Annotated in this window: 47 protein-coding genes and 1 pseudogene (1 of these 48 running past the window's edge); 32 read left to right on the forward strand and 16 right to left on the reverse strand. The window is 69.2% G+C overall.

The genetic code is table 11. The annotated features are described in order from the left end of the window. Together C475_RS04510 and C475_RS04515 are read right to left on the reverse strand one after the other, a co-directional pair. A protein-coding gene (locus tag C475_RS04510; RefSeq protein ID WP_006882590.1) for a TrmB family transcriptional regulator crosses the window boundary here: on the reverse strand, positions 1 to 397 show its 5' portion. 407 nt of this gene lie to the left of the window's left edge; 397 of the gene's 804 nt are visible here — the first part of the coding sequence; the start codon lies at positions 395 to 397; its stop codon lies beyond the left edge, outside the window. Positions 398 to 528: 131 nt separating this feature from the next. Beyond that, a complete protein-coding gene (locus tag C475_RS04515) occupies positions 529 to 2,157 on the reverse strand; it encodes a DUF255 domain-containing protein (protein ID WP_006882591.1) in 1,629 nt (542 codons plus the stop codon). A gap of 165 nt (positions 2,158 to 2,322) precedes the next feature. Between C475_RS04515 and C475_RS04520 the strand changes: the two genes are divergently transcribed. After that, positions 2,323 to 2,766, forward strand: coding sequence for a hypothetical protein (locus C475_RS04520; protein WP_006882592.1), 444 nt, complete (start codon positions 2,323 to 2,325; stop codon positions 2,764 to 2,766). 19 nt (positions 2,767 to 2,785) lie between these two features. On the opposite strand, the gene C475_RS04525 is transcribed toward C475_RS04520, so the two are convergent. The 3 genes from C475_RS04525 to C475_RS24840 all read right to left on the reverse strand — a co-directional run bounded on the left by C475_RS04525 (position 2,786) and on the right by C475_RS24840 (position 6,012). After that, complete coding sequence (locus C475_RS04525) at positions 2,786 to 3,739, reverse strand: electron transfer flavoprotein subunit alpha/FixB family protein (protein WP_006882593.1); 954 nt, start codon at positions 3,737 to 3,739, stop codon at positions 2,786 to 2,788. Continuing rightward, positions 3,736 to 4,527 carry an electron transfer flavoprotein subunit beta/FixA family protein gene (locus C475_RS04530; protein ID WP_006882594.1) on the reverse strand — a complete coding sequence of 264 codons (792 nt, stop codon included), beginning with the start codon at positions 4,525 to 4,527 and terminating at the stop codon, positions 3,736 to 3,738. The genes C475_RS04525 and C475_RS04530 overlap by 4 nt, the downstream gene beginning before the upstream one ends. A gap of 102 nt (positions 4,528 to 4,629) precedes the next feature. Then, a complete protein-coding gene (locus C475_RS24840; RefSeq protein ID WP_006882595.1) occupies positions 4,630 to 6,012 on the reverse strand; it encodes a helix-turn-helix transcriptional regulator in 1,383 nt (460 codons plus the stop codon). Positions 6,013 to 6,156: 144 nt separating this feature from the next. On the opposite strand from C475_RS24840, the gene C475_RS04540 reads away from it, so the two are divergent. Beyond that, on the forward strand, positions 6,157 to 7,452 hold the full coding sequence (locus tag C475_RS04540; RefSeq protein ID WP_006882596.1) for a DUF7096 domain-containing protein: 1,296 nt from the start codon (positions 6,157 to 6,159) through the stop codon (positions 7,450 to 7,452). Positions 7,453 to 7,722: 270 nt separating this feature from the next. On the opposite strand, the gene C475_RS04545 is transcribed toward C475_RS04540, so the two are convergent. After that, positions 7,723 to 8,340 carry a methyltransferase domain-containing protein gene (locus tag C475_RS04545; protein ID WP_006882597.1) on the reverse strand — a complete coding sequence of 206 codons (618 nt, stop codon included), beginning with the start codon at positions 8,338 to 8,340 and terminating at the stop codon, positions 7,723 to 7,725. Positions 8,341 to 8,539: 199 nt separating this feature from the next. On the opposite strand from C475_RS04545, the gene ahaH reads away from it, so the two are divergent. The 14 genes from ahaH (at position 8,540) to C475_RS04615 (ending at position 23,226) form a co-directional block, all read left to right on the forward strand. Continuing rightward, positions 8,540 to 8,872, forward strand: coding sequence for an ATP synthase archaeal subunit H (gene ahaH / locus C475_RS04550; protein ID WP_006882598.1), 333 nt, complete (start codon positions 8,540 to 8,542; stop codon positions 8,870 to 8,872). Then, positions 8,859 to 11,090 carry a V-type ATP synthase subunit I gene (locus tag C475_RS04555; RefSeq protein ID WP_049930065.1) on the forward strand — a complete coding sequence of 744 codons (2,232 nt, stop codon included), beginning with the start codon at positions 8,859 to 8,861 and terminating at the stop codon, positions 11,088 to 11,090. Before ahaH ends, C475_RS04555 begins: the two co-directional genes overlap by 14 nt. 194 nt (positions 11,091 to 11,284) lie before the next feature. Further along, complete coding sequence (locus C475_RS04560; RefSeq protein WP_049930067.1) at positions 11,285 to 11,542, forward strand: ATP synthase subunit K; 258 nt, start codon at positions 11,285 to 11,287, stop codon at positions 11,540 to 11,542. A gap of 26 nt (positions 11,543 to 11,568) precedes the next feature. Further along, complete coding sequence (locus tag C475_RS04565; protein WP_006882601.1) at positions 11,569 to 12,147, forward strand: V-type ATP synthase subunit E; 579 nt, start codon at positions 11,569 to 11,571, stop codon at positions 12,145 to 12,147. Beyond that, positions 12,144 to 13,202, forward strand: a complete 1,059-nt coding sequence (locus C475_RS04570; protein ID WP_006882602.1) for a V-type ATP synthase subunit C — start codon at positions 12,144 to 12,146, stop codon at positions 13,200 to 13,202. The genes C475_RS04565 and C475_RS04570 overlap by 4 nt, the downstream gene beginning before the upstream one ends. Beyond that, a complete protein-coding gene (locus C475_RS04575) occupies positions 13,199 to 13,522 on the forward strand; it encodes a V-type ATP synthase subunit F (protein WP_006882603.1) in 324 nt (107 codons plus the stop codon). Before C475_RS04570 ends, C475_RS04575 begins: the two co-directional genes overlap by 4 nt. Position 13,523: 1 nt before the next feature. Beyond that, positions 13,524 to 15,302 carry a V-type ATP synthase subunit A gene (locus C475_RS04580; protein ID WP_006882604.1) on the forward strand — a complete coding sequence of 593 codons (1,779 nt, stop codon included), beginning with the start codon at positions 13,524 to 13,526 and terminating at the stop codon, positions 15,300 to 15,302. Between the two features lie 2 nt (positions 15,303 to 15,304). Next, a complete protein-coding gene (locus C475_RS04585) occupies positions 15,305 to 16,720 on the forward strand; it encodes an ATP synthase subunit B (protein ID WP_006882605.1) in 1,416 nt (471 codons plus the stop codon). A gap of 202 nt (positions 16,721 to 16,922) precedes the next feature. Beyond that, positions 16,923 to 18,914: a bacterio-opsin activator domain-containing protein gene (locus C475_RS04590; protein WP_082223243.1), complete on the forward strand. Its 1,992-nt coding sequence runs from the start codon at positions 16,923 to 16,925 to the stop codon at positions 18,912 to 18,914. Positions 18,915 to 19,115: 201 nt separating this feature from the next. After that, positions 19,116 to 19,898 carry a bacteriorhodopsin gene (locus C475_RS04595; protein ID WP_082223244.1) on the forward strand — a complete coding sequence of 261 codons (783 nt, stop codon included), beginning with the start codon at positions 19,116 to 19,118 and terminating at the stop codon, positions 19,896 to 19,898. 164 nt (positions 19,899 to 20,062) lie between these two features. Next, complete coding sequence (locus C475_RS04600; RefSeq protein ID WP_006882608.1) at positions 20,063 to 20,785, forward strand: lycopene cyclase domain-containing protein; 723 nt, start codon at positions 20,063 to 20,065, stop codon at positions 20,783 to 20,785. After that, positions 20,776 to 21,810, forward strand: coding sequence for a Brp/Blh family beta-carotene 15,15'-dioxygenase (locus C475_RS04605; RefSeq protein WP_006882609.1), 1,035 nt, complete (start codon positions 20,776 to 20,778; stop codon positions 21,808 to 21,810). The genes C475_RS04600 and C475_RS04605 overlap by 10 nt, the downstream gene beginning before the upstream one ends. A gap of 241 nt (positions 21,811 to 22,051) precedes the next feature. Further along, entirely contained in the window at positions 22,052 to 22,747 is a 696-nt protein-coding gene (locus C475_RS04610) for a V-type ATP synthase subunit D (RefSeq protein WP_006882610.1), read from the forward strand. Positions 22,748 to 22,833: 86 nt separating this feature from the next. Then, the gene (locus C475_RS04615) at positions 22,834 to 23,226 is read left to right on the forward strand and encodes a DUF6276 family protein (RefSeq protein WP_006882611.1); all 393 of its coding nucleotides are present in this window, start codon (positions 22,834 to 22,836) and stop codon (positions 23,224 to 23,226) included. Between the two features lie 380 nt (positions 23,227 to 23,606). Here C475_RS04615 and prf1 read toward each other — a convergent pair whose 3' ends face one another. Next, positions 23,607 to 24,851, reverse strand: a complete 1,245-nt coding sequence (gene prf1, locus C475_RS04620; protein ID WP_006882612.1) for a peptide chain release factor aRF-1 — start codon at positions 24,849 to 24,851, stop codon at positions 23,607 to 23,609. A 170-nt stretch (positions 24,852 to 25,021) separates the two neighbouring features. Between prf1 and C475_RS04625 the strand changes: the two genes are divergently transcribed. From C475_RS04625 to C475_RS04650, 6 genes are all read left to right on the forward strand, one after another. Beyond that, positions 25,022 to 25,474, forward strand: a complete 453-nt coding sequence (locus C475_RS04625) for a hypothetical protein (RefSeq protein ID WP_006882613.1) — start codon at positions 25,022 to 25,024, stop codon at positions 25,472 to 25,474. Between the two features lie 74 nt (positions 25,475 to 25,548). After that, positions 25,549 to 26,352, forward strand: a complete 804-nt coding sequence (locus tag C475_RS04630; protein ID WP_006882614.1) for a MinD/ParA family ATP-binding protein — start codon at positions 25,549 to 25,551, stop codon at positions 26,350 to 26,352. 75 nt (positions 26,353 to 26,427) lie between these two features. Then, complete coding sequence (locus tag C475_RS04635) at positions 26,428 to 27,096, forward strand: AIM24 family protein (protein ID WP_006882615.1); 669 nt, start codon at positions 26,428 to 26,430, stop codon at positions 27,094 to 27,096. A 92-nt stretch (positions 27,097 to 27,188) separates the two neighbouring features. After that, the gene (gene argS, locus C475_RS04640) at positions 27,189 to 28,946 is read left to right on the forward strand and encodes an arginine--tRNA ligase (RefSeq protein WP_006882616.1); all 1,758 of its coding nucleotides are present in this window, start codon (positions 27,189 to 27,191) and stop codon (positions 28,944 to 28,946) included. 319 nt (positions 28,947 to 29,265) lie between these two features. Continuing rightward, a complete protein-coding gene (locus tag C475_RS04645; protein WP_006882617.1) occupies positions 29,266 to 31,047 on the forward strand; it encodes a histidine kinase N-terminal 7TM domain-containing protein in 1,782 nt (593 codons plus the stop codon). Positions 31,048 to 31,177: 130 nt separating this feature from the next. Further along, a complete protein-coding gene (locus C475_RS04650; protein ID WP_006882618.1) occupies positions 31,178 to 32,296 on the forward strand; it encodes a hypothetical protein in 1,119 nt (372 codons plus the stop codon). A 93-nt stretch (positions 32,297 to 32,389) separates the two neighbouring features. On the opposite strand, the gene C475_RS04655 is transcribed toward C475_RS04650, so the two are convergent. From C475_RS04655 to C475_RS04690, 8 genes are all read right to left on the reverse strand, one after another. Next, positions 32,390 to 33,418: an AbrB/MazE/SpoVT family DNA-binding domain-containing protein gene (locus C475_RS04655; protein WP_006882619.1), complete on the reverse strand. Its 1,029-nt coding sequence runs from the start codon at positions 33,416 to 33,418 to the stop codon at positions 32,390 to 32,392. After that, positions 33,418 to 34,089, reverse strand: a complete 672-nt coding sequence (gene phoU, locus C475_RS04660) for a phosphate signaling complex protein PhoU (RefSeq protein WP_049930098.1) — start codon at positions 34,087 to 34,089, stop codon at positions 33,418 to 33,420. Before phoU ends, C475_RS04655 begins: the two co-directional genes overlap by 1 nt. Positions 34,090 to 34,094: 5 nt before the next feature. Further along, positions 34,095 to 34,997 (reverse strand): phosphate ABC transporter ATP-binding protein PstB, encoded by a 903-nt coding sequence (gene pstB, locus C475_RS04665; RefSeq protein WP_006882621.1) that lies wholly within the window; start codon positions 34,995 to 34,997, stop codon positions 34,095 to 34,097. Then, entirely contained in the window at positions 34,990 to 36,639 is a 1,650-nt protein-coding gene (gene pstA, locus C475_RS04670; protein WP_006882622.1) for a phosphate ABC transporter permease PstA, read from the reverse strand. The genes pstB and pstA overlap by 8 nt, the downstream gene beginning before the upstream one ends. Then, positions 36,639 to 37,727, reverse strand: a complete 1,089-nt coding sequence (gene pstC, locus C475_RS04675; RefSeq protein WP_006882623.1) for a phosphate ABC transporter permease subunit PstC — start codon at positions 37,725 to 37,727, stop codon at positions 36,639 to 36,641. The genes pstA and pstC overlap by 1 nt, the downstream gene beginning before the upstream one ends. Before the next feature lie 77 nt (positions 37,728 to 37,804). Further along, complete coding sequence (locus tag C475_RS04680) at positions 37,805 to 39,025, reverse strand: PstS family phosphate ABC transporter substrate-binding protein (protein ID WP_006882624.1); 1,221 nt, start codon at positions 39,023 to 39,025, stop codon at positions 37,805 to 37,807. A gap of 158 nt (positions 39,026 to 39,183) precedes the next feature. Continuing rightward, positions 39,184 to 40,185 (reverse strand): metallophosphoesterase family protein, encoded by a 1,002-nt coding sequence (locus C475_RS04685; protein ID WP_006882625.1) that lies wholly within the window; start codon positions 40,183 to 40,185, stop codon positions 39,184 to 39,186. Continuing rightward, on the reverse strand, positions 40,182 to 40,664 hold the full coding sequence (locus C475_RS04690) for a DUF7529 family protein (RefSeq protein ID WP_006882626.1): 483 nt from the start codon (positions 40,662 to 40,664) through the stop codon (positions 40,182 to 40,184). Before C475_RS04690 ends, C475_RS04685 begins: the two co-directional genes overlap by 4 nt. Before the next feature lie 146 nt (positions 40,665 to 40,810). Here C475_RS04690 and C475_RS04695 point away from each other — a divergent pair, with 146 nt between their 5' ends. The 8 genes from C475_RS04695 (at position 40,811) to C475_RS04730 (ending at position 52,811) form a co-directional block, all read left to right on the forward strand. After that, complete coding sequence (locus C475_RS04695; RefSeq protein ID WP_006882627.1) at positions 40,811 to 42,781, forward strand: ABC transporter substrate-binding protein; 1,971 nt, start codon at positions 40,811 to 40,813, stop codon at positions 42,779 to 42,781. A 158-nt stretch (positions 42,782 to 42,939) separates the two neighbouring features. Then, positions 42,940 to 43,959 (forward strand): ABC transporter permease, encoded by a 1,020-nt coding sequence (locus C475_RS04700; protein ID WP_006882628.1) that lies wholly within the window; start codon positions 42,940 to 42,942, stop codon positions 43,957 to 43,959. A gap of 1 nt (position 43,960) precedes the next feature. Beyond that, positions 43,961 to 45,421 (forward strand): ABC transporter permease, encoded by a 1,461-nt coding sequence (locus tag C475_RS04705; protein WP_006882629.1) that lies wholly within the window; start codon positions 43,961 to 43,963, stop codon positions 45,419 to 45,421. Beyond that, positions 45,418 to 46,596: an ABC transporter ATP-binding protein gene (locus tag C475_RS04710; protein ID WP_006882630.1), complete on the forward strand. Its 1,179-nt coding sequence runs from the start codon at positions 45,418 to 45,420 to the stop codon at positions 46,594 to 46,596. The genes C475_RS04705 and C475_RS04710 overlap by 4 nt, the downstream gene beginning before the upstream one ends. Next, positions 46,593 to 48,251: an oligopeptide/dipeptide ABC transporter ATP-binding protein gene (locus C475_RS04715; RefSeq protein ID WP_006882631.1), complete on the forward strand. Its 1,659-nt coding sequence runs from the start codon at positions 46,593 to 46,595 to the stop codon at positions 48,249 to 48,251. The genes C475_RS04710 and C475_RS04715 overlap by 4 nt, the downstream gene beginning before the upstream one ends. 432 nt (positions 48,252 to 48,683) lie before the next feature. Continuing rightward, positions 48,684 to 49,379 carry a metallophosphoesterase family protein gene (locus C475_RS04720; RefSeq protein ID WP_006882632.1) on the forward strand — a complete coding sequence of 232 codons (696 nt, stop codon included), beginning with the start codon at positions 48,684 to 48,686 and terminating at the stop codon, positions 49,377 to 49,379. Next, complete coding sequence (gene ppk1, locus C475_RS04725) at positions 49,379 to 52,105, forward strand: polyphosphate kinase 1 (protein ID WP_006882633.1); 2,727 nt, start codon at positions 49,379 to 49,381, stop codon at positions 52,103 to 52,105. Before C475_RS04720 ends, ppk1 begins: the two co-directional genes overlap by 1 nt. 151 nt (positions 52,106 to 52,256) lie before the next feature. Then, positions 52,257 to 52,811 (forward strand): HTH domain-containing protein, encoded by a 555-nt coding sequence (locus C475_RS04730; protein ID WP_006882634.1) that lies wholly within the window; start codon positions 52,257 to 52,259, stop codon positions 52,809 to 52,811. On the opposite strand, the gene C475_RS04735 is transcribed toward C475_RS04730, so the two are convergent. After that, positions 52,783 to 52,968 carry a hypothetical protein gene (locus C475_RS04735; RefSeq protein ID WP_006882635.1) on the reverse strand — a complete coding sequence of 62 codons (186 nt, stop codon included), beginning with the start codon at positions 52,966 to 52,968 and terminating at the stop codon, positions 52,783 to 52,785. The two genes, C475_RS04730 and C475_RS04735, sit on opposite strands and share 29 nt — an antisense overlap. 119 nt (positions 52,969 to 53,087) lie before the next feature. Here C475_RS04735 and C475_RS04740 point away from each other — a divergent pair, with 119 nt between their 5' ends. Both C475_RS04740 and C475_RS22180 read left to right on the forward strand, forming a co-directional pair. Next, positions 53,088 to 54,875: a hybrid sensor histidine kinase/response regulator gene (locus C475_RS04740; RefSeq protein ID WP_161625165.1), complete on the forward strand. Its 1,788-nt coding sequence runs from the start codon at positions 53,088 to 53,090 to the stop codon at positions 54,873 to 54,875. 39 nt (positions 54,876 to 54,914) lie between these two features. Beyond that, positions 54,915 to 55,163: pseudogene (locus C475_RS22180) on the forward strand (family 4 glycosyl hydrolase); the annotation flags it as partial. Positions 55,164 to 55,830: the final 667 nt, after the last annotated feature.

Below are 55,830 nucleotides of genomic sequence, written 5' to 3' on the forward strand. Positions count from 1 at the left end.
TGAGCCGCTCGACCAGGAGATCCAGCGCCTCGCGCGGCCCGACGCTGGCCGTCCAGAACGGTTCCTCGACGGGCTCGGTCCCGTCGAGTTCGTCGGTCAACTCGTCGACGATGTCCTCGTACTGCTCGGCCTGCTGGTCGAGCTCGCGCTTCTTGTTGTCCAGCAACCGGTCCAGCGCCGTGTCCGATTCGACGGCGACGTACTTCTTCGGCCGGCTCGCCGTCTGACTGCGCGCCAGGCTCTGTGTCTCCAGGCTGTTGAGCACGTCGTAGATCCGGCCCATCGGTACGTCGCTCGCCCGCGAGAGCTCCTTCGCCGTCGTTGCCCCCGCCTCCAGCAGGGCGCGGTAGGCCCGCGCCTCGTACTCCGAGAGGCCCAGGTCTCTCAAACTCGCCATTACCTCACCCTCGCGCCGGGCAAACAAAAAACAACGGGTAAATTTATGCCGGTCGTCGGTGTCGGCTTCCCGTTCGACCGCCAGTGTCGTCGCTCCCGCCGGTCGCCGGCCCCGGGGGTCGATCCCCGGTGTCAGCCCGTCAGGATGGATTCGAGTTCGCCGGGGCTGCTCGCGCGGTCCTCGGGCTTGCCGTCGGCGAGGACGACCGCTTGACCGTCCTCGGCGCGGTCGTCGTCGGGCGCGACGACGGTCTCGTGGTCGGCCAGCCGCAGCGCGGCGCGGTGGAGGTCGCTCCCGGCCTCGCTCCCCACGGCGACCACGCGGGGGTCGCGCAGCCGAGCGACGGCGGAGGCGTAGGTCGCCACCTCGACGCCCATCCGGTCGGTCGCGCCGGCGAACGCCGACAGCGCGTCCTCGGCGGCCGCCCGATAGCGGTCGTCGTCGGTCAGCAGCCAGGTCTCGACCAGCGCGTCCGCGACGTCGACGTTGGTGTCCAGCGGGTACAGCGGACGGTCGAGCAGGCCCGCCCCCTCGGTCGGACCGTCGCGGAACGCGCCCGCATCGCCCTGCAACTCGTCGATCGCGTAGTCCGCGACCGCCCTCATCGGTCCGGGCTCGCCCAGCACCGACGCGCTCGTGGTCAACCCCGAGAGGACTCGCGCCTGCGAGGAGAGGAGCCCGGATTCGCCGACCGCGCCGGTCTCGGGGTCGCCGAAGTGAACGACGCTCCCGTCCCCGCCGACGAGTTCGGCCAGGACGTGGTCGCGGGCGCGCTCGGCGTAGCGGCGGGCGCGCTCGTCGTCGGTGTAGGCGGCCAGCGTGAGCAGGCCGTCGACGGCGACGCCGTTGTGGCCGGCGAAGACCGTCCTGTCGACCGGTGGTGCATCCGAATCCTCGCGCTCGGTCGCCTCCTGGCGGTAGTAGGCGTCGTCGCCGCCCTGGCTCGCCGCGAAGGCGTCGCCGGTCCAGAGGGTCGTCGTCAGGTACTCCACGGTGTCCTCGGCGGTCTCGCGGTAGGCGTCCTCGCCGGTGTAGCGGTAGCCGTGGGCGAACGCCCGCACGAGCGCGGCGTTCTCGTCGACGAGCTTCTCGCGCTGGGGCGACGCCCAGTTGCGGTTGTGCGAGAACCGATAGAAGCCGCCGTCGTAGGTGTCGGCGAGTCGCGTCCGGACGGCTTCGAGCGTCCGGGTCGCCTGGTCGCGCGCCCGCACCAGCGCGAACTCGATGGTGCGAGGGAGGGGGAACTTCACGTCCGTGCCCCACCCGCCGAACTCCTCGTCGTAGGCCGCGAGCAGCTGCTCGACCATGTGCTCCTCGGCGCGGTCCGACAGCTCGCCGGCCGGCGGAGTAGCGTCGCCGAGTTGTCGGGGGATCGACCCCGCGTCGGCGCCCTTGCCGTCCCAGGTCCGGCGGACGGCGTCGAGTATCTCGCGGAAGCCGTCGATCCCGAGGAAAGTCGCGCCCGTGATGACCTCACCGTCGGGGGTCGCGAAGACGGTCGAGGGGAACCCGCCCATGTTGTAGCGGTCGCGGACGCGCGGCCGGCGGTCGACGTTCACCCGTACCGGGACGAACCCGTCGTTGACGTTGGCGGCGATGCGGGGCTCCGAGTAGGTCGTCTCGTCCATCTCCCGGCAGTCCTCGCTCCAGGGCGCCCACAGCGACAGGAGGACGGGTTTGCCCGCCCGCTCGGCGGTCGCGAAGGCGTCCTCGCCCCACTCGCGCCACTCGACTTTCGTCGCGTCCGCTGAATCGTCCATACCCCGGGTAGGGTCCCGGCCCTGTAAGGGATCACTGATCGGGTCTTCCCGTCGACGTGCCCGGCACGTGACCGTCGACTGGCGGTACGGCGTCGTCCCGGAGCCCCACGGCCGGTGTAAATGACAACCGAAATGACTTTGTGGCGGGTACGCGAATCGGGACCGATGGACCGTCGCTCGTACCTCGCGGTCGTTGCGGCGAGTGTCACGGCCGGGTGTGGGGCCGTCTCGGGGTCGAACGAGGCGGGCTGTTCGGACCCGCGAACGCCGGGGTCCGACCCCGCGACCGTGTCCGGCGACGCCGACGACAGCCCGACGACGGTGCGACTGACGAACCGGACCGGTGACTCCCGGAGCCTCCTCGTCGAAGTCTCCGAGATGAACGCGTGGGAGGAGACGGTGTTTCGGGACTGTTACGACGTGGCCCCCGACGCGACGCGCGAACAGGTGGTTTCGATCGAGCGCGCGGGGGAGTATCACGTCTTAGTGGAGACGGGCCGGGCCAGCAGCGCGACCGTCGTCGCGGTCGGGTCCCGGCCCGCTCCCGTCGATATCGAGGTCCGCGACGGAGGAGCCGTCGCCGTTCGACGGTCCGAGCCGACGACGTGACGCGCCCGCAGAGTGGACGCTACCCGCCGAACTGTTCGGTCAGCGCCGGCACGACCTCGAACAGGTCGTCGACGATGCCGTAGTCGGCGATGTCGAAGATTGGGGCGTTGGGGTCTTTGTTGATCGCGATGATCGTGTCCGCGCCTTTCATCCCGGCGACGTGCTGGACCGCGCCCGAGATACCGATCGCGATGTACACGTCGGGCGTCACCACTTTGCCGCTCTGGCCGACCTGGCGGTTCTTCGGGAGCCAGCCGCTGTCGACGACGGGGCGGGAGGCCGAGACGGTCGCGTCCAGCGCCTCCGCCAGGTCCCAGACGATGTCGAGGTTGTCCTCCTCCTCGATGCCACGGCCCACCGACACCAGCACGTCGGCCTCCGAGATGTCCACGTCGCCGCCCGCGACCTCTTCGAAGCCGGTGACGGTCGACCGCACCGCGGACTCGTCGACGGTCACGTCGAACGGCTCGACGGTCGCGTCGCCGCCTTTCGGCGCCTGTGGCCACTCGGCCGGTCGGAGCGTCACGACGGCGCGGTCGGCCTCGACTTCGATCGTCGTCTCGACCTTCGAGCCGTACATCTCGCGGGTGACGACGAGATTACCGTCGACATCCATGTCGACAGCGTCGGTCACGATCGGCAGGTCCAGCCGCTCGGCCACGGCCGGCGCGTAGTCCAGTCCGTTGACGGTGTGGGGCAGGAGCAGATAGTCGGGGTCCAGCCCGTCGGCCAGCCCCTCGACGGCCTGGACGGACACGTCGTGGTTGAACTCCTCGCCGTGGTCGACGGTGTGGACGGCGTCGACCCCCTCGCGGACGAGCGCCTCGCCGAACGATTCCACGTCGCCGCCGACGACCGCGAGGTGGAGTTCCGAATCGGTGGCGTCGGCCAGCTCGCGGCCGGCGCCCGCGAGTTCGTGGCTCACGTCGCGCAGTTCGCCGCGGCGGTGCTCGGCGACGGCCAGCACCGTCATTGGCCCACCCCCGCATCGCGGAGGACCGCGGCGAGTTCACCCGCCGTCTCGTCGGCGCCGCCCTCGAAGACGGTCGCCTCGCCCTCCGCCTCGGGCTCGTCGGTCGCCGTCCAGCGCAGCGGCGTCTCCAGCGCGCTCTCGTCGAGCCCCAGATCGGCGAGCGTCCGCACGTCGAGCGGTTTGTTCTGGGCCTGGCGGATGCCCCGGAGGCTGGCGTAGCGCGGCTCGTTGATCCCCGTCTGGATGGTCAACACGGCGGGCAACTCCACGTCGGTCAGCTCCTCGACCCCGCCCTCCAGTTCGCGGTGGACCGAGGCGACGCCGCCATCGGCGTCGAGTTCGAGCTGATTGACGACCGCGGCCCACTCGTCGCCGAGCTTCTCGGCGAGCGTCACCCCCGTGGCGGCGAAGCTGTCGTCGCCGCTCTGGACGCCCGAGAGTACCAGGTCGGGTTCCTCCTCGCGGGCGACCGCGGCGAGCAGCGACGCCTTCGTCTCGGCGTCGAGCAGGTCCCGCTCGGCGATGGCGTCGTCCCAGACGCGGACCGCGCGGTCGGCGCCCTTCGCCAGCGCCTTCCGAACGGCCTCCTCCGAGCGCTCGGGACCGACGGTGACGGTGACGACCTCCACGTCCTCGCCGTCCTCCGCGATCTGTACCGCTTCCTCGACGGCGTAGTCGTCCCACTCGTTGAGCTCGTAAGTGAGATACCGCTCGTCGACGTCGAGCCCGTCGATCTCGAACTCGTCGTCGACGACCGCCACGTCCGTCACTGTGACGAGGACCTTCATAGCTCGACGGTTGGCCCGCTCGGCGGTTAAACGTTTCCGAGGGATCGGTCGTTGTTCGGCGTTTTCGCGGCGAAACGCGGTCCTGTCCGGAGTACACCCGGCCTACTCGGAGTCGAGGTCGGTCACGTCCTCGTCGGGGAACGAGATGAGGTTCTCCCGGCCGATCCGGAGCTTGTCGATCCGGTCGTCGTCGTCCATGGCCGAGAGCAACTGCGAGACCTTCGCGTTCGACCACCCGGTCTCCTGGACGATGGCCGCCTGTTTCATCCGGCCGCCGTTTTGCTCGATCAGTCGCTCGACGCGCTCCTCGTCGCTGAGCAGTTCCTCGTCGATGCCGTCGTCGGACTCGCCGGTCTCGTCGGTCGTCTCGGCGTCCGTGCCCGCGTCGGCACCGGCGGCGGCGGCCGACCCGTTCGCCCCCGCGGCTCCACCGGCGACGCCGGCGCTGGCCGCGTCCTCCGTCGGCGCGACGCCGTCGGCGGCGGTCCCGGCCGTCTCGCCGTCGGCCGCGGCGCCGTCGGCAGCCGCCGCGCCGGCCTCGGGTCCGCCGCCCGAGCCGATGAGTCCGCCGAGGCCGTCTCCGTCGTCCTCGCGGCGCATGTACGCGACGAGTACGGCGGCGCTCGCCCCGCCGAGGACGACGACGACGACGAACGGCAGCGCGCCCAGAAGGCCGTCGCCGTCACTGCCTGGGCCGCCGGGCCCCGTTCCCGTGCCCGTCGTGGGACCGTCGGGGCTCCCGGTCGGCGTCACCGTCGGCGGTTGGGTCGTGGGCGTCTGGGTCGCAGCGTCGCCGGAGTAGACGATCCACGGGCCGCGTTGGCCGAAGTTCTGTGGCCCCTCCCACGTGGCGACGCCGCCCGCGAGACTCGACGCCGCGGCGGCGCCGCTCGTCGGCACGCTGCTGATACCGTATCCGTCGGGCGGAACGACGACCAGCGTCTCGCTCTCCGACAGCGACGAGAGCCACGCGCCCGAAGAGGTGTTGAACGCGTCGTCGACGGAGAGCAGGTCGCCGTTCGTCCGTCCGAAGTTCGTCCACGTGAACGTCGTCCAGACGGCACCGGTCCCGTCGTGCAGCGCGTGATGGCGCTCGACGTTCCGGATCGTCATCTCGCGGCCGGTCACGCGACTGGCGTTGTCGGCGGCCTCGACGAACGAGTCGAGGACGAGCGGCGACTCGCTCTCGTTGAACTCGTCGACGAAATCGCGGAACGCCCGCCGCTCGTCGGCGGTCGTGATCGAGTCGGACACGACGGTCTTCACGCGCCACCGGGCGTCGCCGTCGGCGGCCACCTCGATCCGCATCTCGATCTCTCCCTGAGCGATGGAGTCGTTGTGCGGGGCGGCGTTCGCGCCGACCATCCCGGAGTGGACTGCCGGACCCGTGGCCTCCGCGGCTCCGAGCGCCGCGGCCGGGGCGACCCCGACCGGGAGGAGGAGGAGGAGTGCGGTGACGACGACGGCGAACGACCGCGGGGACATACTCGACTCATTTCGGCCGGAGCGGAAAACGCTTTTCATTAAAACGTCTCCGTTGCTTTTGAAACGTCTGCGGCCCTCTCTACGCCTCGCGTCGGTATCGCGAGTAGATGGGTTTTTGTAATTGGCGACGAAAGAGGGCATCCGATGTCTCAGAACCGCCCTGTCCTCCTCGCGGTCCTGGCGCTGCTCGTGGCGGCACCGGCGACACAGGTGGTCGCCGCGGGATCGCTCGGAACGGGCTCCGCTTCCCTCCCCGAGCGCGCACTCGAACCCGACGGCGGACCGACGCCGGGCGCGTCGGTCGCCGCCCAGCAGAGCGCCCCGACCGACGCGGCTGCCCAACAGAACAGGTCGAACTACCTCGGGATCAACGACGAGGCCGTCGAGACCGCTGACTACCAGCGGGCCGGGCTGAACGTCGGCGGCGCCCTCCAGCGGGACGTGGCCGCCCTCCAGGGGGAGTACGCGTCGCTCACGTTCGAACGGCGCTACGAGAACACGACCAAAGAGCGCCCGCGGACGGCGCTCCTCCGCGAGGAGGTCAGCCGCCTCGGCGAGCGCGTCCAGCGGCTCGAACTCCGGCGCAACCGGCTCCTCGACGACTACAACGCCGGAGAGGTCAGCGAGGGGGAGTTCCTGCGGGAAGTCGCCGCGATCGATAGGGCCGCCCGCGTCGTCGGCGACCGGTTCACCCGGATCCGCGGCGCGACCGGGCTGGAACTGCCCTCGGGGCTGGACACGAAGATGAACAACCTCGAGGGCGATCTGCTCTCGTTGCGGGGGCCCGTGCGCGCCCAGGTCGGAGCGGCCATGGCGGGCGAACGCCCGCCCGTTCCGGTCTACGCGGTCACGTCACAGACGGGCATCGTACTGTCGTCGGTCGACCGGTCGCAGTACTACCGCGAAGCCTATCTCGGCCAGAACCGCGAAGAGGTCGGACCTGACCTGTTCGTCACGGAGGGCTCGCCCAACGGCGTCGTGGCCGCGGTCAGCCGGATGACGGAGCTCTACCCGTGGGCGAGTTCCAACAGCCGCTCCGGCCCGAACGTCGAGGGCATCGGGAACACCTCCATCTACTACGTGTCGCTGCGCCACTCCCACGGCTCGCTCGGTACCTACCTCGACGGGCGCACGGAGTCGCCGTTCCGCGAGATACAGACCAAATCCCTCGAAGCCACGCCCAGAACCGCCACGACGAACGCGAGCCAGGGCGTCGAACTGACGGTAAACCGAACGCACGCGACCGGCCCGATGCAGATATCGGTCCGTGACAACCTGACCGGCGACGCCCTCGAAGCGAACGTGACCATCAACGGCGACGATGTCGGATCGACCGGCGCCGACGGCGAGCTCTGGACGCTCACCCCGAAACAGGCGGTCCGTCTCGAGGTCACGACCAGCGACGGCCGGACGGTTCGCGACCGCTTCTTCGCGAGCTAAATCCCACTCTCGGAACCGTTCTCACCGAAAACTGTCCGCGCCGCTCGCTACGGGCACTGCGTGGCGGCTACGCCGCCACGACATACGGTCGCGGGCCCTCGGCCCGCGACCCGCCGCTCGCGCAAAAACGTGGTCCTGCTGAGCGAAGCGAAGTGGTTCGAGAGAGCGACGCTCTCTCGTCATGTCGAAAATCTCTGCTTTTCGGACACAGGGCTCGGGAGAGCTTGCTCTCCCGGTGGCGGAAAAGCGCTCGCTCCGCTCGCGAGTCCGCTACTCGGGGACTTCGGCGACGGTCGTGATCGCCACTTTCGGGCTGTAGGAGGGTCCCATCGTCACGTGGCGGAACTGCTCGTAGCCCGCCTCGCGGAACATCCGGTCGGCCTCGTCCTCGCCGTAGAACAGCATGAACGCGTCGGCGAGCTTCTGGAAGACGGTGTTGGAGGGGTAGTTCGGGCCGACGATAAGGACCTGTCCGCCGGGTTTCGCGATGCGGCGACACTCCGCGAGCGCCGCGACGGGGTCGGGCCAGTACTCAATCGACCCCGACGACCACACCACGTCGAAGGTGTCGTCTTTGAACGGCAGGCGCTCGGCGTCGCCGCGGTAGAAGCTGACGGGGTCGTGTTTGCCGAGCTTCTGCCAGGCCTTCTCCATCTGGTGGACGCTCTGGTCGAGGCCGTGGACGTTGTCGGTGCGTTCGAGGATGCCCTCGGTGGCGAAGCCGGTGCCACAGCCCACGTCGAGGACGCGGTCGTCGGACGCGATGTCCAAGAGGTCGAGCGCCTCCGTCCGCATCTCCTCGTTCCAGATGAACGGGTTGACCTGGTCGTACACCTTCGAGAGGTACTTGTAAAAGATCCGGGCGCGCGTCTTGTCCTGGACGGCCATTGGCGGACGTTGGGTCCAGATCGGCATAGTTCCCCCGTTTTCCGACGCCTCTCCGGGGGGAGCGGCGCCGTCGTCCCGGGGCGAGTCGCCCGCGGGCTGGCGTCTCGACGCCGTCGTACGGGCCCGTTACCCGACGCTCGACCGGGGACACTTCGCAACTACCAAATAGGCCCTGAACCGATCTCCCCACGATTAGCAAATGCCAAGGCCAGAGGTTCTCGACCGAGTCAAAGACGCCGAACAGGAGGCGGACGAGATCGTCGCCGAGGCCGAGGAGGACGCCGAGGAGACGGTCGCCGAGGCCCGCGAGGAGGCCGACGAGATACGCGAGCGAGCCCGAGAGGAGGCCGACGCGGAGGCAGACGAGCGTCTCGAGGACGCGCGCGAAGAGATCGGGGCCGAGCGCGAACGCATCCTCGAAGAGGGTGCCGAGGAGCGTGAGGCGCTCGAGGCGCGCGCCGAGGGACGCGAGGAGGCGGTCGTCGAGTACGTGGTGACACAGTTCGAGGAGGCGGTGCATGCTCAGACCTAAGCGAATGAGCAAGGTGTCCGTGACCGGGGCGCGCTCGGTCATGGGCGACGTCGTCGAGACGACCCACGACCTCAACGTCCTCCACCTCAACGACTACGAGGGCCACTGGGACGGCTTCGACAACGGCAACCCGATGGCCGGCGGCGACGAGGCCTCCGAGATGCTCGTCACCGTCCGCTCGCTGCAGTCCATCCTCGGCGTCGAGGACGAGGACGCCGGGCCCAGCCGGATCCTGAAAGACGAACAGCTCGAGAGCGAACTCGAGGAGGTCCGGACGGAGGTCAACGAACTCGAGGACCGCCGGTCGAACCTGGAGAGCGATCTCCGCGACGTTCGCGAGCGCATCGACGCGATGGAGCCGTTCGCCGACCTCGGCATCGACCTCGACCTGCTGTACGGCTACGACTCGCTGGCCGTGCAGGTCGGCGAGGGCGACGCGGACTCGGTCGAGCGCGTGCTGGCCGACATCGAGGCGCCCTCGCAGGTCTTCGCCGGGAACGGCGTCGTCGCCGCGTTCGCGCGCACCGACGAGCGGACGCTCCAGAGCGCGCTCGTCGAGGCCGACGTCTCCGCGCTGGAGGTCCCCGACGGCGAGGGCGACCCCGAGGAGTACCTCGACGAGCTGCGCCACGAGCGACAGAAGATCGAGTCGAACCTCTCGACGGTCGAGGGCCAACTCGAGGATCTGCGCTACGACGTGGCCGGCTTCCTGCTGGCCGCCGAGGAGAAACTCGCCGTCGAAGCCCAGAAGGCCGAGGCGCCACTCTCCTTCGCGACGACCGACAACGCCTTCGTCGCCGAGGGGTGGCTCCCGAGCGAACGGGTCGAGGCGTTCGAGACGACCGTCAACGAGGCGGTCGACGGGCACGTCCACGTCGAGGAGCTCGAGGTGGCCGCCTACGACCGCCACGGCCACGGCCACACCGACGCCGCCGCGGCCGAGACCGAGCAGGCGGGCGCGATCGACGCCGAGCCGCCCGCCGAAACGGTCGACGACGAGGAGTCCGAGGCGGAGTCCGACGCGGAGCCCCAGCAGGCGCGGGCCGACGGTGGGACCGTCACGATGGGCGGTGAGGACGAGCCGCCGACGGTCCAGGACAACCCCAGCACGATCCGGCCGTTCGAACTGCTGACCCGCGCCGTCGGGCGTCCGAACTACTCCGAGTTCGACCCGACGATCCTCCTCTTCCTGACCTTCCCGCTGATGTTCGGCTTCATCATCGGGGACACCGGGTACGGTGTCATCTACACCGCGATCGGCTACTACATCTACGCGAACTTCGACTCCGACGCCTTCTCGAACCTCGGCATCATCACGATCGCCGCCGGTGTGTCGACGACGATATTCGGCGTCCTCTACGGCGAGATATTCGGACTGCACATCCTCGGTGAGCAGCTGTGGGTCAACGGCCTCGGCATGTCCCACCCGCCCATCGAGAAGGGCCTCTCGCCGGCCACCGGCTACTGGGCCCGTGCGTGGTTCGTGGTGACCGTGCTGTTCGGCATCCTCCACCTCAACACGGCGTACGCTCTCTCGTTCGTCGAGAACACCCAGCTCCACGGCGTCAAGGAGGCCATCATCGAGAGCGGCTCGTGGATCCTGGCGCTGAACGGCCTGTGGCTGTTCGTCTTCAGTACTCTCTTCGACGGCGCCAAGCCCGACTTCCTCTTTCAGGTCTTCAACGAGGGCGAGAACGCCGCCTTCCATCTCGGTTTCGCCGGCTTCCCGGCCGAGGTCGGGATCGTCGGCGGCGTGATGGTGTTCGCCGGGATGGCCCTGCTCGCGCTCGGGCCGGCCCACGAACTCGTCGAGATCCACGTCGTGCTGGCCCACGCGCTGTCGTATCTGCGGATCGCCGCGGTGTTGCTCGCCAAGGCGGGGATGGCCTTCGCGGTCAACCTGCTCTTCTTCGGCGCCTACGAGCACCACGGCGAGTTCCACTACATGCTGGACTACGGTCCGCAGTACGTCCAGAGCAACTACGAAGGTGCGACGGTCATCTTCGGCGGGATGTTCCACGGCAGCCCGGCGATGCTGGTGTTCGGGGTGCTCGTGTTGATCCTCGGCCACATCGTCGTGCTCATCCTCGGCGTGACCTCCTCGGGTATCCAGTCCATTCGCCTGGAGTACTTCGAGTTCTTCGAGAAGTTCTACGACGGTAACGGCGAGAGCTACTCGCCGTTCGGGCGCGAACGGGTCTACACCCGCGACCAGTAGCGCGTTCGTCCCCCCTGCGACCGTTCGGGTTTCGGTGGTTTCGAACGAGCCCGGTCCCGCTGAGGGACTGCCACTGCGACACACGGAGAGACGTCCGGATTGGGCGTATCTTCCGGCGGATTTGAGAACCTTTATGGCCCGCATAGAGCAAACGTCACCCTGTACGGAAACCAATCCCGGCATCCATCACAACAATGATCGAAAACATCTCACAGATGGCGGCATTCGCACTGCAGCAGGGTAGCAGCCCCGTGCTCGAGAACCAGGGCGCCGCGGCGATCGCGGTCGGTCTCGGCGCGCTCGCGACGGGCTACGCCCAGCGGGGTATCGGGTCGGCGGCAGTCGGTGCCGTCGCGGAGGACGACGACGTGTTCGTCCCGGCACTGATCTTCACAGCGCTCCCGGAGACGCTCGTCATTATCGCGTTCGTGACGATCTTCATCGCGCAGTAACCGCACCGAGAACCCTTTCACTACACATGAGCCTCGATACAGTCGTAGAGGACATTCGAGACGAGGCCCGCGCGCGTGCGGAGGAAGTTCGGGCCGACGCCGAGGCACAGGCGACGGAGATCATCGAAGACGCCGAGGCCGACGCCGAGGCCATCCGCGACGAGCGCGCCGAGGAGGTCGAGGCCACGATCGAGCAGGAGCGCGAGCAGATGCTGTCGAGCGCGAACCTCGAGGCCAAACAGGAGCGCCTCGGCGCTCGCCGGGACGTGCTTCAGGAGGTCCGCGCGACCGTCGAGGACGAGCTGACGGCGCTCGACGGCGACGATCGCGAGGAGCTGACGCGGGCCCTGCTGGACGCCGCCAGCGAGGAGTTCGACGGCGACGACGTGCGGGTGTACGGTCGCGCCGACGACGAGGAACTGCTGACCGACCTGGCCGCGGAGCACGGCTACGAGTACGCCGGCGAGCGCGACTGTCTCGGCGGGGTCGTCGTCGAGAGCGAGGCCTCGCGGGTCCGGGTGAACAACACGTTCGACTCGGTGCTGGAGGACGTCTGGGAGGACGAACTCCGGGAGATCAGCACCCGCCTGTTCGAAGACCAATGAGCGCGCCGGACCAACAGACGAGCAACTACGAGTACGTCAACGCCCGCGTGCGGTCCCGTCGGGCGTCGCTGTTCGACGACGACGACTACCGGAAGCTGGTCCGCATGGGGCCGGGCGAGATCGCCCGCTTCATGGAGGAATCGGAGTACGAGACGGAGATGAACCGGCTCGGTGCCCGCCACGACGGCGTGGACCTCATCGAGTACGCGCTCAACCAGAACCTCGCCAAGCACTTCGAGGACCTGCTGCGCTGGTCGGACGGGAAACTGTACGACTACGTCGTCCGGTACCTCCGCAAGTTCGACGCCTGGAACGTCAAGACGGTCCTGCGCGGCGTCTACTCGGGCGCCGACGCGACCGACGTCGAGGACGACCTCATTCGGGCGGGCGAGTTCTCCGAAGACCTGCTAACGCGACTGCTCGGGGCCGAGTCGGTCGACGACGTCGTCGCCGCGCTCGAGGGGACCATCTTCGGCGAGCCGCTCGAAGCGGCCGTCGAGGACTACGAGTCGACCGGACTGTTGGTGCCGCTGGAGAACGCGGTCGACCGGACGTTCTACGAGACGCTCATCGACGACCTGCCGAGAAATCCCGACCAGCCCACGGAGCTGTACGTGCAGTTCCTGCGGGCGGAGATCGACTTCCGGAACGTCCGGAACGTCCTCCGGCTCGCGCGGACGGAGACGGAGATGGACCCGGCGGAGTACTTCATCGAGGGCGGTCGGCTGTTCGACGCCGAGGAGCTGCGCCAACTGGTCGAGGACGAGGCGGCGCTGGTCGAGCGGATCGGGTCGAGCACCTACGGTAAGGACCTCGACGAGGCGCTGCGCGTGCTCGACGACGCCGACAGCCTCATCGATTTCGAGCACGCGCTGGACGCGGCGTTGCTGGCGTACGCCGACACGCTTTCCAACCGCTATCCGCTCTCCGTCTGTCCGGTGCTGTCGTACGTGCTCGCCAAGGAGCGGGAGATCAACAACATCCGCGCGGTCGCGCGCGGTCGAGAGGCGGGTCTCTCGCCGGAGCAGATCCAGGAGGAACTGGTGGTACGATGAGCCAGGAGATCGCCGTCGTCGGCAGTCCGGACTTCACGACCGGCTTCCGACTCGCCGGGGTGCGCGAGTTCGCGGACGTGCCCGACGACGACAAGGACGAACAGCTCGACGACGCGGTCCGGGAGATGCTCGACGACGACAACGTCGGCATCCTCGTGATGCACGACGAGGACCTCGAACACCTCTCCCGGGGCGTCCGTTCGGACGTCGAAACGAGCGTGGAGCCGGTGCTGGTCACCCTCGGTGGCGAGGCCGGCTCCAGCGGACTGCGCGAGCAGATCAAACGCGCCATCGGCATCGACCTGATGGAGGAAGACTAACATGAGCCAAGCAACAGACACGACCGTTCGCGAGGACGGCGTCATCGAGAGCGTGTCGGGGCCGGTCGTCACGGCCAAGAACCTCGACGCGAAGATGAACGACGTCGTCTACGTCGGCGAAGAGGGACTGATGGGCGAGGTCATCGAGATCGAAGGGAAGATTACGACGATCCAGGTCTACGAGGAGACCTCCGCGGTCTCGCCCGGCGAACCCGTCGAGGGGACGGGCGCGCCGCTGTCGGTCGACCTCGGCCCGGGCATGCTGGACTCCATCTACGACGGCGTCCAGCGCCCGCTCGACGTCCTCGAAGACAAGATGGGGTCGGCGTTCCTCGACCGTGGCGTCGACGCCCCCGGTATCGACCTGGAGAAGACCTGGGAGTTCACCCCCGAAGTCGAGGAGGGCGACGTGGTCGGCCGCGGCGACATCGTCGGGATCGTCCCCGAGACGCCCAGTATCGACCACAAGGTGATGGTGCCGCCGGGCGCGCTTGAAGACGACGAGAAGGCCGAAGTCGTCTCGATCGAGTCGGGCAACTTCACCGTCGAGGACACCGTCGCCGAGCTCGACGACGGGACCGAGATCCAGATGCGCCAGGAGTGGCCGGTCCGCGAGGCCCGACCAACCGAGGACAAGCAGACGCCGACGGAGCCGCTCACGTCGGGTCAGCGCATCCTCGACGGCCTGTTCCCGCTCGCGAAGGGCGGGACAGCGGCCATCCCGGGGCCCTTCGGCTCCGGGAAGACCGTCACCCAGCAGAGCCTGGCGAAGTTCGCCGACGCGGACATCGTCGTCTACATCGGCTGTGGCGAGCGAGGCAACGAGATGACCGAGGTCATCGACGACTTCCCGGAGCTTCCGGACCCCCAGACCGGGAACGCGCTGATGGCCCGGACGTGCCTCATCGCCAACACGTCGAACATGCCCGTCGCAGCGCGCGAATCCTGCGTGTACACCGGGATCACCATCGCGGAGCACTACCGCGACATGGGCTACGACGTGGCGCTGATGGCCGACTCCACCTCGCGGTGGGCCGAGGCCATGCGCGAGATCTCCTCGCGGCTCGAGGAGATGCCCGGCGAGGAGGGCTACCCCGCGTACCTGGCCGCCCGCCTGTCGCAGTTCTACGAGCGGGCCGGCTACTTCGACAACATCAACGGCACCGAGGGCTCGATTTCGGCGATCGGCGCCGTCTCGCCGCCCGGCGGTGACTTCTCCGAGCCGGTCACCCAGAACACGCTGCGCATCGTCAAGACGTTCTGGGCGCTGGACTCCGACCTCGCCGAGAAGCGACACTTCCCGGCGATCGACTGGAACGACTCGTACTCGCTGTATCGGGACCAGCTGGACCCGTGGTTCGAGGACAACGTCGCCGACGACTGGCCGGAGCAGCGCCAGTGGGGCATCGACGTGCCCGACGAGGACGGCGAACTGCAGGAGGTCGTCCAGCTCGTCGGCAAGGACGCCCTGCCCGAAGACCAGCAGCTGACCCTGGAGATCGCTCGCTTCATCAAGGAGGCGTGGCTCCAGCAGAACGCGCTGCACGACGTCGACCGCTACTGTCCGCCCCACAAGACCTACCGGATCCTCGGCGCGATCCGGACGTTCAACGACGAGGCGGAGGACGCGCTCGAGGCGGGCGTCCCGATCGAGGAGATCACGGGCATCGACGCCGCCCCGCGGCTCAACCGCATCGGCACGACGCCCGACGACGAGGTCGACGAGTTCGTCGACCAGCTCGAAGACGACATCACCGAACAACTGCGCTCCCTGTACTAACGATGAAAGAATACCAGACAATCACGGAAATCAGCGGTCCGCTGGTCCACGTCGAGACCGACGAGCCGATCGGCTACGACGAGATCGTCGAGATCGAGACCGGCGACGGCGAGACGCGCCGCGGCCAGGTGCTCGACTCCTCGTCGGACCACGTCGCCATCCAGGTGTTCGAGGGCACCGAGGGCATCGACACGAACTCCTCGGTCCGGTTCCTCGGCGAGACGATGAAGATGCCCGTCACCGAGGACCTGCTCGGCCGCGTCCTCGACGGGTCGGGCAACCCCATCGACGGCGGCCCCGACATCGTCCCCGACGAGCGACGGGACATCGTCGGCGAAGCGATCAACCCCTACTCCCGCGAGTACCCCGAGGACTTCATCCAGACGGGCGTCTCGGCCATCGACGGCATGAACACGCTCGTCCGCGGCCAGAAGCTCCCCATCTTCTCGGGTGCGGGACTGCCCCACAACGACCTGGCGCTGCAGATCGCCCGTCAGGCGTCCGTTCCGGAGGAAGAGGGCGACGAGGGCGACGATGACGGCTCCGAGTTCGCGGTGATCTTCGGTGCGATGGGTATCACCGCCGAAGAGGCAAACGAGTTCATGGACGACTTCGAGCGCACCGGTGCGCTGGAACGCTCGGTCGTCTTCATGAACCTCGCGGACGACCCCGCCGTCGAGCGGACGGTCACGCCGCGGCTCGCGCTCACGACCGCGGAGTACCTCGCCTTCGACAAGGGGTACCACGTGCTGGTCATCCTCACGGACATGACCAACTACTGTGAGGCGCTGCGCGAGATCGGCGCGGCGCGCGAGGAGGTCCCGGGCCGTCGTGGCTACCCGGGGTACATGTACACCGACCTCGCCCAGCTCTACGAGCGGGCCGGCCGTATCAAGGGCGAGGAGGGCTCCATCACGCAGATCCCCATCCTGACGATGCCCAGCGAGGACATCACCCACCCGATCCCGGACCTGACCGGGTACATCACGGAGGGGCAGATCCTCATCGACGGCGACCTCAACAGCGAGGGCATCCAGCCGCCGATCGACCCGCTGCCGTCGCTGTCGCGGCTGATGGACGACGGTATCGGCGAGGGGCTGACCCGAGGCGACCACGGCGGCGTCTCGGACCAGCTCTACGCCGCCTACGCCGAGGGTGAGGACCTGCGCGACCTCGTGAACATCGTCGGTCGCGAGGCCCTCTCGGAGCGTGACAACAAGTACCTCGACTTCGCCGAGCAGTTCGAGGAGGAGTTCGTCCAGCAGGGGTACGACACGAACCGCGACATCGAAGAGACGCTCGACATCGGCTGGGACCTGCTCTCGATGCTCCCCAAAGACGAGCTCAACCGCATCGACGAGGAGAACATCGCGGAGTACTACCGCGAGGACGTCGAGGCCGAAGTCGCCGCCGACTGAGGCGTCCGTTGCGGACGAACGTTTTTCCGTCGCCACCGGGCACAGTGGCCACGTCGCGTCGCCCTGTGCGGACGCTCCCCCGTCTGTCGTCTCCGCGCGGGCGCGGCTACCTGCGCGTTCGGGGTGGGAAACACTGTCGGCCGGAGGACCGCGGGCCCGCGCGAGGACAACGCTCTTGACGGACCCGCAAGTACTTCGGTGCATGACTCGCTCCACTGCGGGGGCGGGGCGACGGGTGCTGTACGTCGATCCCGACGACGAGCGCGCGGCGCCGGTCGCCGACGCGCTCCGCGATGCGGGCTACGCCTTCGAACGGGCGCGGGACGCGGCGGCGGCGCTGGACGCCATCGAGACCGACCCCCCGGCCGCAGTCGTCAGCGAGCGGCGGCTTCCCGATAGCTCAGGGCTGGACCTGCTGGCCGACGTGCGCGAGCGGACCGACGGCCTGCCCTTCATCGTCTTCACAGCGGTCGGGGACGAACACCTGGCGAGCGACGCCATCGCCGCCGGAGTGACCGACTACGTTCCGCGGGACCCGGCGGAGAAGCAGCTGGGCGCGCTGGTCGACGGGCTCGACGCGGCGGTCGCGGCGGGCGACCGTCGGTTCGCCGAGGTGACCGAACAGCTGAAAGACCGGGCGATGGACGAGGCGCCGGTGGGGATCACCATCGCGGACGGGAAACGGCGGGACACGCCGCTGATCTACGTCAACGACGCCTTCGAACAGCTGGCGGGCTACGACGAGGCGAACGTGCTCGGCCGCAACTGCAACTTCATGCAGGGCGACGAGTCCGAGGAGGCGAAGATCGCCGAGATGGCGGCGGCGATCGACGAGGGCGACCCCGTCTCGGTCGAACTGGTCAACTACACCGACGACGGCGAGCAGTTCTGGAACCGCGTCCACATCGCGCCGATCCACGGCGAGGACGGGACCGTCACCCACTACGTCGGCTTCCAGGAGGACGTGACCGACCGCGTCGAGGCCGAGCGCGAAGCCCAGCGCCAGGCCGAGAAGGCCAGAACCGAACGCCAGAAAGTCGAGGCGCTGCTCGACCGGCTGGACGGCCTGTTGACGGACGTGACCAGCGCGCTTCTGAGCGCGGAGGCCCGCTCTGCGGTCGAGCGGGCGGTCGCCGACCGGCTGGTCGAGACCGACGAGTACGCGCTGGCGTGGGTCGGCGAGGCCGAGCCCGCGACCGACACGATCGCCCCGGGTACCTGGGCCGGCGTCGCCGACCCGCCCGCGCTCGAACTCCCGGTCGACGGCGAGGACCCGGCGGCGAGGGCGGCCCGGACCGGCGAGGCGCAGTTCGTCGACGCCGACGCGGTCCCGTCGGTGTACGACGGGCTGGTCGACGGCGGCGCGGGCGGGCTGGCCGCCCTGCCGTTACAGTACGGCGACGTGGGGTACGGAGTCCTCGTCGTCGGCCTCCGACCGGACGCCCGATTCCCCGAGCCCGAACAGCGCGTGCTCGCGGCGGTCGCGCAGTCGACCGCCATGGCGTTGCACGCGCTGACCTCCCAGCGGTTGCTCGGATCGGACGACGTGACGGAGCTGGCGTTCTCGCTGGCCGGTGACGCCCCCTTCTTCGTCGGACTCTCGGCCGAACTCGACGCCGAGTTCGTCCACACCGGCACCGTCACGCGCGAGGCCGGACCGACGACGTTCTTCTTCGAGACGGACGCCGACCCCGACTCGGTCGTCGAGGCCGCCGCCGCCCGCGAGGACGTGATCGGGTGTACCCCGGTCACGTCCGGCGACGGTCGGTCGGTCGTCGAGTTTACCGTCTCGGAGTCGCCGCTGGTCCGGCTGCTGCTCGAGCGGGGCGGGCGCATCGCCGCGATGTCGGCCGCGGGCGGCACCGGCGACCTGACCGTCGAGATCCCGCCCGAAGCCCAGCCGCGGACGGTCGTCGAGGCCGTCGAGGACCGGATCGACGGCGCGGACCTGTCGGCCTATCGCGAGCACGAGCGTCCGGCCGAGAGCCGCCAGGACGTGCGCGCCCGCATCGACGACCGGCTCACCGACCGCCAGTCGACCGCGCTCCAGACCGCCATCGTCGGTGGCTTCTTCGAGTGGCCTCGCGAGACCAACGGCGAGGACCTGGCCGCCGCCATGGACATCGGCCGCTCCACGTTCCACCAGCACCTCCGGGCCGCCCAGCGGAAGGTCTTCGAAGAGCTGTACAGCTGACCGCACCGCCGTCCCTCGATTATATCCCCTCGCGTTCCGTACGTGTGTCCCGACCGAGACGAGTCGTTGGCATCTTTCCGGGGTAAAGACGTTCTCGACGCCGCCACCAGTATCTGACAAAACAATGTCGATATCTGAGCTTACTCCAACTAGTTGGGCACCTTTCTTTTGAGGCAAAAATCCCCAGTACCAATCGTAGTCATGCCATCACCAGGGAGCGAGCAAATTTGGCTGTGGATCGGGACGCTAGGAATGTTCCTGGGTATGCTGTACTTCATCGCCCGCGGCTGGGGTGAGGAAGACCAGAAGCGCCAGGAATTCTACATCGTGACGATACTGATAACGGCGATCGCCGGGGTGAACTACCTCGCGATGGCGACGGGGTTCGGCCTCACGACGGTCAACGTCGCCGGCGAGGAGCTCAGCATCTACTGGGCCCGGTACACGGACTGGTTGTTCACGACGCCGCTGTTGCTGATCGACCTCGGACTGCTGGCGCGGGCCAACCGCAACCAGCTGACGACGCTGGTCAGCCTCGACGCGCTGATGATCGGCACCGGCGCGATCGCGACGCTGGCCGGCGGGAACTTCGCGGTCGCCGGCCTCGACGACGGCGCCCGCCGGCTGATCTGGTGGGGAATCAGCACCGGCTTCCTGCTCGCGTTGCTGTACTTCCTGTTCGGGACGCTCACCGAGCAGGCACAGGAGCTAGGTAGTGACGTGGGCGCGAAGTTCGCGCAGTTGCGCAACCTGATCGTCGCGGTCTGGCTGGTCTACCCCGTATGGTGGCTGGCCGGTACCGAGGGACTTGCGCTGCTCCCCGAGGTCAGCGGGAGCGTCCTGTTCGTCGAGACGGCGGGGTTCATGGTGCTGGACCTGGTCGCGAAGGTCGGCTTCGGCATCCTGCTGCTATCGAGCCGGCAGGTCCTCGACGACGTCTCGGCGGCGACCGGCGCCGGCGCGACCGCGACCGCCGACGACTGACCGAGCACTCTCGTCGCGCCGACCCGCAGCCGACGTGACGTAGTCCGACGCCGACTTGGTGGTAGCCGAGCCGGTCCGCTCTCGCGGGCCACCGTCGCCGAACAGTATCACGGCCGAGAATCGGCCCGAACCGACTACGGTCGCGGTTTCCGGAGATCAACTCGATGAGCTCGTTGACATACGTCCAGTTCCACGCGCTGTACGTCCTGCCGGTACTGGCGGCGCTGACGGCGACGGTCCACCACCGTCGCGACAGCGTCGACTGGCGGGTCGGCGCGGCGGGGCTGGCGGTCGTCACCACCCTCGCGGTGGTGTACACGACGCCGTGGGACCGCCTGCTCATCTCGATGGGCGTGTGGTCCTACGGCGCAGGCACGGTCGCGGGCCGCCTGTGGGGCGTCCCCTACGAGGAGATCGCCTTCTTCGTCCTCCAGCCCGCGCTGACGACGCTGTGGACGCTCCACGTCACCGGCCCGGTCCTCGAAGGCGTCTCTCACACGTGGCGGGACCGCCTCCTCGGCGCCGCGGCGGGGCTGGCCGTCGGCGTCGTCGGCCTCCTCGCGCTGACCGCGCCGGCGACGACGTACCTCGGCGCGATCCTCGCGTGGGCGGGGCCGGTACTGGCGCTGCAGTGGGCGGTCGGCTGGCGGTGCCTCTGGGGCGCCCGCGCCCGCGTCGCCGCCGCGGTGATGGTCCCGTCGGCGTACCTCTGGGCGGTCGACCGCCTGGCCATCCAAGCGGGCGTCTGGACCATCTCCGACACCTACACAACGGGACTGGCCGTCGCCGGCCTCCCGGTCGAGGAGATGCTCTTTTTCGTCGTGACGAACTGCTTCGTCGTCCAGGGCGTCGTCCTGTTCCGCTGGGTGATCCACCGATGGCGCTAGCCCGCGACCGGGCCGCCTGGGTCCCGCCGGCCGCCCGCGCGCCCCTGCGCGCGCTCGTGGTCTGGGCCCCCTGGGTTCCCGTCGCCGTCGCGACGCTCGCGTTCGCCGCCGGACTGTCGATCCCGCCGACGTGGCGGTACGTCCCGCTGGTCGTCAGCGTCGTCGTCTTCGGGATGCCACACGGCGCCGTCGACTGGGCGGCGCTTCCGCGGGCGGCGACCGGGCGGCTGACCCCTCGGTGGCTCGCTGTCGTGGGTGTCGTCTACCTCGTCGCCGGCGGCGCCTACGCTCTCGCGTGGTTCCGCGCGCCCCTCGCCGCGGCGGCCGCCTTCCTCGCGCTGACGTGGTTCCACTGGGGGCAGGGCGAGATCCATCCGCTCCGCGAAGTCCTGAACGCCGACCATCTCGACGCGCGGTGGCGGCGCGGGCTGACCCTCGCCGTCCGCGGCGCGCTCCCGATGGGCGTCCCGCTACTGGCGTTCCCCGAGCGCTACCGTGCGGTCCTCGAATCGTTCGTCGCCCCGTTCGGCGGCTCGGTGCCGGCGTGGCCGTTCGCCGCCGACGCGCGAGCCGCGCTCGGCGCGGCGCTGGCGGCGCTGACGCTCGCGACGCTCGCGGCCGGCTATCGGGCGGCCGACCACCGGCGAGGGTGGGCGATCGACGCCGGGGAGACGGGCCTGCTGTGGACCTATTTCCTCGTCGTCCCGCCCGTCTTCGCCGTCGGCCTGTACTTCTGTTGCTGGCACGCGCCCCGCCACGTCGCGCGCACTCTCGCGCTGGACGACCGGGCCGTCGACGCGCTCGAAACCGGCAGGCTCGCCCCCGCGCTCGGCCGGTTCGCTCGCGAGGCCGCCCTGCCCACGCTCGTCGCTCTGGTCGGCTGCGGGGCGCTGTGGTGGGCGGCGCCGTCGCCCGAACCGACGCTGGCCGGCGCGACCGGCGTCTATCTGGTCGCCATCGCCGTGTTGACGCTGCCCCACGTGGTCGTCGTGACGTGGCTCGACCGGATCGCGGGCTACTGGTAGCGAGCGCCTCGAAGACGCGAACGGACGGCGGAGCCGTCCGTGAGCGGCCAGGCAGTCGTCCGTTCGGCGCTCACTCCGCTCGCGCCGCTCGACTGCGGGTCGCTAGCGCTCCCCGCTCGTCTTTCCGGGGTGCTCGCGGTTCCCTGCGGTCACCGCTCGCATTTTCGAGGTCGTTCGCTACGCTCACGACCTCGCTTCGACTGAAAACGGTTAACTGCCTACGCGGACAAACCCGGATCAAATGGCCGAGGACGTCAAACCCACTCGCAAGGAGCTCATGCAGATCGAGGAGCGCATCGAGCTCTCCGAGCGCGGGCACGACACGCTGGAGCAGAAGCGCGACGGCCTCATCATGGAGTTCATGGACATCCTCGACGAGGCCCAGGACGTTCGCGCCGACCTCGACGAGAAGTACGAGGAAGCCCAGAACGCGATCAACATGGCCCGCGCGCTCGACGGCGACGTGGCCGTCCGGGGCGCGGCCGCCGCGCTCAAGGAACACCCCGAGCTGACCACCCAGTCCAAGAGCGTCATGGGCGTCTACATCCCTCAGATCGACTCCACAAAGGTCTCCAAGAGCCTCGACGAGCGGGGTTACGGCGTCCTCGGCACCAGCGCCCGCATCGACGAGGCCGCCGAGGCCTACGAGGAACTGCTCGACCAGATCATCCTCGCCGCCGAGGTCGAGACGGCGATGAAGAAGATGCTCGACGAGATCGAGACCACCAAGCGCCGCGTCAACGCTCTGGAGTTCAAGCTCCTGCCCGAGTTGCGCGCCAACGAGGAGTACATCGAGCAGAAGCTCGAAGAGCAGGAGCGCGAGGAGATCTTCCGCATGAAGAAGATCAAGGACAAAAAGGAACGCGAGGAAGACGAGGAACGCGCCGAGGCCGAAGCGGAAGACGAGGCCGAAGAGCCCGTCCCGGCCGACGACTGACGACGCCGCCCGTCCGCTTTGTACCGTTGTCTCTCTGTCTCTCTGTCGCCGACATCGTTTAGTCCGCTCCGCGCGCACGCACGGACGTGACCTGTCCCGACTGCGGCGCGCCGACGCTCGCCTTCGCCGTCTCCGAGCAGTACCGCGACGCTCTCCCCGGCGAGCACGTGGGCGCTGAGGTCTGTACCCGGTGTCTCGTCCTCCGGCCCGTCGCCGATCCGCCGGCCGACCTGCCCGACTTCACCGCCATCGGCGACGCCGTCCCGTCGAACGACGAGGCGGCTGTCCCGTTCGTCCTCATGGTCGGGCTGATCCCGTCGCTGGCGACCAATCGATCGGAGATCTCCGAGCTACTGGCGGCCGTCGAGCGGGCGGGGACCGACCCGCTGCTTGCGCTCGACCGCCTCGCCGAGGACCCGACGGTCGACGCCGAGGCCGACCTGCGCACCCGTCGACGCCAGCTCGAACAGCTACTGTGACCGCGGCGTCGGTCGGTTTCCCACCTGATAAGCCATGCTTTCCGGCGCATGTGTCCACGGCCCTACTCTGTTAGGTGTACCGCATTTACATCGCGGGGTCGTACCGAAATACGCGGCATCGACGCCAGGTGCCGCCGCGACGACACGTAGGACCCGTCGTCGCCTCCCCCCAATCCCCCCTTACCACCAGCACCCATTTCGCGTCGCCGGTGGTGGCCCGACGGAGGCACTCTCCCCCCCCCGCCTCCCGGGTACGCCGGCGACACTCTCTCCCTTTCGGTACCGTCCGGTTACTCGCGAGTCTCACCGCCGGTCGTCCAGCGGCGGCGACGCGGCTGGTCGGGCGGGGAATCGACTGAGAACGGTGAGCAACGCGGAGCTTAGACGCCGGTGGAGTACCGCAGAATGCCGGCGATGCCGCCGAACGCCGAGAGGAGCTGTTCGCCCTTCTCGAAGTCCGTCGAGACGAAGTACGTCTCGGTGCCGCGCTGTTCGGCGAGTTCCATCAGGTGGTCGATGGCGTCGTCGCGCTCGGCCTCCATCTCCTCGCCGCAGCGGTCACAGGCCCTGTCGTCGTCGAGCGCTTCGGATTGGCCGAGCAGTTCCCGCTCGGTGTGGCCGCTGGGGCAGTCGTAGACGGCCACGTCCTGTCGCAGATCCTCGCTGAGCAGCAGGGTCTCGACGGCGCCCATATTGAGGTTCTCGCGGGTGGGGCCGAACCCGTAGGTCGCCAGGTCGCCGTCGTGGAGCTCGTCGAAGAACTGCTCCATGTACTTCTTGTCCTGGAGCATCTCGTACTCGTCGAGCACGTCCTGGGCCGAGTCGACGAGGTCGTGGAGGCCGGACTCGTCGGTGTAGGCCACGTCGAACTTCCCGAGCACCATGTCGCCGAGTTCGTGGTGGAGGTAGTCGCCGTCGAGGAACTCGTCTTTGGTCGGCGACGGGCCGCCGACGAGGACGCCGTCCATCTCGTGGCGCTGGTCGACGAACAGATCGTTGGCCATCCCCGCGACCTCCTGGTAGAAGTTGTCGATGGCTTCGAGGCGCAGGCGGGCGAATCGCTGGGCGGACTGACCACCCTTTCGCTGCTTGCCCGGCACGAGCGAGGAGGCGGACTTGACGGGCTCGACGCGCTTGCCGCGGAGCCAGCCGACGTTAGCCTCTCGCCGGTCGAGAACGATCAGGCCGAACAGGCCCTTGTCGGCGAGCATCTCCTCCAGCGGCTCGGTGAGGAAATCCGAATCGCAGTGATAGCGGAACGACTCGATAGGCTGCGGCGGACTCTCGAGGGTGCGGGTGACCATCTCCGAGCGGCCGCCGCCGGTGTCGATCGACCCCGAGAAGACGACCATCCCCTTGTCCGGGGGGAAGGTGTCGTAGTAGCGCAGTCGGTCCTTGATCGAGGTCAGGGCGTCCTGGACGGCCGTGCGGGTGTCCTTGGACTTGATGTTGGAGGCCTCGCTGTGCTCCTGGGTGACATGGGCGACGACGCTGCTGATCTGGCGGTCCTCCGGGATGTAGATCGAGACCAGCTGTGTCCCCGACCCGCTGTAGCCCTTGAGCTCCTCGATGACCTTGCGGAACTCGTATTTCTGTTTGTCCGACTGTTCTGCGTGCTCACTCATCGTCCATGTTTCGGGCGCTCGGGGCTAAGTAAGTGTTGACCTCTCCGGCCGGCCGCCGCAACGTCTAAGGGAACCGGTGCGCGACGTAGTCACACGCACGCGCTGCGAGCGTCGCTCCCCGTGGTGGGTGGAGCGACCAGCGGTGAGCGGTCGGCGTGAGTGGGTGTCTCATGAGTCCGGACGCGACGGCGGACGACGACGGGACCTACGGACGGGTAGCCGGCGCAGTCGGCGGCCGCGTCGGCGACTGGCCGGTCGGCGCGCGGCTGCGCGCCTGGTTCCTGACTGTCGACCCCCGCTACCGGCCGGTGACCGCGGGGACGTGGGCGCTCGCGCTCGTCGTCTACGCGCTGGGCGATACGGGACTGACGACGGCCGTCCTCGCGCTCGGGGGGTTCGAGGCCAACCCGGTCGCCCGCGCCTTCCTCGCTCACCTCGGCTACGCCGGGCTGGTCGTCCAGAAGGGACTGGCGGTGGCGCTGCTTGTCGGCATCTGGCGGTACTACCCGACCGTGGGGGGTCGCTCGCGGGACCCGTGGCGGCTCGTCGTCCCGACGGTCGCGGCCGCCCGCGGCCTCCAGCTGGTCGCGATCCACGTCTCGAACGTCCTCGCCCTGGTCTGAGCGGCCGACGGGCGTCCGACGGCCGTCAGAACGGACGGCGGGTTTATGTGGCACCCGTGATTTGACCTAATACAATGGCGGGCTACGTCTGCACAGTTGCCGGTGGGAAAGGTGGTGTCGGCAAGACGACGACGGCGGTCAACGTCGCGGCGGCCATGGAGGAGGAAGGCTACGACGTGGTCGTCGTCGACGCCGACCTGGGCATGGCGAACCTCGGTGCGATGCTCGGCGTCGAACCGGAGACCAGCGTTCACCAGGTCCTCGCCGGCGGCCGCGCAGTCAGCGACGCGTTGACCGACGTGCAGGGCGGGATCACGATCATCCCCGGCGAGCAGAGCCTCGAGGCGTTCGCCGACGCCGACCCCGCGAAGCTCAAGAAGGTCATCAAGACGCTGCGCAACGCCTACGACGTGGTCCTCATCGACACCGGCGCCGGCCTCAGCCACGAGACCACCGTCCCGCTGGGCCTCGCGGACGGCGTCGTTCTCATCACGACGCCCGACGACGTGGCCGTCGGCGACGCCATCAAGACGGCCGAACTCGCCGAGCGCGTCGACGGGAACGTCATCGGCACCGTCCTCAACCGGACGACCACCGAGACCGACGTGGAGGCCATCGCCGAGCGGTTCGACTCCAAACTCCTGGCGGTGATCCCCGACGACATCGAGGCGACCGCCGACGAGCCGCTCGTGCTCAACGCCCCGCCCAGCCCGGCCGCCGACGCCTACGTCCGGCTGACCGAACGCCTGATCGGCATCTTCTTCCAGGGGACCGAGATCGACGAGATCGAGACCGCCGTCGACCGCGACTGGTTCGTCGACGACGACGAGGAGGACGAAGACGACGACTCGGGCGGCCGTTTCGGGCTGTTCGGCTGACCGGTAGCACGTACTTATTTGACGACGGCGGCCCCACCCCCGCGTAGAGCCGCACACGCGGCTCTGGATTGGTCCATGCAACTCGACGACTTCGTCAGCGAGAACGCCCCCGACGAGGGCGGCGACTCGTTCCAACTGGAGAACAGCAAGCTCCTCGACATCGCTGTCGACGGAGCTGTCATGACCAAGGCCGGCGCGATGGTCGCCTACGAGGGCGATCTGTCCTTCACCGGCAAGTCCTCCGCCGAGGGGGGGCTCACCGGCTTCATCAAGGAGGCCGCCTCCAGCGAGGGGACGCCCGTGATGGAGGTCGAAGGGCGGGGCCACGTCTACGTGGCCGACCGCGAGAAGCGGATCCAGCTCCTCGACCTCGACGCCGGCGAGTCGATCTCGGTCAACGGCGAGGACGTGCTCGCGTTCGGCGCCGACGTGGACTACGAGATCAACACGATCGGCAGCATCGGCGGCGCCTCCGCCGCCGGGCTGACCAACGTCTTCCTCTCCGGGCCGGGCACGGTGGCGATCACGACCCACGGCGACCCGCTCGTCCTGGAGCCGCCCGTGCGGACCGACCCCGACGCGACCGTCGCCTGGAGCGCGAACCTCTCGCCGGGCATCGAGACCGACCGCAGCCTGAGCGACGCGGTCGGCCAGTCCTCGGGCGAGACCTACCAGCTCGCCTTCGAGGGCTCGGAGGGCTTCGTCGTCGTCCAGCCCTACGAGGAGGGGCCGGGCGGGCAGTAGACTCGGCCGTCGGTCGTCGTACCGCGTAACCCGCCGGGCTCGACCCGGCGACATTCGTCATTCCTATATCCGCCGCTCGAAAACCGGGAGGTATGTATCTCTCCCTGCGCTCGGAAGTCGAGGACGCCCTGGGAGCGGCCCTCTCGGCGCTCGACCTGCCGACCGAGGACCTGGGCATCGAGCGCCCGCCCGAGGACGTCGACGCCGCGGTCGCCTCCAGCGTCGCCTTCCGCCTGGCGGGCGAGGTCGGCGCGCCGCCGCCGAAGGTGGCCGCCGACGTGGCGTCGGAGATCGACCCCGCCGACTACGAGTACCTGGGCGGCGTCGCCACCCAGGGTCCCTACATCAACTTCTTCCCGGCCGACCGGTACCTCTCCGACACCGTCGAGCGCGCCCAGTCGTCCGAGTACGGCCGCCTCGACGACCGCGACACCTCCGTCGTCGTCGAACACACCTCGGCGAACCCGACCGGGCCGGTCCACGTCGGCCGCGCGCGCAACCCCATCGTCGGCGACGCGCTGGCCCGCGTGCTCGATTTCGCCGGCTACGACGTGGACACCCACTACTACGTCAACGACGCCGGCCGCCAGGTCGCCGTGTTCACCTGGGCCTACGAGACCTTCGACGAGAGCGACCTGCCCGAACCCGACCGCGACAAGCCCGACTACGACCTGGTCCGCTACTACCGCGCGGGCAACGCCTACCTCGAAGACGCCGACCCCGACGAGGAGGAAGCCGCCGAAGCCGAGATCGAGGCCATCATGCAGGGGCTGGAAGCCGGCGACGAGGCGACCTACGAGCGCGTCGGCGAGGTCGTCGACCAGGTACTGGCGGGGATGACCCAGACGCTCGCGCGCCTCCCAGCGGAGTTCGACGAGTTCGTCAAGGAGACGCGGTTCATGCGCTCGGGCGCGACCGACGACGTGGTCGAGCGCCTGCAGGACCTGGACGAGGCCGTCTACGAAGAGGACGCCTGGCAGCTCGACCTGCCGGGCTTCGACAAGAACCTCGTCTTCCTGCGCTCGGACGACACCACCCTCTACACGACCCGCGACATCGCCCACCACGAGTGGAAGTTCGAGGAGTACGACCGCGCCGTCACCGTCATCGGCGAGGACCACAAGCTCACCTTCGAGCAGCTCAACGAGACGCTGGAGCTGCTGGGCCACGACACCGACCGGCTGGACCAGGTCTTTTACTCGTGGGTGAACCTCCCCGGTGGCGAGGGGATGTCCACCCGCGAGGGGACCGGCGTCGACCTCGACGACCTGCTCGACGAGGCCATCGACCGCGCCCGCGACGAGGTCGAAGAGCGGCTGGACGACCGCCTGCGCGACGACGACCTCGGCGAGGACGACGTGGAGCGCATCGCCGAACAGGTCGGGACCGGCGCCGTGCGCTACGACATCGTCTCGAAACAGCCCACCAAGTCGATCACCTTCGAGTGGGAGCGCGCGCTGGACTTCGAGGCCCAGTCGGCGCCGTACGTCCAGTACGTCCACGCCCGGGCCTGCGGCATCCTCGGCGAGGCCGAGGGCGAGGGGCTCGAACCGGCAGAGACGGTCGACCCGGACCTGCTCGACACGGACGCCGAGCGGGACCTCCTCCGCACGATCGCTCGCTTCCCCGCGGTCGTCGAAGAGGCGGGCGAGGAACTGGAGCCCCACCGCGTCGCCACCTACACGCGCGGCTTCGCCGAGCAGTTCAACGGGTTCTACCGGGAGTGCCCCGTCCTGACCGCCGAGGACGAGCAGACCCGCCGGGCCCGCCTCGCGCTGGTCGCCGCCGCCCGCGAGACGGTCGGCAACGCCCTCGGACTGCTGGGCGTCGCCGCGCCGGACTCGATGTAAGTCGGGGCGCTCGGCGGTCCGAGTCGGGACGCGGCCGGCCGCGCTGGGTCACAGCCCGCCGAGCGCGATCAGGACGCCGGCCAGCGTCGCGAGCGCGAGTACGAGAAAGGCGACTATCCACCACGCGGGCACGGGCTCGTCCGCGCCGTCCCGCGCGCTCATCGCCCGATCACCACGACGGCGCACGCTGTCGGTCCGGTCGTTGCCATCGCCGCCTAATTCACAGCCTACTGACTAATACCTGCTGGCCGGGGCCCGGGCGTCCGGAACCTACCTGGTTAGGTACGACACTGACGCCGAGAGGGAACGTGGGAAAAGTGTGAGCGGAATCGCAGCACTCTCGTCGTGGCTGGCGATCGGGTCGCTGGCCGCGGCGGGCGGGACGTTCGCTCTGGTCGCCTACCTGCGGCGCCACCTCGGCAAGCCGGGGGCCGGTTGGCTCGTCGCGACGCTGGTCGCACAGGGGCTGTTCTGTCTGCTGGCGGGCGTGTCGCTGGCGGTCTCGGAGCCGGGAGCCCGGCTCGGTATGGAGTCGCTGACCTGGGCGGCGCTGGCGTGGGTCGGGCCGCTGTTCCTGGCGTTCGCGCTGGAGTACACCGGGCGGAGCGGACTGCTGGACGGGTGGACGATGGTGCCGGTCGCGGCGTTGACCTCGCTCGTCGTCGCGACGGCGCCGATCAACGACGTGGTCCTGCGGGCGTTTCGAGTCGAGTCGACGGGCCCCGCAGTGACGGTGTCCTACGCGCTCGAACCGTGGGGCCTGTTCGCGTTCGCTCTCGGCACGGGAACGGCGGGCGTCGCGGTGGCCCTGCTGGTCGACACGGTGTTGAGCTACGGGCCTCTGTACCGACGGGAGGCCGCCACCGTCGCGCTCAGTGCCGTCACGCCGACGATCGGGGTCGCGATGTGGGCCTTCGGCCTCGGACCCGACCCTTCGCTGGCCTTCGTCGCGGTGCTGTTCGTCCCGCACGTCCTGCTGGACGCCTACGCGTTCGTCGGCAGCGGCATGTTCGAGACGAACCCGACCACCCGCCGGGCCGCCGACCGCACCGCCATCGACGACATCGGGACGCCCGTGCTCGTGCTCGACCCCGACGCCCGCGTCGTCGACTACAACGATGCCGCCGACCCGCTACTCGACGACGGCTCCGACGGGCCGACGCTCCTGGGAACCTCGGTCTCCTCGCTGGTCGACATCGACGCCGACCCGGTGGCCGACGGCGGCGTGGGCACGGACGGCGCCGACCCGAGCGCGCCGACGGGCTCCGAGCCCGGCGAAGCGGACGAACTCGTCACCGTCCGCTCGGACGGGCGCCGCCGGGAGTTCCTCGTCTCGCGGTCGACGCTGAGCGACCCGAAGGGCGCCTCGGTGGGCACGACGCTCGTCTTCCAGGACGTGACCCGCGAACGGCGCCGCGAGCAGCGCCTCGACGTGCTCAATCGCGTGCTCCGGCACAACCTGCGCAACAAGATGACCGCCGTCGCCGGCAACGCCGAACTCATCGCCGACCGGAGCGACGACGAACGCCTCAGCGACATCGCGGACATCATCGACAGCAGCGCGCGCGAACTCATCGACATCGGCGAGAAGGCCCGCACCTTCGAGCAGTGCCGCCGCGACGGCCCGCGCTACCGGTCGGTCGACCTCGAAACCGTTCTCACCGGCGCGGTCGCGGACTACCGCGATGGGGCCGCCCGGATCGACGTGACCGCCGACGGCGACGCGGCCCCCGCGACCGACCCTGAACTGCTCCGCATCGTTGTCGCCAACCTCGTCGAGAACGCCGTCGAACACGTCGAGGACGCCACCGTCTCCGTGACGGCGACCGTCGACGGCGGCGAACTCCGGGTGGCCGTCGCCGACGACGGACCGGGGATCCCCGACGGAGAGCTGGCCCCGCTCGACGCGGGCGCCGAGACCCAGCTCGAACACGCCACCGGCATCGGCCTCTGGGTCGTCCAGTGGAGCATCGACTCCCTCGGCGGTACCGTCTCCTTCGACACCGACGACGGGACCGTCGTCACCGTCCGCCTCCCCGACGGTCCCGGCGGCTTCGACGGGGGCGTCCCCGACCCCGCACCGGCCGCCATAGATACATAGCTCTCTGTAGAGGGACGTACCTCAACGCCGATCGATATAGCGAACTTAGTCACCGTCTTATCCGCCGCTCCGGTAGCAACGGCTATCTGATGCGGCCGAACAGTCGGAGTTCGGCGCGTCGACAGCTACCATGAGCGACACTACGAACGGCACCGACGCAGCCGACGGGACAGGGAGCGACGGAACCGACGCGACCGGCGAGGGAGTCGGCACCCACGCCGACGGGGCCGACGCCTCGGACGAGCGGCCCGACGGTGGGACGCTCGACGGGCTCGCGGTCGACGAGGCCGTCGAGCGCGTCCGCGCCCGCGATCCCGCTCGCGACCCGGAGCCCGTTCGGACCGCGCTGTCGTTCGCCGCCGCCGACGGTGTCGTCAGCCGAGAGGGCCTTCGAGAGTCGCTGAAGCTGACCTCGAAGGTGCTCACGACCGCGGAGACGCGGGCGGAACTCGCCACCATCGCGCTCGACGACGCCAGCGAGGCCGCCGCCTCGGCGCCCGACCTGTCGACAGTCCAGGCTCGACTAGACGGCTTCGAGGCCGAGGTGGCCGCCGTCGAGGACCGCGCCGCCGCCCTCGGGCCGGCCCTCCAGTCGGTGGTCGACGACCGAGAGGACCCCGCGGCACGGTTCCCCGTCGCCGACGGTCTCCGCCGGGTCGACGAACGGGCGCGGGAGGTCCAGCGGACCGCCGACGAGATCCAGTTCGACCTGGAGGAGTTCGAGCGGTGGCTCGACAGCCACGCCGTCCGCGTCCGCGAACTCGGCGAGGACGTCGACGCGCTCGCCACCTCGCTCGACGAACTGTCGACCGCCGTCGACCACATCGAGGCGCTGGAAACCGCCGGGGACGCCGACGGCGACATCGCAGGAGGCCGCCCCGCGGACGCGGACGAGCCCGCCCAGACCTGGTTCGACGCGACGCTCAGCCACCGGGCGACCGGCCTCTCCCTCGCGGACCTGCGGGCGGAACTGGGCGACCTGCGGACGTGGGCCGACCGTGCGGGCGCAGACCCCGTCGAGGAGGGCGGACTGGACGACCTGGCGGCCCGGCTCGACGACCTCGACCGCTGCCACGCGGAGCTGGGTGAGCGCCTCGACGCGGTCGCCGAATCCGAGTGGACCGACCGCTTCGGCGAGGCGGTCGCCGCCGTCGAGTCCGAGCTCGACGACTGCGAACCGCCGGTCGACTGGGGCGTCGTGCAGTCGGCGATCGAGGACCACCGCGACGGCCTCGACGCCGGCGCGTAGCGAGCGCGGTCGGCCGTCGACGGCAGTGACGACTGTTCTACTCGGTTTCCTGCGGAGCGATAGAGAACGAGCCAGCGCGTCGGCGGGCTGCGATCAGACGTTCCGGTCGCGGACGGCGGCGCGGGCGGCCACGCCGGCGACGGCGGCGCCGCGGTCGGCGGTGCGGGTGAGGCGGTCGAGCGCGCGCGCCAGCGCGACGGTCGCGGCGGTCGAGCCGTCGAAGGGGTCGGTCGCCTCGTCGAACAGCGCCGCGTCGACGGCCTCGATCTCGGCGACGGCCCGCTCGTGGCCGTCGAGGGCGATCGCGGTCAGCCCCTCGTCGGCGTCGTCGAGGACGGCGGTCGTCGACGACTCGACGACCGTCCGGGCGGACTCGGCGGCCTCGCGGACGTTCTCGGCCACCGGGTCGGGCAGCGGTTCCGGGAGCCGGCGGGCGGTGCGGGCGACCCCGACGCCCTGCCGGGCGACGCCCTCCAGCTGGCGGGCGGTGACGTAGTAGTCGAACAGCGTCGGGCGGGTGAGCCCGAGGCGGTCGATCTCCTCCAGCGAGACGAGCGACCGCGAGAGGTGGCGCGCGACCATTCGAAAGAGTCGATCGGCCTCGTCGGCGCGCCCGCGGAGCCGCTCGTAGGCGTCGGCGTCGGCGTCGACGAGCGCGTCGGTCGCGGTGCGGTGGATCGACAGCGCGGTGAACTGCAACTGGACGACCGACTGGCGGACCGAGACGTTCGCGGCGTCGAGGAGGTGCTGGACGGTGATCTCCTCGTCGTTCGCGACCAGCAGGTCGGTGCCGACGAGGTTCCGGACGACCGAGCGGGCGGCCCGACGCTGCTCGTCGGTGAACGCGCCGGTCGGTTCGAGCGTGACCGTCTCGAAGCCGACGGCGTGGGCGGCCTGGAGGGCACGCCGGACCAGCGCGGACTCGTCGCCGTCGACCGCGACGGTCGCCGTGGCCAGCTCGTCGACGTCCTTCTCAGCGGCCCGGAGGACGATCGAGTCGTCGCTGTGGGTGGTCAGATACAGCTCCATGCCCGCTTCGAGCTGGTGGTCGTTCGCCCACTCTTTGGGGATCGACACCGTGTACGTGCCGCCGCCGACCTGTTGGAGTTTGCGCGTCTGCATCAGTAGAGCAACTCGGGGTCGTTGTCCAGCATGTACAGCGTCCGCGCGGCGACGTTGACCCCGTGGTCGCCGACGCGTTCGAGGTCCCGGATCGTAAGGAGTAGCCGGGACACGTCGTCCAGTACCCGCTCGACCGCCCAGGAGTCGTCACCGGCTTCGCCTTCGAGGAGGTCGCGGACGACCCGCTCGCTGGCGCGCTGGCAGTGGGCGTCGAGCTCGTCGTCGCGAGCGGCGACCGCCCGGCAGGCGTCCGCGTCACCGTCCTCGTAAGCGTCCAGTGCCGCTGACACCTGGTCGCGAGCGTCGGTGCCGATCGCCTGCACGTCGACCTCGTCGGCCGGCCGCTCGGCCGCCAGCGCGTAGCGGCCGAGGTTGGTCGCCAGGTCGCCCACGCGTTCCAGATCCGTCAGGATCTTGAACGAGGCGGCGACGAACCGCAGGTCCGACGCGACGGGCTGCTGGAGCGCGAGCAGGTCGATGCAGTCGCCCTCCAGGGCGAGATACCGGTCGTTGATCGCGGCGTCGCCGTCGATCACTGCCTCGGCGAGGTCGTCCTCGCCGGTCTCCAGCGCGGTCAGCCCGTCGTCGAGCTGGACGAGCGCGTCGTCGCCGAGCGCACGTACGTCCGACCGGAGGTCGTCGAGATCCGCCCGGTATCCCTCGCGCGTCACCGCGATCACCCGAACTTCCCGGTGACGTAGTCCTCGACGCGCTGGCTCTCGGGGTTCTCGAAGATCTTGTCGGTGTCGTCGTACTCGACGAGCTTGCCGCCGGTGAGGAAGACGGCGGTCTGGTCGGAGATCCGGGCGGCCTGCTGCATGTTGTGCGTGACGACGACGACCGTGTAGTCCTCGGCCAGGTCCTCGATGAGGTCCTCGATCTTCGAGGTGGCGACCGGGTCCAGCGCCGAGGCCGGCTCGTCCATGAGGATCACGTCGGGGTCGACGGCGAGACAGCGGGCGATACAGAGCCGCTGTTGCTGACCGCCCGACAGCCCCATCGCGTTGTCGTCCAGCCGGTCTTTGATCTCGTCCCAGATGGCCGCCTGCTCGAGCGCCCGGTGGACGAGTTCGTCGGCGGTCTCGCTGTCGTCGCGGCCGGTGAGTCGCGCGAGCAGCCCCGTGTCCAGGTCGCCGTGTTTGCGCGGCCCGTAGGTGATGTTGTCGCGGATCGACTTCGGGAACGGGTTGGGCGCCTGAAACACCATGCCGACCGACTTGCGCAACTCGACCAGGTCGACGCCGTCCTGGTAGATCTCCTCGTCGTCGAGTTTCACCGAGCCGTCGATGCTGGCGGCCTTGATCCGGTCGTTCATCCGGTTGAGACACCGGAGGAAGGTAGACTTCCCGCAGCCCGAGGGGCCGATGAGCGCGGTGACGCTCTCCTCGGGGATGTCCATCGAGACGTCCTTCAGCGCGTGGTCGTCGCCGTAGTACACGTCCAGATCGGAGACGCTGAGCTTCGCCTCGCCCGTGAAGGAGTAGTCGCTCCACTCCTCGCGGATCCGCTCGTCTGTCTCGCCCGTCGTCGTCGCCGACGAGCGCGCTGTGCTCTCCGCCTGTGGCTCTGTCTCACTCATAGGTCAGTTTGCTCCGGAAGTACTGTCGCGTGGCGATACCGACCGCGTAGAAGGCGAGGACGACGCCCAGCAGGACCAGCGCGGTCCCCCAGCCGAAGGCGGTGACGTCGTTGACGCCGGCGGTCTGGCCGGTGCCGGTCAGGACCACCTGCCAGAGCTGGTAGGGCAGCGCCGTCGTCGCCTGCGTGAGTTCGGGGTTGGTGACGAACGGGGGCGACAGCGACAGCTGGAAGCTGTTCAGTACCTTCGCCCGCTGGCCGGCGGGGATGAACGACCCCCCGCCCATCGTCAGCAACAGCGGGGCCGTCTCGCCGGCGATGCGCCCGACGCCGAGGATGACCCCGGTGACGACGCCCGGCATCGCCGCCGGCAGGACGACGCTGCGGATCGTCTGCCACTTCGAGACGCCCAGCGCCGCGCTGGCGTCGCGGTACTCGTCGGGCACCGCGATCATCGCCTCGCGGGCCGTGATGACCACCAGCGGCAACAGCATGAACCCCAGCGTGATCATCCCCGCCAGCAGCGACTTCTGGGGTCGGGGGGTAAAGCGGGGCACCAGGAACGCGGCGCCGAACAGGCCGAAGACGATGCTCGGCGTGGACCACAGCGCGTTCGTGGCGACCTCGACGACGTTCGTGAACCGGCCCTGCTCGGCGTACTCCGTGAGGAAGATCGCCGCGCCGACGCCCAGCGGCACCGAGAGGACGACCGCGCCGACCACTAGCCAGACCGTCCCGACGATGGCCGGGAACACGCCGGTGATGTCCGCGAACAGCGACGCGCCGTTCATCAGGAACGGCCAGTAGACGGGCCAGGCGATGTCGAAGCTGAATCCGAGCAGTCCGATGGTCGTCGCCGGGCCGACGCCGAGGCCGACCTCGATCCCTTCGGTGGCCGGTCCGAAGCCCTTGAACACGACGAAGGCGACGAGCGCGACCAGCACCGCGATGATGGCGATCGCGTTGAGATACACGAGCAGATACGCGCCGAGGTGGCGGCCGCGTGCGCCGAAGCCGCCGTACGCCTTGGCGGCCGCCCAGCCGACGACGAGCGACGACGCCATGACCGCAAACGGCGCCACCGTGGCCGCGAAGAAGGTGACCGCCTGCGCGTCGGGGAAGTTCGCCGGCGACCACGACCACTCGGGGCCGACGACCCCCAGCAGGAAGACCAGCCCGAAGAAGGCCGCCAGCGCACCGGCCGGCAGCGTCGAACCGATGTCCTCTCGCGGGAGGGCGGTCGCGAAGAACGCGACCGCGCCGAGGCCGAGACCGCCGACCACGCCGCCGACCAGGCCGAGTCCCAGCGTCTCGGCGGCGACGAGCGCGCCGATCAGTCCCCACAGCGCTCCGAACAGTCCCGCGGCGACGAACCCCGCGCTCGCACGGGGCTCGGTCGGGAAGATCCCCTGGTAGGAGAACAGCCCGAACCCGGTCACTGCCACGCCCATGAAGACCAGCAGCAGGCCGAGGGCGGTCATCGTCTGGAGGCCGACGAGCGTCCCGGTGATCGAGACGAGTTCGACCGTCGCCGCCAGCCCGAGGAAAAAGAGGACGGCGGCCAGGCCGACGGTCAACGCGGCGATACTCTCGTAGGTCGAGGTGTCCCCGCGGACGACCGACGTTTCGGTGGCGCTCGCCATTACTCGACACCCCCGACCTTCCGGTCCATGCGGCGCTCGATCAGCTGCGAGCCGATGCTGAGGACGAGCACCGTGACGAAGAGGATACAGCCCGCGACGAACAGCGCGTCCTTCTGGAGCCCGCTGGAGGAGCCGTAGTTGGCCGCGATGAGGCTGGTGAGCGTCTCGAAGCCGTAGAAGACGTTGTACAGCGGCTCGGCGATCGTCGGGGTGTTGCGCAGCATGACCGTCGCGGCCATCGTCTCGCCGATTGCGCGGCCGACACCGAGCAGCACGGCCGCCGATACGCCGGAGAAGGCCGTCGGGATGGTGACCGCCGTCATCGTCTGCCAGTCGGTCGTCCCGAGCGCGAGCGACCCGCTCTTCATCGACTCGGGGACGCTGTTGATCGCGTCCTCGGCGACGGAGACGACCGTCGGCAGCGCCATCAGGCCGACGACGATGCCGACGAAGAGATATGTGCCCTGGCCGACCAAGCTAAAGGCGTCGGACGCCCAGGGGCTCAACACCGTGAACCCGAGGAAGCCGTAGACGATCGAGGGGATGCCCGCGAGGATCTCGACGCCCGGCTTGACGACTTCGCGGACCGCCGGCGGGGCGATCTCCGAGATGAACAGGGCGGCCGCGACGCCGAGCGGGCCGGCGACGACGGTCGCGATGATCGTCACCAGCACCGTCCCCTGAATCATCGGAAGCATCGAGTACTGCTTGTTCGCCTGGGCGGGCGTCCAGGCCGTCGTGGTGAACAGCTCGAGTCCGGGCACCCAGATCCCGAACACCGTGCCGCTCTCGGCCTGCAGGATCGGCCACGCCTCGTAGAAGATGAAGAAAGTGATCAGCGCGAGGATGACGACCGTCGAGACGGTCATCGCGAGCGTGACCCCCCGTGCGGCCAGCTCCTGGTGTCGCAGCCAGCTGTAGCCCACTGCCACCAGGAAGCCGGCGAGGAACACCGAGGTGTACGGCGAGGTCACGAGGAAGCCGACGAACGCACCCACCAGCGCCAATGCACCGAGCGCACCCGCAGCTACCGCGTCGTTGTCTGTGTCCTGTACGAACTCCGCGAACCGAGCGAACCGAGACGCCATTCGGGACTGCCACCCGTCGGGGTCTCTCTGTTGGTTTGTTGCCATGGTATCGAAAGGAAACCGCGTAGCGGCCCGGTTTAGGCGGTGTCGGGGAGCTTCTCCAGCTCGGCTTCGAGGTCGGCGGTCGGCAGCGGGATGTAGTTGTTGTCCTCGACGAACACCTGCTGACCGAACTGCGTCAGGAACATCCGCATGAACGCGCCCTCGCGCATGTCCGTCCCGCTCGGGGTGTCCTCGGTGATCCGCGTGTACATGTGCAGGTCACGGTTGAGCGGGTAGGCGCTGTCGAAGATGGTGTTCTCGGCGTCCTTGCTGGTCTCGTAGACCGTGCCGTCGAACTCCAGCGCGATGGGGCGGACCGCCTCGCCGGTAAAGGCCAGCGCCATGTACGCGATGGCGCCCTCGTTCTGGCGGACGAGCTGGGCGACGCCCTGGTTCTGGCCCTGGCGGGTGTCGACGCCCGGCATCTCGGCCTCGGCGTCGCCGAGCATGTTGAGGCGGAAGGAGGTGTCCGTGCCCGAGCCGACCGCGCGGCCGATGCAGAAGATCTCCTGGTCCGGACCGCCGATCTCCGACCAGTTGGTGATCTCGTTCTGGTAGATCTTCCGGACCTGCTCGGCGGTGAGCTGGTCGATCCCGGCGTCGTAGATGTCCTGGCTCACGACGATCGGCTGGCCGTCGCGGCCGAGGACGTGGTCGACGACTTCCTGGTTGGCCTCCTCCTCGCTCCAGCCGAGTTCGGCCGTGATCGGGCCGGAGGAGTTGCCGATGTCGACGAGGCCGTCGGTGACCGCTTCACAGCCGGTCCCGGAGTGGCTCAGGCCGATGGTCGCGCGGTAGGGCGGGTTCGAGCGCTCGCCGGTCGCCTCGAAGCCGTACTGGCTCGCGAAGTAGTCCGCGAGGTGCATGTCCGTCTCGAACTCCGACCAGCCGGGGATCGAGCCCTCGTCGTTTTCGCCCCAGTACTCGCCGTCGCTCGGCGGGGCGTTCCCGTTCCAGTAGGAGGAGCCTTTGTTCGCGATGGGGTAGACCGTCGAGGAACCCTCGCCGGTGAGCAGCGACGGTTCGTTCGAACCGCTCGAGGAGCCGTCCGAGCCGTCCGAGGAGTCGGACCCGTCGCCCGAGGAGCCGTCGGAGCCGTCCGAAGAGCCGCTGCCGTCGTTCTCCGGCTCCGGCGTCGCCGTATCCTCGCTCCCGCCCGAACACCCTGCCAGCCCCGCCGCACCGATGGCACCGGATGTCAGCAGGAACTTGCGCCGCGATACCCTGTCCGCCGGACGCTCCGAATCGTGCGTCATCACCCGAAACGAGTCGGGACCTAAGTAAACTGGTTTATAATAGGGGTACCCCCCGGTACGAGACCCCTCTGAGCGGTACGGTCCGGTGGGAGTGACAACGATTTGCAGGGGTCGGTACGTACCGGTATATAGTTCGGTCTCGGCCGGGGGCGGCGGCCTCAGCGCTCGTCGACGAGCGGGGCGGCGGCGAGACGGGCGGCGGCGATCCCGGTCAGGGCGCGCGCGGTCGCCGAGTCGCCGGTTCGGCGCGCGTGGGCGGTTTCGAGCCCGATACTGTCGGCGACGGGCACCAGTCTGACGGTCGTCCCCTCGGGAGTCACGTCGCAGAGGAGGTACGACTGCGGGAACGAACAGGTCGTCGGCGCCGCGATCTCGCGGACTCCGTCAGCGCTCTGCCCTGACGACCCCCCCGACACGGCGGTCGTCGGGAGGTGGTAGTGGCCGCTGAGGACGAGCGGAACGTCGCCCTCGGCGAGCGTCTCGACGAGCGGTTCGGGGTCACGCATGGCCGGGATCGCTGCCAGGTCGGGCTCGACGGCCGCGCGGTGGGCGTCGAGCTGGCCGGTCACTTCCGGGAGATTGTGGTGAAGCAACACGATAGCAGTTCTCGTGTCCGCGAGCTGGTCGGCCAGCCACGCTCGCTGGCCGGCGTCGACGTGGCCCTCGTGACTGTCGGTCAGCCGCTCGGCCGTCCCCGCGCTGTTGAGTCCGACCACGTCGAGGTCGCCCACCTGAACGCGGTAGGAGAGTCCGTCGGGGCCGCGAGCGACCGGGTCGCTCGGCGTGTAGCGCTCGGCGAACCGTCCGAGGGTGGGCGTCTCGTGGTCGTCGCCCTCCTTCGGGACGTCGTGGTTGCCGGGGACCGCGTGGAAGGGCGCGTCGAGGTCGGCGAGGACCTCGTCGACCGCCTCGTAGTTCCAGGGTTCGCCGTCCTTGGTGAGGTCGCCCGGCGACAGCACCGCGTCCACGTCGCGGTCGGCGATATCCCCGAGCGCGGCCTCGAAGTGCGGGCGCGTCCGCTCGAACAGCTTCGAGGTGCCCTCGGCCCGGGTGGCGACGTGCGGGTCGGCGACGACCGCGAACCGTGTCGGCTCGCCGGCCGGCCGCGCCAGCCGCGCCAGTACCGTCCCGGGACCGCCGGGACCGGTCGGTCGGCTCACAGGTCCTCCGGCAGGAAGTCCCCGGGGTGGTCGTGCCCGAAGGTGGCCAGATGCGTCCCGTCGAGGAGTTCGACGTGCGAGCGCAGGTGTCCGCGCTCGCGGGCCGCGGCCGCCAGATCGGCCGCCGCCGGCTGGCTCAGGTCGACTGCGCCGACCAGCAGGACGGCCAGCCGCCGTTCGGGGTCGCTCACCCGGGTCACGAGGAAGAGATCCGTGCCGACCCGTCGCCGAAACGCCGCCGACTGCCCGAACTCGCCGCGGTCGGCGATCGCGGGCAGTGACTCGGCGACGCCGTCCGGGGCGAGATACACCAGCCCGGAGCGGTCGGTTTCGCCCGCCTCGGCCGAGAGCGGCGCGGCGTGACCCGCGCGGACGACGACGACCTCCCAGCCGTCAGTTCGCAACTCGGACGCCATCTCGTTGGCTTCCCGTACCGTCCGGCCCCACAGGGACGTGTCACCCTCCGTCTCGGTCGACATACCTGCACCTCTTCCTGCTGGGTCATGGATGTTACGAACGAGAAGATAAATAGTCTATATTGATGTATATTCCTATAATACTGGCTAATACTCGAACGTATTACGAGTCAAAACCTATTTAATTGCTCAATTGGACAGTTCGTCCGATGCCAGAGAAACAGACTCGGCGTCGGTTCCTCACGGCAGCGGGCGCGGGCGCCGCGTCCCTGCTCGCCGGCTGTGGAAGCGACACGTCGGCGCCGACCGACGGTTCGGGTGACGGTTCGGACGAAGACGGTTCGGGTGACGGCTCCACCGGGTCGGACGGGGCCGACGGCGGTGACGGGTCGGACGGCTCGATGGACGACAGCGAGTCGGACGACGACTCCGAGGAGACCTCGGGTGGGTCCGGGGGCGTCCTCAACATGATGGCGACCGGGAACATCCAGACGCTGGACCCGATCAACGCGAAGGGGTCGGGCGCGGGCTACGACCAGTACGGTCGCTCGCTCATGGAGTTCACGGACGGGCAGTACCCCCCGGAGCCGGCCCTGGCCGAGGGCTACGAGCTCTCCGAGGACGGTCTGACCTACACCTTCGACCTGAAGCAGGGCGTGACCTTCCACGACGGGTCGGAGCTGACCGCCGAGGACGTGGTCTACTCCTTCCGCCGGCTCGCCGAGTCCGAGAACTCGCGCAACCAGGACGACATCATCGGCGAGACGATGCGTATCCAGCACGAACGGGACGCCAGCCGGACGACCCCCTCGGGCGAGGCGACCGCGGACGACATCGTCCCCGGGTCGCTGGCGGTCGAGGCGGTCGACGACTACACCTTCGAGATGACGCTGGCCTCGCCGTTCCAGTACACCCTCTACCAGATCGCGGGCGGCGCCTTCGCGGTCCTCCCGGCCGGCGCGGTCGGTGACGTCGAAGGATACGACGGCGAGTACGGGTACAACGAGTTCTTCAGCACGGCCAACGGCGGCCCGACCTACGCCGGCCTGGGCCCCTTCCAGGTCGACTCCTGGACGAAGGGCAGCCAGATCCAGCTGTCGGCGTTCGACGACTACTACGGCGAGGGCCCCGAGCTCGACGGGATCACCTACACCGTCGTCTCCGACGGTCAGACCCGACTCAACCGCTTCCGCAACGGGAGCGCCCACATCATCGAGTCGCTGCCGACCGCGTCGTTCAACCCCGACAACGTCTCCATCGAGGAGCGCAACGGCAACCGCTCTGTCGGGACCTACTCCTTCGGGAACGGGACGACGGTCAACTACGGCGAGATCCCCGCGCTGACGACCGAGTACATCGTCTTCAATACGCTGAACGTCCCCCTGCCGGTCCGGCGGGCGTTCGCCTACGCGATGAACCAGCACGAGATCGCCCAGAACGTCTACAAGGGCACCGGCAAGCCGGCGTATCACATCACGCCGCCGGCGCCCTATCCCACCTTCGAGGACGGCCAGTCCGGCGAGGCCGCCTACGACGCCCACGCGGAGAGCGGCGCCAACTCCAACACCGAGTTCGGCGCCGACGGCTACCCCTACGGCTACGGCGAGACACGCCTCGACGACGCCCGCGCGGTCATGGAGGAGGCCGGCTACGGCCCGGACAACCGCTTCTCGCTCACGGCGACGACCATCTCCGGCGACGACGGCTACCGCCAGGTGTTCACACGGCTGCAGCCGAAGCTCAACTCCGCGTACATCGACATGGAGATCACCGAGGCGAGCTTCGGGACGATCATCAGCCAGGCCATCTCCGGCTCGATGGAGGTGTTCGGCCTCGGCGACGGCATGGAGTACCCCGGCCCGCAGAACTTCCTGCGGTTCCTCTACGGCGCCAACCCCTCCACGCAGTTCACCCGCTGGGGCGCCGAGAACAGCTACTACACGGAGGAGTACCGCCAGATCGCCATGGACGCCTGGGCGGAGAACTACGCCGCCGAGGGCACCTCCGAGGAAGACCACAACGAGGCGTTCCAGACCGTCGAGGAGATGAACTGGGCGTCCGTCCAGGAGCTGCCCTTCCTGCATCCCGCCAGCCAACGGCTGTGGCACGACTCCGTCGACGTCGAGATGTACGGCGTCATGGAGAACCAGACGTTCGACCAGGTCACGCTCGACGAGTGACGCGGTCCGGCCGGATCGCTGCCGATCCGGCCGCCGAAGGCGGATCCGGGGCGGTCGACATCGACATCTCACATGTATCTGCGACAGCGCGCGACGAGTTCGGGGCCCAGCCAGCAGGAACAGCGACGACGGCGGACGGCCCGCGGGGGTGACCGCGGGTGAGCAGGCTGACGTACGTCGTCAAGCGGTTCCTGCTCGCGATCCCGGTCGTCTGGCTCGGCACGACGATGACGTGGTTCATCATCTTCATGGGCCCCATCGACCCCGCGACCAGGCTGCTCAGCCAGGGCCAGACCAGAAACCCCGCGGCTTACCAGGCCGCCCAGGAGCAGCTCGGGCTCAACACGCCGCCGCTGGAGCACTACATCGAGTACATGACCAACTTGCTCACCTTCGACCTGGGCCGGACGTTCCTGCTCTACCAGGGGTCGAGCGTCAACGCGCTGATCCTCGATTTCCTCCCGCGGACGCTGTGGCTCGGCTTCTGGTCGGTGCTCATCGCCGTCCTCATCGGGGTCCCCCTGGGCTTTTACGCGGGCATGCGCTCGAACACGACCGCCGACTACCTCGCGTCGTTCGGCGGCATCGTCTGGCGCGCCATGCCGAACTTCTGGCTGGCGATCATGTTGCTGGCGCTCCTGGGCAGTCTCCAGGGCCTGATCGGGGTCAGCTGGCAGGAGCTGATCGTCCCCATCGACGCCATCTCGGGGAGCCCGGACATGTCCCGCATCGGGACCGTCGACGGCTTCCTCGCGGCGACCAAGAAGGTGCTACCCGCCGCCCTGGTGCTCGGGTCGGCGTCGATGGGCAACGAGATGCGGATCGGTCGAACGGCTGTTCTCGAAGTCCGTAACGAGGACTTCGTCGACATGGCGAAGGCGAAGGGCGTCTCCGACCGCGCCCTAGTCTGGAAACACGTCCTGCGCAACGCCCTGGTGCCGCTGGTGCCGATCATCACCAGCGAGGCGTTCCTGCTGATCGGCGGGTCGGTCCTCGTCGAGACCGTCTTCGGCATCAACGGCATCGGCTGGCTGTTTTTCCGGGCGGCCATCCAGGGCGACCTGCCGCTGGTCGGCACACTCATGTACGTCTTCATCCTCATCATCGTCGGCATCAACCTGGTTCAGGACCTGCTGTACACGATCATCGACCCCCGGGTCGGGCTGGAGGGCGCCTGAGATGGCGGGCACGACGGCCGACCCCGAACGCGCCTCGACCGTCCGCCCGACGGGGTCGCCGATACTCGTCTGGGCCGTCGCCGGCGTCGCGCTGTTCGCGATGGAAGCCGGCGCGCTCGTGACCTTCCTCACCGGGATGGTCGCGGACTCCCTCGCGTTCGTCCCGCCGCTGGGGCCGGCCCAACCGGCCGTCGCGACGCTGGTCGAGTGGGCCAACGCCGCCCAGTCGGCCGCCCGCGAGGTGCCGACGCTGCTCTCGCGGGAGACGATCCCCAACGGCGGCTACTGGAACGGCCAGCAGTGGGTCGGGACGTTCCTCGGCCTGGAGCCCGCGCTGGCCTGGGCGGTGCGGGTGGCGCTGGTCTACGGCTACGCCTTCGCCTGGGCCGGCTGGGCGGTCCTCGGCTACCGGCTCTACCGCCGGGAGATCCGCCCGACCGACTGGAGCCCGCGGGACGACGTGGTCGACCGCTTCCGCTCGCACACCTGGGGGAAGTTCGGGCTCCTCGTCGTGTTCATGTTCGTCGTCATGGCGGTGTTCGCGCCCGCGCTCGGCCCGACGACGGTCGAACAGAACATGCGCGAGTCGTACTCCAACGAGTTCAGCTACTGGAACAGCGACACCGGGGAAGTCCAGACGACGCTGGTCGGCCAGGCCAACCTCCAGTCCCAGTCGACCGGCACCAACTCGCGAGTGATGCCCTTTACCTACGACGACTACAACCGCTATCACCCGTTCGGGACGCTCCCCACCGGGCGGGATCTGTTCACCTTCATCGCGACCGGGTCGCGCATCTCGCTGATCATCGGCGTGCTCTCGGTCGGCCTGAGCGCGCTGCTGGCCGCCTCGCTCGCGCTCGTCGCCGCCTACTACCGCGGCCGGGTCGACCTGGGGATGGTGTTGCTCTCGGACGCGGTGATGGCGATGCCGCAACTACTGTTGCTGATCATGCTCACGCAGGTGCTCGCCGAGACCTGGATCGGGGGGATCTACAGCGGCGCGTTCGTCCTCGCGCTCATCTTCGCCGGCACCGGCTGGACGTACATGTGGCGGTCGGTCCGCGGCCCCGCGCTCCAGGTCGCCCAGCGCCAGTGGGTCGACGCCGCCCGCAGCTTCGGGCAGAAACCGCGGGTGATCATGCGCCGGCACATGCTGCCGTACATCACCGGCTACCTGCTGATCTACGGGTCGATGACCCTCGGCGGCGCGATCATCGCCATCGCCGGCCTCTCGTTCCTTGGGCTGGGCGTCTCCCCGCCCACCCCCGAGTGGGGCCGGGCGATCAACCTCGGCCAGGACTACGTCACGACCGGGTCGTGGCACATCTCGCTCATCCCCGGCATCCTGATCACGATCGTCGTCACCGGGTTCAACGCGCTGGGCGACGGGGTCCGGGACGCCATCGACCCCCAATCCGACAGCGCCGGCGGCGCCGCGGCCGGGCGGGGTGGTGGCGCGTGAGCGACGCCGAGCCCCTGCTGGCCGTCGAGGACCTGCGGACGGTCTTCCACACCGATCGCGAGGAGATCCACGCCGTCGACGGCGTCTCCTTCGAGGTCCGCGCCGGCGAGACCGTCGGGCTCGTCGGCGAGTCCGGGTCTGGCAAGTCAGTCACCGCCCGCTCGATCCTCGGGCTGGTCGACAGCCCCGGCGCGATCGAGGACGGGTCGATCCGCTACCGCGGCGAGGACCTGACCGACGACAACTGGGAACGTCACCGGGGGGACATCGCCATCGTCTTCCAGGACCCCGGCAGCGCCCTGAACCCCGTCTACACCGTCGGCAACCAGATCCGCGAGGCCCTGAAGATCCATCAGGACCTTCGCGGACGCGAGGCCCGCGACCGGGCGGTCGAACTCCTCGAAGACGTGGGTATCCCCGACGCGGCGACCCGCGTGGGGGAGTACCCCCACCAGCTGTCGGGCGGAATGGCCCAACGGGCGGTCATCGCGATGGCGCTGGCCTGCGACCCCGACCTGCTCGTCTGCGACGAGCCGACGACCGCGCTCGACGTGACGATCCAGGCGCAGATCCTCGACCTGCTCGCCGAGTTGCAGCGCGAGGAGGACCTGGCGATCCTGTTCATCACCCACGACATGGGGGTCATCGAGGACGCCACGGACCGCGTCAACGTCATCTACGCCGGCGAGGTGGTCGAACGCGCACCGACCGACGTGCTGTTCGAGAACCCCCAGCACCCCTACACGCGGGCGCTGCTGCGGTCGATCCCCGGGCGAACACCGCCCGAGGAGACGCTACCGACGATCGGCGGCGAGGTGCCGACGCCGACCGGGCCGGCCACGGTCTGTCGGTTCGCCCCGCGGTGTCCCGACGCGTTCGGCGCCTGCGTCGAGGTCCACCCCGACCACCAGGACGTGAGTGAGGGGGGCGTCGACCGCAGCGCTGCCTGCCTGTTACACGACGACAACTACCCGAACGAGACGGGGCTCGGCGACGGACCGGACGGCGGTGGTCCCGACGAGCGCTCGGTCGCCCCGGCGGCCGAGAACACGAACTACGGCGCGGTCGACCACGGCGGCGGTGCGCCCACAGAGACCAGTGTGGCCGGTGACGCGAGCGGACAGAGCGCGACCGGCGGCGTCGACGACATCGACGACGGGGGTGGTGAGCTATGACCGACCCAGCGACGGGCACAGGGACCGGCCGCGACGTGGCCGCGACCCACGACGACCCGGCGGCGGCCGTCCGGGGCGACCGGCTGGTGTCGGTGCGGGACCTGCGGACCTACTACGACGAGCGGACGCTGCTCTCGCGGTCGCCGCCGGTCAAGGCGGTCGACGGCGTCTCCTTCGACCTGTTCGAGGGGGAGACGCTCGGCCTCGTCGGCGAGTCGGGCTGTGGCAAGACGACGCTCGGCCGGACGCTCGTCGGTCTGGAGGACGCGACGGACGGGACCGTCGAAGTCGAGGGCCGGGACGTGACCGACGGCGGCGACGCCGAGTGGCAGCGCCGCGTCGGCATGGTGTTCCAGGACCCCGACGAGAGCCTCAACGACCGCCAGACCGTCGGCCAGATCGTCCGCGAACCGCTGGAGGCCCAGGGCTGGCCGCGGCTCTCGGTGGCCGTCGAGGGCGTCCCCGAGGCGACGGTTTCGGGGTCCGGCCCGGTCGTCGGCGGTCGCGTCGAGCGCGGCGGCGGCGCGGCGTCGGACGCGGGGAGTCCGGCCGGCGAGTCCGACGCCGCAAGCGTCACCGGCGACCCCGACGACGGGCCGGACGTGACGGTCGACCTCGCTGGCGGCACCCACGAAGTGTCGGTCCGCGAGCGGCTCCCGCTGACGACCGACGAGGTGACGGTGTCGGTCGACCGCGGCGAGCGCCCGACGGTGTCGGTGCGGGTCGACAAATCCGTCGCCGAGTTGCGCCGCGACCGCGCCGAGGAACTGCTCGCTCGCGTCGGGCTCAGCGAGGAGCACGTCCGGCGGTACCCTCACCAGTTCTCCGGCGGCCAGCGCCAGCGGGTCGGCATCGCCCGCGCGCTCGCGCTCGAACCGGACTTCCTCGTCCTCGACGAACCGGTCTCGGCGCTGGACGTGAGCGTCCAGGCGCGGATCATCAACCTGCTGGAGGAGATCCAGGCCGACCTCGGGCTGACGTACCTGTTTATCGCCCACGACCTCTCCGTCGTCCGGCACATCGCCGACCGGGTGGCGGTGATGTACCTCGGCAACGTGGTCGAACTCGGGGCGACCGAGGCGGTGTTCGCCGACCCGAGCCACCCCTACACGCTGTCGCTGCTGTCGGCGATCCCCGGCAGCGGCTCGCCGTGGGACGGCGAGCGGGTGACGCTGCGCGGGACGCCGCCGAGCCCGCGGGACCCGCCGTCGGGCTGTCCGTTCGCGACGCGCTGCCCGGCGAAGATCCGCTCCGACGAGTTCGACCTCCGCGAACCGACCTGGCGGGCGCTCGACGAACTCCGGGTCGTCTTCCGGACGCGCGCCCGGTCGGAGGACTCCGTCGTCGAACGGGCGCGGGCGCTGGCCGGCCTGCCCGTCGACGCCGAGGCGATCGACGACGCCGTGGCCGACCTCTTCGACGGCCGAGACCTCCCGTCGGCGGCGCAGGCGGCCGTCGACGAGGCCGTCGACCTCGCGAAGTCCGGCGACGACCGCGCGGCCGCCGACCGGCTACGCGAAGCGTTCGGCTCGCGTTGCGACACGGAGGTGCCCGACGCGTACGCGACCGGCGACGGCGAGCGCGAGAGCCGGTGTCTCCGATGCGAGGACGGCTACCGCGGGGTCGCCGAGACCGTCGCCGACCGGGAGCGGTGACCGCGGGTTCGCCGACGGCGGGCCCGCGGCCGTCACCGAGGTTCGACCCGGTCAGACCCGACCGATGCCCGTCTCCGGAGTGTTCCGGTGACCTATGTAGTCCCACGAGCCGTTCTTAGCGAGCTTCTTTTCACGTCGGTCGAGATACCTCGATGGCGTTGCGGGCTGTCAGGCATGCACCCCGGGCGGGCCGTCGCTTCCTCGGGCCGCTCGACCACCCTACGCCGGCGACCGTGGTCGCCGGCCGCGGCGTCCCCCACGCGTCCGGCGCCCGTCGACGGTCGGCCGCTCTCACTCCTCGGCCGACGCGTCGCCGGCTCCGATCCGACTATTGAGACCTACGTACCCGCTGGTAGCAGTAATATAAACCGCCTACATAGTCGGTCGGAATCCTCTATTCATGAGCTCCGACGGTTCCACGGGTGAGGCCCAGTGACGGGTGACAGCGCGCTCGCCGAACTACGCGACAGCCACCACCGGATCGAGGCCGACCGGTGGGAGGACATCTACGTCGTGGGCGACGTCCACGGCTGTCTGTCGGCGCTCGAACGGCTCGTCGACCGCATCGACCCCGACGACGACACCCTGCTCGTCGTCGTCGGTGACCTGATCCGGAAGGGACCGGACAGCCACGGGGTCGTCGAGTTCGTGCGCGAGCGCGACACCGTCGTCAGCGTTCGCGGCAACAACGAGGCGAAGATCGTCCGCGGCGACAAGGAGGTCCCCGGGCTGACCGGCGAGGATAGGGCCTACATCGAGTCGCTGCCCCACGCCATCTCCTGGGACGGCAACCTCGTCGTCCACGGCGGGGTCGACCCGCGCAAGTCGCTGGGCGACCACGACCCCGCGGAACTGCTGACGATGCGTTCGCTGACTCCCGACGGCAGCTACGACCGGCCCTTCTGGTTCGAGGAGTACGCCGACAGCCCCCGCGTGTTCTTCGGTCACACCGTTCTGGCCGAGCCCTACGAGTCGGCCGGCGCTGTCGGCCTCGACACCGGCTGCGTCTACGGCGGCGAGCTGACCGCCTACCACGTCGGATCCGGCGAGTTCCTCACCGTCGAACCCGAGGAGACCTACCAGGAGCGGAGTTCGGACAGCATCGTCACCCCGCGAATGCCCAACTGATGCCGACGGACAACTCAGACGCCGACGCCGCCGACGGCGGCGCGACCACGACCGAGGAGGCGACCGCCACCGACGCGGGCGGCCAGGAACGCACTGCCGACGCGAACGACGAAGCGACGACGCCGGACGTGACTGCCGACGGTGACGCCCGGACGGTCGTCGTCCCGGAGGCGGCCGGGGCCGAGACCGTCGACGCCGAGGCGGGCTTCGACCGCTCGGACCCAGCCTTCTACCTCAACCGCGAGCTGAGCGAGCTGGCCTACCAGCGCCGGGTCCTCCACGAGGCCATCGACGAGCGCAACCCCCTGCTCGAACGAGTGCGCTTCCTGTCGATTTTCACCCGCAACATGGACGAGTTCTTCATGAAGCGGGTCGGCGGGCTCAAACAGCAGATCGAGGCGGGCGTCACCGAGCGGACGGTCGACGGCCGCACGCCCGCCGAGCAGTGGGAGGCGGTGCTCGACGCCGCCCGGCCGATGTTCGCCCGCCAGACCGACTGTTACGAGTCGGTCGTCCGGCCGGCGCTGGCCGACGCTGGCATCCACGTCCTCGATTACGACGACCTCTCGGCCGACGAGCGCGCGGCGATGCGCGACTACTTCGAGCGGTCCGTGCTGCCGACGCTGACGCCGCTCGCCTTCGACCCCGCCCACCCGTTTCCGTTCATCTCGAACCTGAGCCTCTCGCTGGCGGTGATCACCCGCGAGACCGACGGCGACGGGACGACCTTCACGCGAGTGAAGATCCCCCAGAACCTCCCTCGGCTCGTCGAGGTGGTCGACGGCGAGCGCTACGTCCCCATCGAGGACGTGATCCGCGCGAACCTCGACCTGCTGTTCCCGAACGTCGAGGTGGTCGAGGCGTCGCTCTTTCGGTTGACCCGCAACGCCGAGGTCCGGCGCGACGAGGAGGTCGCCGAGGACCTCATCGACATGATCGAGGAGGTGCTCGAACAGCGCCGGTTCGCCACGGTCGTCCGCCTCGAAGTCGAGGCCGGGATGTCCGAGCGGGCCCGCACCACCCTGGTCGAGCAGCTCGACCTCGACGAGCGGGAGGTGTTCGAGCAGCCGGGCCCGCTCGACTACCGGGAGTTCACGCGCCTGCTCGACCTCGACCGACCGGAGCTGAAGCTGCCGGAGTGGACGCCCCAGCCCCATCCGCGACTCCAGCGCGAGCGCACGCCGCTCGGCGAGGCCGGCGACGAGACGGACATCTTCTCGCGCATCCGCGAAGACGACATCCTCCTGCACCACCCCTACCACTCCTTTACCGACACGGTCCAGCGCTTCCTCGCCGAGGCCGCCGCCGACCCGGACGTGCTCGCGATCAAGGCGGCCATCTACCGGACCGCCAGCGACTCGCAGGTGATCCAGTCGCTCATCGACGCCGCCGACAACGGCAAGCAGGTCGCGGTGATGGTCGAGCTGAAAGCCCGCTTCGACGAGCAGAACAACCTCGAGTGGGTCCGCCGGCTGGAGGAGAACGGCATCCACGTCGCCTACGGCACCGTCGGCCTGAAGACCCACACCAAGACCGCCCTCGTCGTCCGGGAGGAAGACGACGGCGTCGAGTTGTACAGCCACGTCTCGACCGGGAACTACCACTCCGAGACGGCCAAGGGCTACGTCGACCTCGGGCTGCTCACCGCCGACCGCGACATCGGGCAGGACCTGGTGAAGGTGTTCAACTTCTTCACCGGGCCGTCGCTGGACGAGCAGTTCCGCAAGCTGCTGATCGCCCCGGTCACGATGCGCGACCGGCTGACGGAGTACGTCCGCCGGGAGGCCGACCACGCTCGCGAGGACCGCGAGGCGCGCATCGTCGCGAAGGTCAACGCCCTGGAGGACCCGGATCTGGTGGCCGAACTGTACGAGGCCGGGATGGCCGGCGTCGACGTCGACCTGATCGTCCGGGACATCTGTCGGCTCCGGCCTGGGATCGAGGGGGTCAGCGAGAACGTCGACGTCTACAGCGTCGTCGGCCGCTTCCTCGAACACTCGCGGATCTACTACTTCGAGAACGGGGCGCGCGACCCGGACCTGCCCGCCGACGCGCCGGGCGGCCATCCCGAGTACTACATCGGGTCGGCCGACTGGATGACGCGCAACCTCGACAGCCGGGTCGAGGCCGTCGCGCCCGTCGAGGACCCCGACATCCGCGAGCAACTGCGGTTCGTCCTCGAACTCGTGCTGTCCGACAACCGCAAGCGCTGGGAGATGAACGCCGACGGCACCTACGAACAGCGCCAGCCCGACCCCGGCGAACCCGAGATCAGTACCCAGGAAGTCCTCATGGACCAGGCCCGCCGGGCCGCGACCGACGACGACGTGGACCGCGGGATCCCCGCCGACGCCTTCGACGAGACCGATCTCCTCGTCGACGCGGTCGGCCGCGATTCCGGCCGGCCGGCGGAGGACGACGCGAGTGCAGAGACCGGCGACAGCGACGACGACGGCCTCGACGCCGGCGGCTCGGCGAACGAAGCGACAGATTCGCCGGAGGCGCCGGTCGACGGCGACGGGCCGACGACCGTCGTCGAGCCAGACGGGTCGGGGTCGGCGGTCGCGGCGAACGGCGACCTCCCGGCCGCGCTCTCGGAGAACCCCGACGCCTGGTACCGCCCGGACAGCGACCACTACGCCTTCGCCGTCCGGACGCCCGACGAGACCGTCTACCGGAAGACCGCCGAGGGCGCCGCCAGCGCGGTCGAACGGTATCGCGACTGACGCCCCGAGCGACGGGACGCTCGACCGCGCCCCGACCCGACCCCGACGGCGCGCCGCCTGTCCGGTGACTATATAGATTACTGTGAAATAACGTACCGATCGCAGGAAATTATTAGATGTCGGCGGTCGAGTCGTCGCGTGACGCCCACCCATGCCCACCGCAAGCTCCCCCGCGCGTTCGGTCGCACTGTTCGTCCGCTCGCTGTCGCCCACGGAGACGCCCGCACCCCGCCACGCCGACCGGGTCAGAGCCCTCGAAGCCGCCGACCGGGTCGACGAGGCCTCCGTCACCGTCTGGGGCTCGGAGATCGAACTCTCGACGCGCGCCCGGCGAACGCCGACCGGCAAGTGCGTCCTCGACCGGGTCGCGGACTTCCGGGCGTGGGCCGACGAGCGCGGCGTCTCGATGGGCCCGTTCTTCGAGACCCGGGAGGTCTCCTCGTCGCTGACCGGGGAGGAGTACACCGCCCTCCGGCTGCCGGTCACCTGTCTCGCCGAGTACGACGGCGACGAGTTGGTCCACGTCGCCCCCTACAGCACCGGCGAGGCCATCTGCTCGGTCGCCGACCGACTGCGCCGGCTCGACGAGGACGCCGGTGTCGACGATGACCGCGGCGACGGGGCCGCGGTCGTCGAGCGTCCGGCGGACGGGCCGACCGTCGAGTCGGCCGCGGACGCTACCGTCCCGACCGTTCGGACGCCGTGACGCGGTCGCGGTCGGCCGCTCCCGCGGGCCGAAACCCTTCGGCGTAGTCGGCGACGAACGCCGCCACGTCCCGCGGTGGCCGGCCCAGTAGCCGCTCCACGTCGTCGGAGACCCGGCCCGCGAGCCCCAGTCGCGCCGTCGTGTAGATACGGACCATCCGGCCGAGGAAGGGCAGTGGCTCCCCGGACCGTCCCCGAGATAACAGATGTACAACCACTTTCGACCCGCGGACTTATTACGACTATCGCCGTTAGATGGGTGTACAAGGGTTCTCTCGTGTTCGATTCGACCCGACCAATTCGCATTCTTCATTTCGGTGATAAACAGGGGTTCCTGTCGGTCGCCCGACCCCACCTCGAAGCGGCCGACGAACAGTTCACCGTGACCACCGCGACGACCTCCGAGGAGGGGCACGAACGACTCGCCGCCGAGGACTTCGACTGCGTCGTGTCCGACTACGAGATGCCAGACGGGACCGGTCTCGAAGCGTTGCAGACCGTCCGCGCGGATCATCCGGAGCTCCCGTTCGTCCTGTTCTCGGGTGAAGCCAGCGATGAAGTGGCCAGTCGGGCCGTCTCGATGGGCGTGACCGAGTACGTTCGAACAGAGGGCGGGAACGAACAGTACCCGCTCCTCGCGAACCGCATCACCAACGCGGTGGCCAGCTACCGCGCACGACAACAGGTGACCTGGCAACGGACCGTCCTGGAGAACATGCAGGAGGGGGTCTACGTCCTCGACCGCGACTACCGGATTCGGTTCGTCAACTTCCGGGTGGCGTCGTACGAACCGGGGCCTGAAGGGCAGTGGGTGGGAAACACGCTCTCTCACCTCTCCGAAACGGGCGTGCTCTCGGAGCCCGAAGTCGAACGGATACGGGACGGCGTCGACCGGGTGCTCGCCGGGGAGGCCGACGACGTACAGTTGCGGATCCGCCCTTCCGTTCCGGAGCCGGGCCGGACGCTCGAACTCCGGTTCACCCGAACCGAACGATCGACCGGGGAGGCGTTCGCGCTCGGCACCACGCGTGATATCACCGACCGGGAGGCACGGCAGACCGAGCTGCGCTCGGTTCGGGCGCAGTACGAGACGCTCGTGGATCACCTGCCCGAGATAGGGGTGTTCCTGTTCGACGAGGACCTCGGATACACGCTGGCCGGCGGCGGTGAGCTGTCGGAAGTCGGTCTCTCGGCGGGCGATTTCGCGGGTCAGACACCGTTCGATCTGTTCCCCGGAGATATCGCGTCGGAACTCGCCGAGTACTACCGAGCGGCTCTCGAAGGCACGGAACACACCTTCGAGCAGCGCTTCCAGGGCAAACACTACCGGATCAAGACGCTGCCGGTGCGGGACGACGACGGTGAGATCATCACGGGGTTGGCGGTGTCGCAAGACGTCACCGAGCAAAAGCGGACCGAGCAGGAGCTACAGCGGCAAAACGAACAGCTCGAGACGTTCGCACAGGTCGTCAGCCACGACCTTCGGAACCCGCTGACTGTCGCGTCCGGACGGCTGGAACTGGTTCGACGGGACGACGACGGGGAGCACTTCGACACGATCGAACGGGCACTCACGCGGTGTGAAGACCTGATCGAGGACCTGCTGATGCTCGCCAAGTCCGGCGAGGAACTCGGGGCGTTCGACACCGTCGACCTCGCGACAGCGACCGGACAGTGCTGGCGAACCGTCGATGCGGGGGAAGCGCGGCTCGTCGTCGAGTCGAACCTGCAGTTTCGGGCCGACCCGAGCCGGTTCCAGCAACTCCTGGGGAATCTCCTCCCGAACGCTATCGAACACGGCGGCGCCGACGTGACGGTCCGGATCGGCGCCCTCGACGACGGATTCTACGTCGAAGACGACGGCCCGGGCTTCGACGATGCCGACACGGCGTCGCTGTTCGAGATGGGCTACTCGACGGCTGACGGCGGGACCGGCTACGGCTTGGCGATCGTCGACAGAATCGTCGACGCCCACGGGTGGACGATCTCCCCGACGGAAAGCGCCGCGGGGGGCGCTCGCCTCGAAATCCGTGGCGTCTCCGTGGCCGAAGAGCGACCCGACTGACCGGCAGCGTCGAACGAGCGCGACGGGACCACCGCTGTCACCGACCGCTCCGGTATCCACTCCACGACGGCCGGCGACCTCCCCGGCTGGCTGGCGGCGCTGAACCGCACGAACATCGGTGTGCAGGAGCAGGCCGTTCGGGCCGGCCTCGACAGCGACGAGACCGCGCTCCGGCGAGCGATCGAGTTCGATCCCCTCACCGCCGCGGCGCTCGACTTGGACGCGATCGACGCGATGGTCGACGGCCTGCTGGGCGCCAACGCCGAGTGCCTGCCCGACCCGGAGTAACGCGGGAGTTCACAGCTGTCTACGATCCGCCGAATTCTTGATGGAAACTCCGTCATTCGTCTTCCGACCCCCAGACCTGTCTATCCGATCTCACCTGTCACGAACTGCCCAGCGATACGCTCGAATATTGATATTCGTTGCTATCCCAGTAGCGCAGCCGCGTGGTCCGCACTGAAGGGATGGTCGGAGGCGGGCCCCTAGATAGCGGTCGACGCGAGGGCGTTCCAGGGCGCGTCCTGATACTCCCCCAGGTTTCGGGCAGCGGGATACGCCTGGTACGACACTCACGTGTACCATCACGATAATCATCGGCCATACTTGTAGTCGGGAAAACAAATATATGCAATCGGTAAGTTTGTCGGTGCCATGGGGTCACTACACCGGATTGGGGNTAATCATCGGCCATACTTGTAGTCGGGAAAACAAATATATGCAATCGGTAAGTTTGTCGGTGCCATGGGGTCACTACACCGGATTGGGGCACTGTGGTGTGCACTGTTGGTGGTATTTGCAGCGGTCCCGCCCGTCGTGGGCGGGTCGAACACACATGGAACGCTCGCCGGCGCGGGCAACGAAGCGACGCTCGCCGGCGCAGGCAACGTGCCGTCGTCTCAACCGGCGACGTTGAAAGCCGAGGCCGCGGCGGCGGTCGGCGACGCGAGCGTCG

This window comes from Halosimplex carlsbadense 2-9-1, assembly GCF_000337455.1.
In the GTDB taxonomy this organism is placed as follows: domain Archaea; phylum Halobacteriota; class Halobacteria; order Halobacteriales; family Haloarculaceae; genus Halosimplex; species Halosimplex carlsbadense.

Bases quoted from the DNA above. Each gene is read 5' to 3' on its own strand.
- C475_RS04605 (WP_006882609.1), top strand. From the start codon at position 20,776: ATGGCGCTAGCCCGCGACCGGGCCGCCTGGGTCCCGCCGGCCGCCCGC.
- C475_RS04735 (WP_006882635.1), bottom strand. From the start codon at position 52,968: ATGGTCCGTATCTACACGACGGCGCGACTGGGGCTCGCGGGCCGGGTC.
- C475_RS04525 (WP_006882593.1), bottom strand. From the start codon at position 3,739: ATGACGGTGCTGGCCGTCGCCGAGCACCGCCGCGGCGAACTGCGCGAC.
- C475_RS04540 (WP_006882596.1), top strand. From the start codon at position 6,157: ATGTCTCAGAACCGCCCTGTCCTCCTCGCGGTCCTGGCGCTGCTCGTG.
- prf1 (WP_006882612.1), bottom strand. From the start codon at position 24,851: ATGAGTGAGCACGCAGAACAGTCGGACAAACAGAAATACGAGTTCCGC.
- C475_RS04730 (WP_006882634.1), top strand. From the start codon at position 52,257: ATGCCCACCGCAAGCTCCCCCGCGCGTTCGGTCGCACTGTTCGTCCGC.
- C475_RS04680 (WP_006882624.1), bottom strand. From the start codon at position 39,025: ATGACGCACGATTCGGAGCGTCCGGCGGACAGGGTATCGCGGCGCAAG.
- C475_RS04580 (WP_006882604.1), top strand. From the start codon at position 13,524: ATGAGCCAAGCAACAGACACGACCGTTCGCGAGGACGGCGTCATCGAG.
- C475_RS04520 (WP_006882592.1), top strand. From the start codon at position 2,323: ATGGACCGTCGCTCGTACCTCGCGGTCGTTGCGGCGAGTGTCACGGCC.
- C475_RS04635 (WP_006882615.1), top strand. From the start codon at position 26,428: ATGCAACTCGACGACTTCGTCAGCGAGAACGCCCCCGACGAGGGCGGC.
- C475_RS04555 (WP_049930065.1), top strand. From the start codon at position 8,859: ATGCTCAGACCTAAGCGAATGAGCAAGGTGTCCGTGACCGGGGCGCGC.
- ahaH (WP_006882598.1), top strand. From the start codon at position 8,540: ATGCCAAGGCCAGAGGTTCTCGACCGAGTCAAAGACGCCGAACAGGAG.
- C475_RS24840 (WP_006882595.1), bottom strand. From the start codon at position 6,012: ATGTCCCCGCGGTCGTTCGCCGTCGTCGTCACCGCACTCCTCCTCCTC.
- C475_RS04600 (WP_006882608.1), top strand. From the start codon at position 20,063: ATGAGCTCGTTGACATACGTCCAGTTCCACGCGCTGTACGTCCTGCCG.
- C475_RS04565 (WP_006882601.1), top strand. From the start codon at position 11,569: ATGAGCCTCGATACAGTCGTAGAGGACATTCGAGACGAGGCCCGCGCG.
- C475_RS04715 (WP_006882631.1), top strand. From the start codon at position 46,593: ATGACCGACCCAGCGACGGGCACAGGGACCGGCCGCGACGTGGCCGCG.
- C475_RS04595 (WP_082223244.1), top strand. From the start codon at position 19,116: ATGCCATCACCAGGGAGCGAGCAAATTTGGCTGTGGATCGGGACGCTA.
- C475_RS04705 (WP_006882629.1), top strand. From the start codon at position 43,961: ATGGCGGGCACGACGGCCGACCCCGAACGCGCCTCGACCGTCCGCCCG.
- C475_RS04570 (WP_006882602.1), top strand. From the start codon at position 12,144: ATGAGCGCGCCGGACCAACAGACGAGCAACTACGAGTACGTCAACGCC.
- C475_RS04545 (WP_006882597.1), bottom strand. From the start codon at position 8,340: ATGGCCGTCCAGGACAAGACGCGCGCCCGGATCTTTTACAAGTACCTC.
- C475_RS04655 (WP_006882619.1), bottom strand. From the start codon at position 33,418: ATGCAGACGCGCAAACTCCAACAGGTCGGCGGCGGCACGTACACGGTG.
- C475_RS04575 (WP_006882603.1), top strand. From the start codon at position 13,199: ATGAGCCAGGAGATCGCCGTCGTCGGCAGTCCGGACTTCACGACCGGC.
- pstA (WP_006882622.1), bottom strand. From the start codon at position 36,639: ATGGCGAGCGCCACCGAAACGTCGGTCGTCCGCGGGGACACCTCGACC.
- C475_RS04695 (WP_006882627.1), top strand. From the start codon at position 40,811: ATGCCAGAGAAACAGACTCGGCGTCGGTTCCTCACGGCAGCGGGCGCG.
- ppk1 (WP_006882633.1), top strand. From the start codon at position 49,379: ATGCCGACGGACAACTCAGACGCCGACGCCGCCGACGGCGGCGCGACC.
- C475_RS04625 (WP_006882613.1), top strand. From the start codon at position 25,022: ATGAGTCCGGACGCGACGGCGGACGACGACGGGACCTACGGACGGGTA.
- C475_RS04650 (WP_006882618.1), top strand. From the start codon at position 31,178: ATGAGCGACACTACGAACGGCACCGACGCAGCCGACGGGACAGGGAGC.
- C475_RS04610 (WP_006882610.1), top strand. From the start codon at position 22,052: ATGGCCGAGGACGTCAAACCCACTCGCAAGGAGCTCATGCAGATCGAG.
- C475_RS04530 (WP_006882594.1), bottom strand. From the start codon at position 4,527: ATGAAGGTCCTCGTCACAGTGACGGACGTGGCGGTCGTCGACGACGAG.
- C475_RS04690 (WP_006882626.1), bottom strand. From the start codon at position 40,664: ATGTCGACCGAGACGGAGGGTGACACGTCCCTGTGGGGCCGGACGGTA.
- pstB (WP_006882621.1), bottom strand. From the start codon at position 34,997: ATGAGTGAGACAGAGCCACAGGCGGAGAGCACAGCGCGCTCGTCGGCG.
- C475_RS04630 (WP_006882614.1), top strand. From the start codon at position 25,549: ATGGCGGGCTACGTCTGCACAGTTGCCGGTGGGAAAGGTGGTGTCGGC.
- C475_RS04585 (WP_006882605.1), top strand. From the start codon at position 15,305: ATGAAAGAATACCAGACAATCACGGAAATCAGCGGTCCGCTGGTCCAC.
- C475_RS04560 (WP_049930067.1), top strand. From the start codon at position 11,285: ATGATCGAAAACATCTCACAGATGGCGGCATTCGCACTGCAGCAGGGT.
- argS (WP_006882616.1), top strand. From the start codon at position 27,189: ATGTATCTCTCCCTGCGCTCGGAAGTCGAGGACGCCCTGGGAGCGGCC.
- pstC (WP_006882623.1), bottom strand. From the start codon at position 37,727: ATGGCGTCTCGGTTCGCTCGGTTCGCGGAGTTCGTACAGGACACAGAC.
- C475_RS04590 (WP_082223243.1), top strand. From the start codon at position 16,923: ATGACTCGCTCCACTGCGGGGGCGGGGCGACGGGTGCTGTACGTCGAT.
- C475_RS04515 (WP_006882591.1), bottom strand. From the start codon at position 2,157: ATGGACGATTCAGCGGACGCGACGAAAGTCGAGTGGCGCGAGTGGGGC.